This window comes from Alteromonas sp. S015 (assembly GCF_036864485.1).
GTDB lineage: Bacteria > Pseudomonadota > Gammaproteobacteria > Enterobacterales > Alteromonadaceae > Alteromonas.
On record NZ_JAZETO010000006.1, the window covers coordinates 287702 to 345372 of the forward strand.

The following is a 57671-nucleotide window of genomic DNA, read 5'->3' on the forward strand; positions in this document are numbered from 1 at the left end:
AATAGTGAACGTAATGATGTCTCCAGTGGATGCATTCGGTGGCCTTTTGGTTTCAAGCGCAATACCTTTATGTGAAATCGAACTGATTGAGCAATGACGGCCTTTCTCAAACTCTGGAGAAGAAATAGTAAAGTTGGGACGAATAGCGATGTCATCGCCGAAATCTATATCGGTAAACGATTGGCTTTCAACATTGAAAGCGTCGACAATTTTTTTGAACTGTTCCTTTTTTATTTGATTCTGATAAAAGTCTGAGTTCATTACCGACTCAAACACGCCTACAGTGTACCTGTCTTGATAAAGTGATGTTTCGTTTTTGAGTATTTGCGCGCCAACTTTATCAAGGCGCATTTGAACACCGAAGTGCTTAAACTTCATGACGGGGAATTGCGCGAAGGCGGAGTTATCAGCAGGGGCATCCGTTAACGATGTTAGTCGAACAACCTCTTCTTTTACTACTTTTCGAACACTACTAGGTAGACGCTTCGAAAACTTGTTGATTCCTTCTAACAGCTTGTTTTGTTGTTCATAAGGAATTAACGCGCGAATGAGCGGCTGGTATTGTTTTATTATTGCTTTATCGTCGCCAGCTGACATTACTTTTATGAATACCGTTTATTATAATCTAAACAATATATATCTCTATTCGAGTTGGGGTCAATAGGGATTAAGAATTAACCCATAGTGTATCGACGATCGCGAGCACCTAAGTGTGGCGAATGTGTATAGACGACTGATTATTGCGAAAATAATAATACAGCAGGCACAAAAAAGCCGCTTTCCAGCGGCTTTTAAATGTATTATGCGATTGAGGCATCTACCCTTTCGCGAAGCTCTTTACCAGGCTTAAAGTGCGGCACATATTTACCGTCTAGTTTCACCGTCTCGCCCGTTTTTGGGTTTCTACCCACGCGTGGGGCGCGGTAGTGAAGAGAGAAACTACCAAAACCTCTAATTTCAATACGCTCACCCTTTTGAAGCGTTTGCGCCATTTGTTCTAGAAGTTCTTTTATCGCCAGTTCGAGTTCTTTCGCTGGAATATGACGCGCTTGATCCGCGAGCCGTTCAATTAATTCAGACTTGGTCATGCTTAACCTCATTGTCACTATTATTGTTTAAACAGCTAGCGCGAATTGGGTGTGCAAATGCACACCCACAAAAGCATTATTCGCCTTTAGCAGCTTTAAATGCTTCTGCCATCGCGTTAGCAAAACCAACATCTTCTTGCTGGTTAACTTTGTCGATAGCTTCTTTTTCGTCAGCCTGATCTTTCGCTTTAACAGATAGGTTAACAGTGCGGTTCTTACGGTCAACGCCCATAAACTTCGCTTCAATGCTATCACCAACGCTTGCTACTTCTGTTGCGTCTTCAACACGCTCTACAGCAAGGTCTGCAACGCGGATGTAGCCATCAACTTCTTCAGCTAGATTTACAGTAACGCCTTTCGCATCAACTGCTGTTACTGTACCAGTAACGATAGCACCTTTCTTGTTATCTGTCAGATACTTGTTGAAAGGATCTTCTTCGATTTGCTTAACGCCAAGAGAGATACGCTCACGCTCTGGGTCGACTTGTAGTACAACTGCAGAGATTTCGTCGCCTTTCTTATAGTCGCGAACTGCGTCTTCACCAGACTTATTCCAGCTGATGTCAGAAAGGTGAACAAGACCGTCGATACCGCCGTCAAGACCGATGAAGATACCAAAGTCAGTGATTGACTTGATCTTACCAGACACTTTGTCACCTTTTTCGTGTGACTCAGCAAACGTTTCCCAAGGGTTAGCAATACACTGCTTAAGGCCTAGAGAAATACGACGACGCTCTTCGTCAATTTCAAGAACCATTACATCTACAGTGTCACCTAGGTTAACAACTTTAGATGGGTGGATGTTCTTGTTAGTCCAGTCCATTTCAGATACGTGTACAAGACCTTCAACGCCGTCTTCAATCTCAACGAAACAGCCGTAGTCAGTAAGGTTAGTAACCTGACCATTGATCTTAGTACCTTCTGGGTAACGAGACGCAATTTCTTGCCATGGATCGTTGCCCATTTGCTTCATACCAAGAGAAACACGTTGCTTATCTTTGTCGAACTTAAGTACTTTAACGTTGATTTCGTCACCAACATTCACGATTTCACTTGGGTGCTTAACGCGCTTCCAAGCCATATCAGTGATGTGAAGAAGACCGTCTACGCCACCAAGGTCAACGAACGCACCGTAATCGGTAAGGTTCTTAACGATACCCTTGATTTCATGACCTTCTTCAAGGTTAGCAAGAAGCGTTTCGCGCTCTGCGCTGCTTTCTGCTTCGATAACTGCACGACGAGAAACAACAACGTTGTTACGCTTAGCGTCTAGCTTGATAACTTTAAACTCAAGCTCTTTGCCTTCAAGGTGCGTAGTGTCACGTACTGGACGTACGTCAACAAGAGAACCAGGAAGGAACGCGCGTACACTGTTAACTTCAACAGTGAAACCGCCTTTAACTTTACCGTTGATAACGCCTTTAATTGTAGCTTTATCTTCGTAAGCTTTTTCCAGCTCAACCCACGCTTCGTGACGCTTCGCTTTTTCGCGAGAAAGGATAGTTTCACCGAAACCATCTTCAACTGCATCTAGTGCTACGTCTACTTGGTCACCGATAGCGATTTCTAGTTCGCCTTCAGCGTTTTTGAATTGGTCAGCTGGGATAGCACTTTCTGATTTCAAGCCTGCATCAACAAGAACGATGTCTTTGTCGATAGAAACAACAGTACCTTTTACAATTGAACCTGGACGTGTTTCTAGTTCTTGTAAGCTTTCTTCAAAAAGTTGTGCAAAATTTTCAGTCATAAGTCTCAAATAACTTTTAAGTTGATATCCACGCTTCTTATCCTGATAACGCGGGGTTATTAAAATTAGTCGCCACTTCCTGTAGCAACACTGCTTTGGATGCGATCAGCTCTCGTCATTAAAGGCGTGAGGAAATAATATCCATCGCTTTTTCAAAGACTTGGTCAATATCCAAGTCCGTTGAATCTATAATTACTGCATCTTGTGCCGGTACTAAAGGAGCCACTGCACGTTGCGTATCGCGCTCGTCTCTCGCCTTAATATCGGTTAAAAGGCGCGCAATATTAACATCCATGCCCTTTGCTTTCAACTGGCTATAGCGGCGTTCTGCACGGGCTTCTGCGCTCGCTGTAAGGAAGATCTTTACAGGCGCATCGGGAAATACCACTGTACCCATGTCACGACCATCAGCGACAAGACCTGGATCTTGTTGAAAAGCGCGCTGTCTGCGTAGTAGTGCTTCGCGAACGCGGGGTAATGCCGCAATTTTTGACGCCACTGCGCCAACTTCTTCAGTACGAATATCGTCAGTGACGTCTTCGCCTTCTAAAATAATGCGAATGTTTTCGCCGTTCGTCTCGAAACTAACATCAAGACCGGTTGCTAGAGGAACAACACATTCTTCATCATCACACGGAAGGTCGTGGTGTAGTGCAGCAACGGCTAATACGCGGTAAATTGCGCCGCTATCTAGAAAGTGCCACCCTAATTTCTTTGCCAGCAAGCTACTCAATGTACCTTTACCAGCACCACTAGGACCGTCAACCGTGACTACGGGTGTGGAATGCATACCTGCTCCATCATTTAAATTACTAAAAATCGCGCGCAATTATACGCTTTAGTGAGAGATAAGCAATGCCGCCTCGAAGTGGCGGCATTGGACATTAGGATATCTCTGATTTGGATCAATGGCTCAACAGAGGTGATAGCCCCATTGCCTACCAGGTTTTTTAAGGAACATTTACCGATGCTTACGCGCTATACAGCGTTTTAAAACGGGTAAAGTAGTCTGGGAAGGTTTTACGTGTACAACCCGGGTCATTTATTGTTACTGGCGTATCACTTAATGCAACAAGCGAGAAGCACATGGCAATTCGGTGGTCGTTATACGTGTCTATCTCAGCGTGTTTCAATGAATCAATTGGCCACACTTTTATGTAGTCATGCCCCTCTTCCACTTTCGCGCCCAACTTTTGAAGCTCAGTCGCCATTGCCGCAAGTCTGTCAGTTTCTTTCACGCGCCAGTTATAGATATTGGTCATGGTTGTTGGACCTTCAGCGAACAATGCCGTAGTCGCGATGGTCATCGCTGCATCTGGAATATGGTTCATATCCATGTTCACGCCTTTAAGCGGAGCACCAGTTACTTCAACATACTCATCGTTCCACACGATTTTTGCGCCCATGGCTTCAAGCACATCAGCAAAGCGAATGTCACCTTGGATACTGTTTTGGCCAATTCCGGTTACGCGTACCGTCCCGCCTTTAATGGCACCGGCTGCAAGGAAGTAAGATGCAGACGATGCATCGCCTTCTACCATAAATTTACCTGGCGCAACGTACTTAGCGTTGCCAGAAACCGTAAACGTCTGGTAGTTGTCATTCTCAACAGTAACACCAAATTTAGCCATGGTGTCTAGCGTGATATCGATATAAGGCTTAGAGACTAATTCGCCTTTGATACGAATAGTCACATCTCCTGAAAACAGGGGTGCTGCCATTAAGAGCGCCGTTAGAAATTGGCTAGACACGCTGCCATCAACCGACATTTCGCCACCGTTTAACGTCTTGCCTTTAATTTGAAGCGGAGGGTAGCCTTCATTTTTAAGGTAAGACACGTCAGCATCTGCTTCGCGTAGCGCATCAACTAAATCGCCAATTGGGCGCTCTTCCATACGCGGCTCACCAGTAAGTACGGTATCAACGTTACTTGCAGCAAGTGCTGCACATAAAGGTCGCATAGCAGTACCGGCATTGCCCAGGAAAAGCTCAAGTGGTTCAGCTACGTTAAAGGCCCCACCGTTACCTTGAACAACACATTGAGTTTTGTCGTCGCTTAAGCGATAGCTAACACCTAACTTCGTAAGTGCATTAAGCATATGCTCGATATCTTCGCTATCGAGCAAGTTGGTTAATTCAGTTTCACCTTCAGCCAACGCGGCAAGCAATAGTGCGCGATTAGACAGGCTTTTTGAGCCAGGTACATTGACCTCTCCCGATACTTTTGCAATCGGATCTAATGTTAACTGCTCCATTTTATCCATTCACTCTTTCAAATTCGCGCATAAATTCAACTAGCGCAACAATGCCCTCTACCGGCATTGCATTATAAATACTGGCACGCATGCCCCCTACCGAACGATGCCCTTTAAGAGCAAGTAACCCTGCTTCTTGTGACTGTTTAAGGAACAATCCGTCAAGTTCAGCATTGGCTAAATGAAACGGCACGTTCATTTTTGAACGGTTGTCAGGGTGAACTTTACTTGAATAAAAGTCAGAACTGTCGATAGCTGAATACAATAACGCCGCCTTTTCAGCATTGCGTTTAGCCATAGCATCAACGCCGCCCATGTCTTTAAGCCACTCAAATACAAGCCCTGCCAGGTACCATGAGAACGTTGGCGGTGTGTTGTACATAGAATCAGATTTTGCCGCTAAGGCATAATCGAAGATAGAGGGCGTTTCTTTACGTGCTTTGCCAACTAGGTCTTCGCGAACGATAACCACAGACAAACCGCTTGGGCCTATATTCTTTTGTGCGCCGGCGTAAATAACACCGTGTTTAGCCACGTCTAGCGGTTGTGACAATATTGTCGAGGACATATCAGAAACCAGCGGAACCTTTCCTGACTCAGGTAACCAATCGTAAGCAATACCGTCTACCGTTTCGTTCGGGCAAAAATGGTAATAGGCCGCAGACTGATCGATATCACTCAGAGCAGGCTTAGCGATATAGTGAAGCCCGTCCTTTTCTGTAACGTCGCCCACTACTACCGCGTTATTGTATTTATTCGCTTCACTCACCGCACCTTTTGACCAAGAGCCGCTCACTAAATGAAGGCTGGTATCACCGGCGGATGACAAATTAAGGGGAACAGCAGCAAATTGACCGCGTCCACCACCGTGTGTGAAAAGCACATGGTAGTTAGATGGCACCGATAGCAAGTCACGCAAATCCTGCTCTGCTTTTGCCGCTATTTCAATGAAGTCTTTACCACGATGGCTAACTTCCATGACAGAACAGCCTAAATTGCGCCAATTTGTAAATTCTGATTGTGCCTTTTCCATCACTTCTTTGGGAAGCATGGCCGGCCCAGCACTAAAGTTAAAAACCTCTTTCATTGCGTATTTCAACACCTGTAGATAATTACCGTTCAACCCGCTTTATCATAATCTTTTTACGGGTCCATTAGGTAAACAAGCGGCAAAAGCCGCTTGTTTGAAAGAACACTGATAATGCGCATGACCTAAGCCTGCGCGCTATCCCTACTCTTCTGTCGTTGAGCCGTCACCGTCTTCTGCGGTGTTCTCTTGCTCTTGAACAGCAGTTTCTGCTTGTTCTGGCGCATCGTCTGTAATGATTAGGTTACCGTCTTCGTCGAATTCTTGTAACTCTTCCACTTCTTCAATACGCTGTAACCCTACAACGTGCTCACCTTCTACTGTACGTATCAAGCGAACGCCCTGTGTGTTACGACCTACTACTGACACTTCGCCTACACGGGTACGAACCAGTGTACCTTGGTCACTAATAAGCATAATTTCATTGGTTTCGTCTACTTGAACCGCGCCAACCACTTTACCGTTACGCTCAGACACCTTTATAGACACAACACCTTGTGTCGCACGGCTCTTCGCTGGGTAATCTTCTAACGGGGTACGCTTACCAAAACCATTCTCTGTAGCTGTCAAGATCGGACCATCGCCTTTCGGAACAATAAGTGATACCACTTTTTGACCGTCTTGAAGACGAATACCGCGAACACCTGTGGCCGTTCTTCCCATAGGACGAAGTGCCAGAAGCTCTTCACCGGTTTCAGGGTCGCGCTTCACTTCACCAGTTTCGCTGTCGCGAAGCTTCTCGTTAAAGCGAACTACTTTACCTGCATCAGAGAATAACATGATGTCGTCATCACCGTGGGTAATATCAACACCAATCAATTCATCACCTTCATTCAGGTTAACGGCGATAATACCGCTTGAACGAGGGCGAGAGTATAGGCTTAGGTCAGTCTTTTTCACTGTACCGTTTGCCGTTGCCATCAGTACAAACTTGCCTTCTTCGAATTCTTTAATAGGAAGAATAGCAGTGATACGTTCGTTTTCTTCAAGCGGTAGAATGTTAACAATTGGGCGTCCGCGCGCGTTACGGCTGGCAAACGGCAACTGATACACTTTCAACCAATATAAGCGACCACGTGTAGAGAAGCACAGTATGTGATCGTGCGTATTAGCAACAAGAAGCTTTTCGATGAAGTCTTCATCTTTCATCTTGGTTGCTGATTTACCACGGCCACCACGACGCTGCGCTTCGTAATCTGTAAGTTTTTGATATTTCACATAGCCTTCGCGAGAAAGCGTTACAACAACGTCTTCTTGCTCAATAAGATCTTCAATATCAATATCGTGACTTGCTGCCGTAATTTCAGTACGACGCTCATCACCAAATTCATCGCGAACTTTTTCAAGTTCTTCTTGAATCACTTCCATCAAACGCTCTGGGCTATTAAGGATGTGAAGAAGTTCAGCAATGATCTCTAGAAGTTGCTTATACTCTTCTAGGATTTTTTCGTGCTCAAGGCCTGTTAGCTTGTGTAAGCGAAGGTCAAGGATAGCTTGCGCTTGCTGCTCAGTAAGATAATACTTGCCGTCGCGAATACCAAACTCTGGCATTAGCCAATCAGGACGTGCAGCATCATCGCCGGCACGCTCTAACATTTGCGCTACGTCACCTAAGTCCCAGCCTTGTGCAACAAGTGACTTTTTCGCATCTGCTGGGCTTTGCGACGCTTTAATCAACTCGATAATTGGGTCGATATTGGCAAGCGCAATAGCCAAACCTTCAAGAATGTGAGCTCGGTCACGGGCTTTACGTAATTCAAAAACGGTACGACGTGTTACCACTTCACGGCGGTGAAGAATAAAGCACTCTAACGTTTCTTTAAGGTTGAATACCTTCGGCTGCCCATTGTCTAGCGCAACCATATTAATACCGAATACCGTTTGAAGCTGGGTATTCGCATATAGATGATTAAGTAGAACTTCGGCAGATTCGTTGCGTTTAACTTCGATAACAATGCGCATACCGTCTTTATCAGACTCATCACGCAGTGCAGAAACGCCTTCGATGCGTTTTTCTTTTACCAGCTCAGCAATCTTTTCAATAAGACGCGCTTTATTGACTTGGTAAGGGATTTCGTTAACAACAATGGTTTCTTTGCCGTTGCTGTCAGTTTCGATTTCCGCTTTAGCACGGAGATAAATTTTACCGCGACCTGTTCGGTAAGCATCTTCAATACCTTTACGACCACTGATCATCGCAGCCGTTGGGAAATCAGGGCCTGGAATATGGGTCATTAGATCATCAATGGTAATCGATGGATCTTGAATTAACGCAACACAACCGTTGATCACTTCGGTGAGGTTATGTGGCGGAATATTCGTCGCCATACCAACCGCGATACCCGACGAGCCATTGACAAGAAGGTTAGGCACCTTCGTTGGCAATACTTCAGGGATATGCTCTGTACCATCGTAGTTAGGGACAAAATCAACGGTTTCTTTATCTAAATCGGCGAGTAATTCGTGCGCAATTTTTGCCATGCGAACTTCGGTATAACGCATCGCAGCAGCTGAGTCGCCATCTACTGAACCAAAGTTACCTTGCCCGTCTACCAGCATATAGCGAAGTGAGAACGGTTGCGCCATACGAACAATGGTGTCGTAAACCGCAGAGTCACCGTGAGGGTGATATTTACCAATTACGTCACCCACCACACGGGCAGATTTTTTGTATGGCTTGTTAAAGTCGTTTTTCAGTTCGTTCATTGCGAACAGCACACGACGGTGCACTGGCTTCAAGCCATCTCTTACGTCAGGCAAGGCTCGCCCGACAATAACGCTCATCGCGTAATCAAGGTAGGAGTTCTTTAACTCTTCCTCAATATTAACGGGGAGGATTTCTTTAGCGTTATCAGACATAAACTGCTTAATCCCTTTATCTTGGTTTGTTCTGCGTTATCCAGCGCTTCGCTTCACATCATTGTGAAAACAAGGCGTGGGAGCGCACTGTTATTATTATATGGGTCATAATCGTGCTTCGAGTGTAACACTTGATGACAGAATTATGTAGCGCTTAATTACGCTTATTAATCAACTAAAAGGCAAGCGATTATTTTTCGTTCGTCCCTTCTTATAATTTGGCTATTTCTACTCAAAAACAGTGAAACACAACCTTGATTTGCGATATCTTAAAAAGAGATAAGTTAAGGATTGTTTTACTCATGACGAACGTCGATCAACAAGAAATCAATAAGTTCTCTGAACTCGCTTCTCGCTGGTGGGATCCAGAGGGTGAATTTAAACCATTGCATCTTATTAACCCACTCCGTTTAAACTTCATCAATCAACACAGCGAAGGGTTGTTTGACAAAAAGGTCGTCGATATTGGCTGTGGCGGCGGCATCTTGGCGGAGTCTATGGCGCGTGCGGGTGCAACAGTTACCGGTCTAGATATGGCTGAAGCCTCGTTAGAAGTGGCTAAGCTTCACGGCTTGGAATCTGGAGTGAAAGTTGATTACGTTTGCTCTACAGCTGAAGCATTCGCCGAGGCAAACGCAGGTCAATTTGACGTAGTGACCTGCATGGAGATGCTAGAACATGTGCCCGATCCTGCTTCAGTTGTTTTGGCATGTTCCAAATTAGTAAAACCTGGCGGCCATGTTTTTTTCTCTACGCTAAACAGAAATCTCAAGTCGTATCTGATGGGGATCGTAGGGGCAGAGTATATCCTCAAATTGGTTCCCAAAGGCACGCACGATCACAGCAAGTTCATCAAACCATCGGAACTTATGAAAATGACCGACCAAGCGGGCCTACTCCCGCGAGATATGACAGGTTTACACATGGATCCGATCTCGCAGGGCTTTTATCTCTCGTCTAATAACGTAGACGTGAACTACTTACTATATACAGTAGCGCAAAGTTAAATTAACACTATATATTGGGCTGCGGTGATATTTTAAACACCATATATCGTGTTTATATAAAAACTGAATTCTAAGAATAAATTAATTTTTACGATTAAGATTTTGTTTAAAACGCTTGCATTCCAGATATTTTACGCTTGTAGAACGCTAAAAAGTTAGTTGTTACTAACATAAATTTCATGCCAGATTGAGTGCTTGAAATACCACCAGATATTGGGTTGCAATAAAGACAAAACCTCACTATCTTGTGTTTAATTCAGCTCGTGATCCCAGTGCTTTTTTCGGGATCGAACAGATCTGCAGACCGTATTTGGAAATGTCATTTATGGTATGTAACGTTAACCTCGCTGAACATACAAAAGCAGTAAAGAATTAAAGAAGCAGTCTCTACTTTATACCTTCGGTATCGGTCTAGGCCGCTTTCGTGTGTGTTTTTATCTGGCGTGAGCCAACTGCGATAATGACATGCACAATTAAAACTAAAAACGAAAATGGGCATTAGATAGCCCACGTATCAAGCGCTAACAGACAAACGGCCAGTAACATGAACAACAACTTATTCGTCACCAAACGCAACGGTGAAAAAGAGTCCATCGACTTAGAGAAAATCCACAAAGTCGTTACATGGGCAGCAAAAGGACTTAAAAACGTTTCTGTTTCACAAGTTGAAATTAAGGCACAAATTCAGTTTTTCGACGGTATAAATACCAGCGAGATCCACGAAACTCTGATCAAATCAGCGGCCGATCTGATCTCCACTGATGCGCCAGATTATCAATATTTAGCAGCGCGTTTGGCCATATTCCATCTGCGCAAAAAAGCATACGGCCAATTTGAACCGCCAGCCCTGCTTGAGCACGTTGGAAAAATGGTTGATATGGGCAAGTACGATAAACACTTGCTGGAAGACTACACCGCTGAAGAATTTGCTGAAATGGACACGTACATTGACCATTGGCGAGACATGAACTTCAGCTACGCAGCGGTTAAACAATTAGAAGGTAAGTACCTGGTTCAAAACCGTGTTACAGGTGAAATTTACGAAAGTGCACAGTTCCTGTATATCTTAGTGGCGGCATGCCTTTTCGCAAATTATGACAAAGCGACGCGTATGGACTATATTCGCCGCTTCTACGATGCCGCTTCAACATTCAAGCTGTCACTGCCTACGCCAATCATGGCTGGCGTACGTACGCCTACTCGCCAGTTCAGCTCATGTGTACTTATCGAAACTGGCGACAGCTTAGATTCAATCAATGCAACGGCAAGTGCTATTGTTAAATACGTAAGCCAGCGTGCTGGTATCGGTGTAAATGCAGGCCGTATTCGCGCACTAGGTAGCCCGATTCGCGGCGGTGAAGCATTCCATACGGGTTGTATTCCATTCTACAAATACTTCCAAACAGCCGTTAAAAGCTGTTCACAAGGTGGTGTTCGTGGTGGCGCTGCTACGCTGTTCTACCCTATTTGGCATATGGAAGTTGAGTCTCTGTTAGTGCTTAAGAACAACCGTGGTGTTGAAGAAAACCGTGTACGTCACCTCGATTACGGTGTTCAGTTCAACAAACTGATGTACCAGCGCATGATGAAAGACGGCTATATCTCACTATTCAGCCCATCTGACGTACCTGGTCTTTACGATGCCTTCTTCGCTGATCAAGAGAAGTTTGAAGCGCTATATGTTAAATACGAAAATGACGACAGCATCCGTAAAAAGCAAATAAAAGCGATGGAGCTATTCAGCTTGTTCATGCAAGAGCGTGCAAGCACAGGTCGTATATACCTTCAAAACGTTGACCACTGTAATACGCACAGCCCGTTTAACCCAGAAGTTGCACCAGTTCGTCAAAGTAACTTGTGTCTTGAAATCGCGCTACCTACTAAACCGCTACAGCACGTTAACGACGAAAATGGTGAAATTGCACTTTGTACCTTATCTGCGTTTAACTTAGGTGCAATTAAGTCACTTGACGAGTTTGAAGAGCTGTCTGATCTTGCTGTACGTGCCCTTGATAACCTGCTTGATTACCAAGACTACCCAGTTCCTGCTGCATATAACGCAACAATGGGACGTCGTACGCTTGGCGTAGGTGTTATCAACTTTGCATACTACCTAGCTAAAAATGGCGTTAAATACTCTGATCACAGCGCTAATGCTCTGGTACACCGCACGTTTGAAGCAATGCAGTATTACCTACTAAAAGCGTCGAACAACCTTGCGAAAGAAAAAGGTGCGTGTCCAAAATTTAACGAAACCACCTATTCTCAAGGCATCATGCCAATTGACAGCTACAAGAAAGATCTTGATAGCGTATGTAATGAACCACTTCATTACGATTGGGATGCACTTCGTGAAGAAATCAAAACTCACGGCCTGCGTAACTCTACCCTATCAGCATTAATGCCATCAGAAACTTCTTCGCAGATTTCTAATGCAACAAACGGTATTGAGCCACCGCGTGGTTTTATCAGCATCAAGTCGAGTAAGGATGGTGTACTTAAACAAGTTGTGCCTGAATACGAAACGTTAAGAGACCAATACGAGCTACTGTGGGATATTCCTTCAAACGATGGATATCTACAACTTGTTGGTATCATGCAGAAGTTTATCGACCAAACTATTTCAGCTAATACCAACTACGACCCAAGCCGTTACGAAGGTAACAAGGTACCAATGAAGCTTCTTCTTAAGGACCTTCTTACTACTTATAAACTAGGTGTTAAAACACTTTACTATCATAACACTCGCGACGGCGCGTCAGACACATCTGCACTCGATGCTAAAGCGAGCGAGCCTATGCCACGTCAAGAAGAAGTGGTTGTAGAGGAAGATGATGATTGTGCAGGTGGTGCGTGTAAGATATAGAACACGCCCGCTGTTTAAATGGCAAATGCATTAAAGGAATTAACTGTATTTGCCATTAGCGTTTCGCAGCAAGAACACAAACAATAATACGCGTTAATCATTAAGTTTTAGTTAGGCCATCATGAAATACACTACGTTTAATCAGCAAAGTACTAATCCATTGATCGAGCCGATGTTTTTCGGTAATCCCGTAAACGTTGCACGCTACGACCAGCAAAAGCATGCCATATTCGAAAAGCTTATTGAGAAGCAAATTAGCTTTTTTTGGCGCCCTGAAGAAGTTGACGTTTCTCGCGACCGTGTTGATTTCCAAAAATTAACCGACCCAGAAAAGCACATCTTTATTTCAAACCTCAAGTACCAAACTCTGTTAGATTCGGTGCAAGGCCGTAGCCCGAACATCGCGTTCTTGCCTATTATTTCTCTACCAGAGTTAGAAACTTGGGTTGAAACATGGTCTTTCTTCGAGACTATCCACTCACGTTCATACACGCACATTCTGCGTAACTTGTTCTCAGATCCTAGCGAAATATTCGAAGATATCGTAGTGAATGATGAAATTAAGCGACGTGCTGCTGATATTTCGAAATATTACGATGACCTTATTTTTGCCACTCAGCTTTGGCAAACTCAAGGTAAAGGCGTTCATACCGTTAATGGCACTGCGTACACTATCAATATGTACGAGCTTAAGAAGAAGCTTTACCTATGTATGAACTCGGTAAACGCGCTAGAAGCAATTCGCTTCTATGTGTCTTTTGCGTGTACGTTTGCTTTTGCAGAGCGGAAGTTAATGGAAGGGAATTCTAAGATTATTCGTTTGATTGCGCGTGACGAGAATCTGCACCTATCTTCAACACAGCACATTCTAAACTTGTGGGCTAAGGGCAAAGATGACCCTGAAATGGCGCAAATTGCAGAAGAATGTAAAGAAGAAGCGCGCGCTATCTTCATGAACGCCGTTGAGCAAGAAAAGCAATGGGCTGACTACTTGTTCCAAAACGGCTCAATGATTGGTCTGAATAAAGAAATTCTTTGCCAATACGTTGAGTACATTGCGAATCAGCGTATGTCTGCCATTGGTCTAGATGCACCATTTGAGATTAGTAGTAACCCACTTCCTTGGATGAATAACTATTTGAATTCAGACAACGTGCAAGTGGCGCCTCAAGAGTCTGAAATCAGCTCTTACCTTGTTGGTCAGATTGACTCTGCCGTGAGCGAAGATGACTTTGCTGATTTTGAGCTGTAAAACTACAGCTTAATGAGCAGTAACGATAAATCACTCCGCATCGACGTTGTCGATGTGGGGGCGATTATTTCCCCTTCAGATTCCACTATCTTAAACGCCCTTGAAGCAGCGGACGTTCATATTCACTACCATTGTCGTGAAGGCTTTTGTGGTGCATGCCGTACAAAGCTAATTGAAGGCGAAGTTGAGTACACCACCGATCCCCTCGCCTTCATTGACGACGATGAAATTCTTCCCTGTTGTTGCGTAGCGAAATGCCCGCTAAAAATAAAAGTACCGCTGTAGCGTTTAAACCGAGTGGCAAATTGCCCTCGTTCTTATAGCCCCTTTCTTACAAGCTTACAAGAACTGTGCCTCCTCTACGGGACAGATTATTTTTCTATTGCGTAGAGGTCTTCATCAATCGACTGAATTCGTCTTTCTAGCACAGCTCGAGCATCGGATATTCCTTGGTTGTACACCGCAGGGCCGACTTTCTCAATTATGAAATTAAGTAGAAACTCTCCATCAAACTGGCCCAACTCTACATTTAACTCAGAATCAAAATAGTTTTGAAGCTCTCTTACAATGGTTTCTTTAATCGTTCTTTCTAACGTAATGTTACTCAAATCAACGTTCCCTATTTACCATTTTTGCGAAATTTAATAATCCAGTTAAGCATTTGCACGTAGCAATTTATCATCAATCAAACGTAAGGATAATGTTATGAGTGAAATTTCTGGAAAAGTCGTCATTATTACAGGTGCAAGCAGCGGTCTTGGCGAAGCTACAGCAAAGATGCTGGCCAACAAAGGCGCTAAACTTGTATTGGGTGCGCGAAGAGAAGAGCGCTTGAAAAAACTGGTTGATGACATTGAAAGTGGCGGAGGTTCAGCTATTTACAAAATTGTCGATGTCACAAACAAAGATGAGGTAAAGCAACTTGCTGACGCTGCTGTTGATGCATTTGGCCGCATTGATGTGCTGGTGAATAACGCAGGTTTGATGCCGCTAGCGCCCCTCGACGAATTAAAAGTAGATGAGTGGGACCGGATGATCGACGTTAATATAAAAGGCGTGATGTATGGCGTTGCGGCAGTGCTTAAGACAATGCGAGAGCAGAAAAGCGGTCACATTATTAATTTATCATCCGTTGCAGGTCATGTGGTGTTCCCTGGCGCGACCGTATACTGTGCTACGAAGTTCGCCGTTAAAGCTATCACTGAAGGCGTTCGAAAAGAGTCAAATGGTGAAATTCGGGCCACAAATATTTCTCCAGGTGCTGTTGCTACCGAGTTGACCGATCATATTTCTCACGAAGACTCAAAACAAATGGCAGATGATATGTATGATGATGCAATCAACGCTGATGCTATCGCTCGCGCTATAACGTTCGCCATTGAGCAACCTGGTGATGTAGACATAAATGAAATGGTTATCAGACCCACTAGCCAAGAGTTATAGTTTAACATTGACTAAATCGAAGACTTAAAAAACCTAGCCTGTTTTTAAATAATACAGGCTGGGCCGACAGTTAATACAAACAGAGCATGAACCGCAATGGGGTTTGCACTATTTGTATTTAGAGGGTGGTACATTATACCAATTTACAAAGGCTCGCCGAAAATTCAAAGAGTCGGCATATCCGAGCTCCTCAGCGGTTTGCTGAACGCTCAACTGTTTTACGTGCAGCAGTTCGTAAGCCCTCGGCTTAGGAAAAGCATCCCTTTCGTTTTTGAAGTTTGTCCCCTCTATCAACAGCCTGCGATGCAACTTCGCTTACTCATGTTTAGCGCATAGGCGGCAACGGTTAGCGACGGAAGTGTCTTGTCACTTTGTTCAAAAATGCATACGTCATTTTGGCAAGTCGTCATTGCTGTTCCTTTCCTGGGGTTGATGTTAGGTGGGGTCGCTACAGTTGTAGCTCACGAACTTGTGCACAAGGTGGGCAATCCTATAGCTGTTACGGTAGGAAGATGGCTCCTTGCATTTAGTTTTGACGCTAACTTTTCAGTTGAGCATGTGTACAACCACCATATCAAAGTAGCCACACCTGAAGACCCTGCAAGTGCGCCGAGACGCCGCAATGTTTATGTTCATTTTATAAAGGCCTTTGCTGGTACACAAAAAGCGGGATGGCAAATCGAAAAGAAACGCCTTGAGCGAAAAATATCTCCATTTATAGCTGGCATAATGCCTTTCTTCGCGGTTGGGCTATGAGCGTACTTTTATTTATATTAGCGTATATTCTATCGGGTGTCATAGGCGCACTTATGATTACTGCAGTAGGTTTAAGCGCAAAATTCACGTTAGAGATTGTCAATTATATGGAGCATTACGGTCTTGTGCGCCACCCAAAGTCTTGTGCGCCACCCAAAGCAACCTGTACGACCACGCCATTCATGGAACTCAAACCGCCGCGTAAGTTGTTGTACTATGTTCAATTTACCACGCCACAGCCATCATAACGCACAAGGCGCTGTGCCATTCGAAAAGCTTAAGGCCATGCCTGACTTTCCAGAAATGATTGGTGGTTATATCTCGACAACGACAATAGCCTTGATCCCGCCTTTATGGTTTAAAGTTAATGAAAAAAACTGGCATATTGGAATGCGAATTTTGCCAACAAAGAGGAATTAGAAATAATTAAGCAGTTAAAGTATTAAGAGACCTCGAGATGTTTCATTTATAACAATCCATCAATAAACGTCAATTGACTGACTTAGCACATCTAATACACTCGTTTATATCTTAAAATAGAGAAATGAAACGTTAATGAATAAAACCACTCTTTTTTCCGATTTTAAATGCAAAAGTCTTTCGTTGACTAACCGCATCGTTATGGCGCCCATGACTCGTCAGTTTTCACCTGGCGGTGTCCCTACCAATGACGTGGCAGGTTACTACAAACGCCGCGCTCAAGGTGGTACAGGTTTAATTATCACCGAAGGCACTACAGTAAACGATAAAGTCGCTACGATGGACGCTAATATCCCTCAATTCCACGGCGACCAAGCCCTTGCCGGTTGGAAAAATGTGGTAGAAGACGTCCATAGTGTAGGTGGAAAAATTATGCCTCAGCTGTGGCACGTCGGTATGGCAAGAGTTGCCGACAAAGCGCCCTACTCTGAACTTCCAAGTGCCGGTCCTTCGGGTTTGTTCAAACCCGGAAAACAGGGCGCTGAACCAATGACCGTTGAGCATATAGAATCTGTCATTGCCGCTTTTGCTCAAGCGGCAGCAGACGCTAAGGCTATCGGCATGGATGGGATAGAAATTCACGGCGCGCATGGTTACCTTATCGACCAGTTCTTCTGGGAAGGTACTAATCAGCGAAGCGATAGTTGGGGCGGTAGTATGGAAAACCGTGGTCGTTTTGCAGTTGAAATTATAAAAGCCATACGCGCTACGACTGGCTCCAACTTCCCCATCGTGCTTCGCTATTCACAGTGGAAACAACAAGATTACACCGCCCGTTTAGCACATTCTCCACAAGAGTTAGAGCAGTTTCTACTTCCTTTAAGTGAAGCCGGTGTAGATGTTTTTCATTGTTCTCAGCGACGCTATTGGGAAAGTGAATTCGAAGACAGTGATCTAAACCTTGCAGGCTGGACGAAAAAACTCACTGGAAAGCCCACTATCACAGTAGGTTCAGTTGGGCTGAATGACGACTTCTTCGGCGCATTTAAAGGACAGGATTCGAGCACTCGCGCAGTTGATGATTTGCTTGAACGGTTGGATGCAGGCGAGTTTGATTTGGTTGCAGTAGGAAGAGCATTGCTACAAGATCCAAACTGGGCCAATAAAATAAAAGAAAACCGAACGGAAGAGCTGGAAAAGTATTCTGGAAAAGCACTAGCTACTCTTTCCTAAGCTTAATCAAATGTATTTGAATGATTAATAAAAACTAGCGCGCAACGCGCTAGTTTTCTTCTAAATAAGCCTCAAAAACGGAAATTTCCATTGGTTTAGCAATAAAATAACCTTGCGCATAGTCACAGCCCATACTGCTTAAGATGTCGAACTGCTCTTGTGTTTCTACACCTTCAGCAACCACTCTAATTCCCAATTTTTTGGCCATTACAATAATTGCTTCACATAACACCTTATCGTTACTCACGTCGGTCATAGAGTTTACAAAGCTCTTATCAATTTTGATGTAATCGGTAGGAAACTTTTTCAAGTACGAAATTGAAGAAAAACCGGTACCAAAATCATCTAAGGCGATCTCAATTCCTGCTTGCATGAATTGGAATAACTTCTTAGATACATCGGCGTCAGCCTCCATCAATAGACTCTCAGTAACCTCAAGTAATATAGAGCGTGCGCTGAGACCCTTCTCGAGTAACAACGATAGCCATTCCGTGATGTTAGATTCCTGATTGAAATATTGGCTTGGCGAAGTATTAATACTTATCTGAATATCTTTATTATGTTTGATACGCCACAGCTTAATACGCTTGGTAACTTCTTCGAAAACCCAGTTACTTATTTCAATGATAAGACCAGACTCTTCCGCTAAGGGAATAAAATCATCGGGAGCTATTCGCCCTTTTTCAGGGTGCTGCCACCGAAGTAAAGCTTCGGCTTTTAAGTCTTTCGTACCGTTGAAGCACACGATAGGCTGGTACTCTAGGAACAGTTCGTTGTTTTTTACTGCATAACGTAAATCATTTAATAGCGATATTCTTTTAATTGCCGCTTTTTGCATATCATGGGTGAAGTAATGATAACTATTTTTTCCCTGTGCTTTCGCACCATACATGGCCTGGTCGGCATTTTTTAATAGTTCTTTCACGTCGGTTGCATCATCGGGGTACAGGGTAACGCCCATGCTCGCACTGGTGTGAACGCGCTCAAACTCCAAGGTATACGGCTTAACGATTTCGCCCAAGAGCTTCTGTACAACGTTTTCTATCGAACTTAAACCAAGTATGCCATTTAAAATAATGACAAATTCGTCGCCGCCTAGTCTTGATACAGTGTCATCGGCACGTAAGCAGCGTTTTATACGCGTAGCACACTCGACCAACAGCTTGTCACCGACATCGTGTCCTAGCGTGTCGTTAACATCTTTGAAGTTATCCAAGTCCAAAAATACCACGGCGACCTTTTCATTTTCGCGGTCAGCGGTTTTCATCGCCAATTGTAAATGTTCAAGCATTAAATTTCGGTTTGGTAAGCCTGTCAACGAATCAAAGTTAGCCTGTTTCCATATGAGCCTGTTCGCCAACTCTCGTTCTATGGCAATACTCGCGATATGTGCAAATTGTTTAATTAAGACTCTTTCTTCTGCTGTGGGTACCGCCTTTTCGCGATGATAAATAGCGAAAGTACCGATGACATCGCCATTCGCTCCTTGTATAGGCTGCGACCAACAAGCCGCTACGTCCGCCGATGCTGCTAATTCTTTCCAGGCAGACCAAAATGGATGTGAACTGATATCCTCTACAATAGTGAGTGCGTTAGTTGCCGCAGTGTTACCACACGAACCAACACCTTCCCCTATTGCTATTCCATTAATGGCGTCATTATAAAAATCAGGTAACGAAGGCGCTGCACCTTTTTTGAGCTTACCGTTTTCAAGTAAGAGAATGCTGCAAATCTGCTCCGTATATTCCGCTTCAATCGCATAAACAATGTCATGTAACACAGTATGCAAAGATTCTGCATTTACCACTTTTTCCAAAATAGCACTTCGTACCCGGGTTATTTTTTGTGTTTGGGCAAGTTTAAATTGGTATTCTTCTAACTGATCAGAAAGGTCGTTATATTCCTTTCTGTTTAATTCATTCTCGACCAATTCACCAAAGCCTTTCAATTGCTCAATTTGCAGCCCATTAAAATGCTTAGGCTGATCATCAAGCACACAAAGCGTACCTACCGCATAACCTTCAAACAAAAGCCGAACACCTGCATAAAAACGAAAATATGGATGGCTAATAACGTGAGGATTATTTTTGAAGCGTTCATCTTCCAACATATTGGTGATGACTAGAGGATGCTGCTGTTCAATAGCGTGAGAGCACACTGATTCGTGTTTAGGAGTTTCCGTTATATCAATGTTTGCCGAAGATTTAAACCATTGACGGTGTTCTTCCACAAATGAGATGAACGCAAATTTACAATTAAAAACACGGCATGCCAATTCGGTTATCCGATCAAACCGAGCCTCCATCGGCGTGTTCACAATGCCAAGTCGCTTTAACGCACTGAGCCGTTCACGTTCATTAGCTATTTCTTGTTTTTTACTTAACATAGGTTCCTAAAGCACTGAAGTTAGTGTAACCAACGCTCATTCATACAGCGCTATTCCCCTCCGTTTTTTTACAGTGAATTATCGTAACAGTGAATAGCCGCTACGACCTCTTTAATTTTGACTTGGCTTAATCTAACGCAAACAAGTTTGCTAATATAGACAGCTATCGCTGCTGCCCACTTACTTTTGTTCAGCAATAACATAGGTTCAGCGTAAACGCTGGCTGAGATTCTTACCGATCGTCGCTTCGTCGATTTTCATACCACTATACGAAATTATGACCTTAAGGGTATTTTGGCAATCATCCGAATGTGCACCCTGTATTGTTTCTATTTTTTAATTACCAAGTAAATCCCACCAAGCGTCGCAACCGCAGCGACCAGAATCTGTAAACTCAGCTGCTCTCCTAATACGCCCCATCCCATAATCGTTGCAAGTACAGGCACACTTAATTGGACCGTTCCAGCACTCGTTGACTTGATAAGCGGTAGCGCGCTGTACCAAACAGCATAACCACAACCAGAAGCCATAACGCCTGATGCAAGGGCGTAATAAATGCCTGCCTTATCGAAAACAAACTGTTCTGAACCGCTTGCAGCAACAAATATCGTCAAAGGAATACAGAGCAGCGAGGCATATATAAAGTTGCCTGACGTAGATAAAAGCGCAGACGCACTTCTCTTACCTAGTAGTGAATAAATACCCCAAGCAATTCCCGCTATAAACATGAGTGCTCCCGACAGTAAAGAGGGCGCTGAAGCACTTGGTAGCAAAAGAATGATTAAACCTGTAAACGCAAGAGCGAATCCACACCACTGACGCTTTTTGAAACGCTCTCCGTTAAGTAACCCTGCGGATATCATAGTCAATTGAACCGCACCAAATAGTAATAGTGCTCCAGTACCTGTAGACATGGATATGTAAGCAAAGGAAAAAAAAATTGCATAAAAGAATAAAGAAATACCGCCAGGTATACTGGCATTGGCTTTTAGCCCATGAAAAACACGTTCAGAAGGCGCACTCTTTCTTCTAAACCGCAGGGAATAGGAAGATAAAAACAATAATGCTATAGCCCCACTCGCCAAGCGCAAAATAGTAAAACTAGCGGGATCTATATCGGTATTAGCAAGAGCCATACGGCAAAGTAGTGAATTAGCAGCAAATGCAAACATGGCAACAGCAACCAATACAAACGTTTTCAACAGTGTGAATCTCCGTAGTTTTACATGCAAAATTCCAAACACTTCGATAGCTTATCCCGTTATCCCCTATGAAGTAAATTCGAGTATACAAAATGCAATATATTAACAACGAAATAATACCAGTTCGCATAGATAATTGGCCACTCAGAAGGCGCTGGCAAATCTCTTGGCGAAGCGTGGGAATGCAGGAATGACTGGCCCAGAATGAAGCTAGGAAGCTTGCTAGAACAAAAAAGAGGACCGAAAGGTCCTCTTTTGTTTAGTCATTGCTTATTCGTCGTTTTACAGCGACAAGCCAAGGCGCTCTGCCACTTCAATGTATGTCTCAACAACAGAGCCAAGTCCTTGTCTGAAGCGGTCTTTGTCCATCTTCTTACGGGTTTCTTTATCCCATAAACGACAGCCGTCGGGAGTAAATTCATCACCTAAGACAATGTTGCCATCTTTATCGACACCAAACTCTAGTTTATAGTCGACAAGCAACATACCTGCTTCCTCAAACAGCGCTTTTAGTACACTGTTAACCTTAAACGTCAGCGTTTTCATTTCAGCGATTTGAGCTTCAGTTGCCCAACCAAACGACAAAATGTGGTAGTCATTTACCATTGGGTCATGAAGTGCATCGTTTTTAAGGAAAAACTCGAAAATAGGAGGGTTTAGTTCTTGGCCTTCTTCCACACCCAGTCTGCGTACCAAAGAGCCGGCAGATAAGTTTCTCACCACACACTCAACAGGAATCATGTCGAGCTTCTTAACCAAAGACTCAGTGTCAGAAACTAGCGCTTCAACTTGTGTTGCAATGCCCGCTTCTTCAAGCTTTGTCATAATAAAGTGATTAAACTTGTTGTTTACCTCACCTTTGCGATCAAGCTGCTCAATCTTCTCTCCATCGAACGCTGAAGTGTCGTTTCTAAAGTGAAGAATTAATTTATCGCTATCATCAGTGTAATAAACAGTTTTTGCTTTACCGCGGTAAAGCTCGTCGCGTTTTTCCATTCTCAGTCTCAGTTATATATCAAGGTTATCTTCTGACATGACCTCAGCAAATGCACTGTAAAGGTCGGAAACCTGATTTGCTTCAAACGGTACACTTTCATTGTTCATGAAGGTAACTGATGTGCGATCTGCACCCGCTCTTGCAACTTTCAAACGATAATCACCCTTTTTGAGAATTTCTTTATCGCTCGAGAATAAACCATCCCACCAACTACCTTGATCACCGTTGTAAGTGACAAATAATAGGCCATTTGATTTATCTAAATCTTTAACGTCAAAACCAAGTTTACGTAGTACTAACAGCATTCTAGGCCATGCTACATCGTACTTGGCATCTATGACATACGCCGCGTCACCATCGGCATTAAAGCCCATCTCGGTTTTAATCCCCTGACGGATCTGGGCAATTCTTCGCGTTTCTGCTAATTGAATCTGATACTCATAGTGACCAATAACTTGGTTTAACACTTCTACCTCTTCACGGCGCTCTTCCATAGAAGACACCTCTGCAATTACATCGTTGCCCAAGGTTTGCATGTAGTCTTTTAATTCCACAGTTAGTGCAGCACTACGACCATGAGGTTTAACGTCTAAGTTAAACTCGAAACGTCGCCCGATCTCGCTTTCTTCATCAGAAAAGCTATACCAAGGTCCGTCGATCTCCCTCGTCATTACCATCCAATCAGTGACTAGTACTCTGTCTTCCGCGCTAAATCTATCTACACCGATACCCTGTTCGTCTAAGAAACTTAAAAGAGAATTCCATATTGCCTGGCTCAGAGGCTGACTGTCGTCAACCTGATCAAACCAAATGGTTGCTGTACTTTTACCTTCCTCAATGTGAGAGCCCGTTACCAATGGTAAAACTAGGGCTGGCGAGCGAATCATCAAAGATTTACCCACTAAGTTTGGATCGACTTCCTGGCCTAATTCAGGTAATTCAAAATCACGAGAAAAAGCAGGTGCATCTAGGTCAGAAGGTACTGTTAGAGGTTCTTGTTCTTTAGTTTTTAAGTATTCGTAGCTGCCAGACGCGGTTTTTCTATCTATTTGGCTTGAACAACCTGCAAGTGCAACTATTACTACTGAACTTGCTATAGCCAGCGTTCTTTTCATCTGTGTTCCTTATTAACCAGAAATCAATGCGTATTTTTTTAGTAGTTCTTCGATACGTTTTTGGCTTGATAGTTCCGGCAGAACCATAGGTAATCGCATAACTGCGCTGTCCATCATGCCCATTTTATACAATGCCCATTTCGGCATAACTGGATTTGGCTCAATAAATAGCTCGCTGTGGAGCAACTTGATGGTTTCATCAATTTCGCGACATTTATTAAAATTATTTTCTAGCGCTGCTTCACACATTTGTGCAATTGCTTTAGGCACTATGTTTGCCGTAACAGAGATAACGCCGTGACCGCCCTCGCACATAAACTCACAGCTTGAACCGTCATCACCACTAAGTAAAACGAAATCATCTGGAACTAATGGTTGAGTAGCCTTAAGGCGTGCAATATTGCCGGTTGCGTCTTTAAGACCCACGATATTTTTATGCGTTGCTAGTTTGGCTACCGTTTCAGGGAGCATATCGGCAACGGTACGACCAGGCACATTGTAAAGAATAACCGGTAAGTCGCTTGCGTCTGCAATCGCATTAAAATGTGCAACCATACCCGCTTGTTGAGGCTTGTTGTAGTAAGGCACCACGCTAAGAAAACCATCAATGCCTGTAGCGCCTAATTGCTCTGTGAGAAAAATAGCCTCAGCCGTAGAGTTTGCGCCACTACCTGCAATAACAGGAATCGCTCCCGACGCCATTGCAACGGTTTCTTTGACCACGTTAATGTGTTCATCAAAAGGTAGCGTTGCTGACTCACCAGTAGTTCCAACCGACACTATTCCGTGGGTGCCCTGCTCTACATGAAACTTTACAAGCTTCTCCAAAGACTTGTAATCAATATCGCCGTTTTCAAACATCGGCGTGACGAGTGCTACGTAACTACCAGTAAACATAATCTCTCCGAAAAATGTGAGCGCACATGGTAAATATGTCAGTGCTTAAACACAAGTAATAGCGCAAGTAAAATGACAAGAATTTGTCAATATCTTAGTTAATGGTGGGAAAAAGGCGCTGACTTATAAAAAAACTCTGTGCTAACATCGCACATTATTAACATTGAAGTGAAGTAGATGTCGAAACACCAACTTATCGTTACCATTTTGGGAACAGACAAAAGTGGCATTTTAAGCGAAATTGCCACAACGGTATCAGAAGCTCAGTGCAATATTTTAGATAGCAGACAAGCCATTTACGGTAAAGAATTCTCGTTGACCATGATCATAGAGGGCACGCAAAGCGCTATCACAAAAGCTGAATGTATTTTGCCTGCGTTGTTTCAACGCCTCGATTTGCTATCTATGATGAAGCGCACTAGCCATCACGAAAAGCAAAACCTCGCGCATCTCTTTAATGTTGAGTTTAGTGGCGAAGATGCCGCTGGTTTAATAAAAGCAGTAACCGGTTTTTTCGCAGAGCGTAATGCTATGATTAGCGCATTTAGGCAACGCACCTTCAAAGACAATGCATCGGGTAAAGACAACATGCGCTGCAAATTTGTTGTGTCACTTCCCTCTAACGAAAATGTAGACGCATTAGAATCTGATCTAATGGCCCTGTTCGCGTCGTTAAATGTAACAGGTAAAGTAGTAGATAAACAAAAAAAGGAACCCAATGAAAACGTTACAAGCTGGTGATAAAGCCCCACAATTCTCATTGCAGAACCAGAATGATGAAACTGTATCTTTAGCTGACTTTGCAGGCAAAAAGGTGTTGGCCTACTTTTACCCTAAGGCGATGACGCCAGGCTGCACAGTGCAGGCCCAGGGCTTGCGCGACGTAAACGAAGAACTAACAGCGAAAAATGTGGTTGTTTTAGGGATTAGCCCAGACGCGGTTAAACGCCTGCCCAAGTTTGTTGAAAAGGAAAACCTAAACTTTACGTTACTGTCAGATGAAGACCACGCCGTAGCCGACGCCTTTGGTGTGTGGGGACCTAAAAAGTTCATGGGTAAGGAATACGATGGCATTCACCGCCAAACATTTCTTATAGACGAGAATGGCGTTATCGAACACGTATTCAACAAGTTTAAAACTAAAGAACATCACACCGTGGTTCTTGATTATCTAAACAGCTAACGTTGATGTAGCCAAGATTAAAAGCCCCGGACACGTTTTTTGGGGCTTTCTTTGATCCGCCACTAGCGCTTACATCGCTTAGCCAGGTAATTTGGGTATCAAAGCCCAGATTTATATCAAACCTTTATTGCTGATTCCTTTCACTAAAAGGGACTATTTAGCCTCTTCGGATATTACTACCGGGTTACTCGACCAGGCTGTGACCACCGCTTTAACAAGTGTAGCAAGCGGAATTGCGAAAAATACGCCCCAAAACCCCCAAAGCCCACCAAACACTAATACTGCAACGATGATGTAAAGCGGGTGCAAACTTACCGCTTCAGAGAATAGAAGTGGAACCAGCAAGTTTCCATCTAATGCCTGAATAATACCGTACGCTATCATCAAGTACCAAAATTCAGGAGAAATACCCCACTGAAACATAGCAACGACAGCGACAGGTATGGTAACAACTGCCGCACCAATGTATGGGATTAGCACTGAAAAACCCACCAGCACACCAAGCAAAATAGCATACCTCAGGTCCATCAACACAAACGTTACACAGCTTACAGCACCCACAATAACAATCTCGATCACTTTGCCACGAATATAATTGGCAATTTGAGAATTCATTTCGTGTCCAACTTGCGTAATTAAACGTCGTTCCTTTGGTAGCAAACGAGATATACTGTCTAAAAAGAACGGTTTATCTTTTAGCATAAAAAACACCATAAGCGGCACAAGTATCACATAAACCAACAGTGCAGCTAAATTGGCAATATTGCTAAAAGAAGCAGATATCAAAGTCTCCCCCACCTCGACCAATTTATCATTTAAACCTTCCATCATTTGATGGATTTGATACACCTGAACATACTCAGGGTACTTGTCGGGAAGCGTTAATATCCACTCTTGCGCTTTTTGCCAAATTAATGGCGTTTCTTGAATTAAGTTGACGCTCTGCTTAGATATTATAGGAACAAGTCCTATTAAGGTGAGAATGGTTAACGTAATAAAGCCAAGCATTACTACGACACAAGCAAGTGTTCTGCTAACACCAACATTTACTAAGCGACAGACTGGCCAGTCGAGCAAATACGCTATAACTGCTGCTACTAACACAGGCATGATCAGCCCGCCCCACAATAACAACACTGCCGTAGTCAAAAGGATCAAGATAAGCAGCATTGCTGCATCAGGATCAGAAAATTTGCGTCGGTACCATCGACCAAAAACGCTAATCATATAAACGCCTAGAAATTGCTAAGAATAGGACACGCATCATAATTTATAGCACTAGCAATTAGCAATAAGTAGCACTTAAGAATGTTTCAAAAATCAAACTGGTATGATGTTTTTACAGTATAAACTTTAATGTGTAGAGTGGCCGTTACAACAGTAAATGAATAAACTGGAAGTGTTTGTTTGTAACATTAATAGAATATCACGCCATAAATACAATGGCGTAGGTGTATTGCACCGTGTATGCGAAAGTGGTGCATATAACAAGAATAAAATTTGAAACTGTTTAGCAACTTAGCGCTCTAAGCGTTAAGCAGTATTAACCGTACACTATGATTATAGGTTCATGATAAAAAAGTTTTCAGCATCTTTGGTTGCCTTATCCTTCGTGCTCGCATCGAGCCTCACCGCTATTGCACAAGATGCCAATTTCAGCAATAAAAATGCGTTGCCTGAAATAGGCGTTGTAGCTTCAGACGCCATATCACTTGATAAAGAAATGATTGTGGGCGACGCCGTAATGCGCCAAATGCGCGGTCAAAGCCCTGTCATCTCAGACCCGGTGCTAGACGAATACTTACAGGATATCGGCAACCGCTTAGTGGTTCACGCTGACAATGCCAAGTTTCCTTTTGAGTTTTTCTGGGTTAACAACGATGCCATTAACGCCTTTGCCTTTTTCGGTGGCCACATCGGTGTGCACACCGGGCTGATGCGCCGTGCTGAAAATGAAAGTGAATTAGCCTCGGTGCTTGCTCACGAAATTTCTCACGTTACTCAACGCCACATCGCACGACGCATGCAAGCGCAGCAACGCTCATCTCCCCTAGCCTTAGCGTCTCTCATTGGCGGTGTACTAATAGCAATGGCAAACCCTGAAGCGGGTCTTGCCGCCATACAGGCAGGAAGTGCGGCCTCTGCACAGCTACAAATCGACTATACGCGTTCAAACGAACAAGAGGCCGATCGAATTGGTATTGCTATGCTTGCCAGAGCAGGCTTCGATCCGACTGCGGCAGCGTCATTCTTTTCTACTATGGCAGAAGAATACCGCATGGTTTCCCGGCCACCCGCAAGGCTTCTTACTCACCCTTTAACCGAAACACGTATTGCCGATGCAAGAAACCGTGCCGGTGACTACCCCCGCCGCTATCTGCCAATTAACAAGCAGTTCGAGTTGGCAAAAGCACGTGTAAAGGCACGATACTCCTTTAAAGCTGATTATGCCGTAGATTATTACGAAGCAGCTGTATCTCAGGAGGTACAACGCAGCAAAGAAGCGTCTCTTTACGGCTTGGCGCTGGCGTATATGCGTATAGAAAAAATCGAAAAGGCCAAGGCAGTTATGGACCAGCTAATGGCAAGAGATAAAGGGAACCTTTTTTATCTCGATGTTATGACGGATATCTATATTGCTCAAGGAGAGCCACTAAAAGCAGTAGAAATGCTAACCCCTCATGTTACGCATAACCCAAGAAATCAGGTGTTGGCCCTGAATCAGGCTAACGCTTACATCAGCGCACACAAATATGAAGAAGCCATCTCTTTACTAAAAGATTTTCTACTGGTTAAAAAAGATTATCAGCTAGCACACCAACTGATGAGTGAGGCGTATCAAAAGTCGAAACGCTTCTCCCAAATGCATCAGAGCAAAGCGGAAGTATATGCACTATATGGCGCTTACAACCGCGCAGTTGACGAACTTCAATATGCGTATAACTTCGCAGGTGACGACCATCTTGAAAAACAAAGAATCAGAGCGAGAATAAAACAATTTCGCGACCAAGAAGAGCGTTTACAACGTCTCTAGCGCAACATCAATTCCATGCTATTCGTCAGCGCCTCTCAATTCAGTTAGGCGCTGGTGCAAGCGCGCTGCTGTGACCTCTCCCATGATAGTATCTTTTATTTCTCCATCGGGACCAAGGATAAACGTTGCTGGCAAGTAAATGGGCTTTTGCATGGGCAGTTTAGTATCTGGCGAACTGACAATAACAGGCAAAGCAATACCAAACTTCTCTGTCATTGCTTTGAGTTCTGACTTCGTTTTAGGGTCGTAATTAATAGCAAAAAGACGAGTATTGTCGGGCAAGGATTGGTTAAATGCTGCCAGCTCGGGCATTTCCCTTAAGCATGGCGCACACCAGGGAGCGAAATAATTCACCACTACCCACTGGCCATTAAGGTCTTGCCACCGGAAGGTCTCACCGTCTAGGGTTTCAAAATCATATTGAAGACCTTGGTAAGTAAATGCCCCCGCTAACGCAGCAATAATTAAAAGCACGACAAGGAATAAAGGTTTCATTTTACCTTGCGTACTTGGTGGCGGTGATAACGTCATGTAACCCTCTGACTTCTTCTTTTTTTCATAGTGCCAGATTCTTTGTTTAGGCACTAACATAAATTTCAGCACACCCCATATCCGTATCGAGACAAACGCGCCAAAGAAAAGAATATTGCAAATTTATCACTCGTTATCGGTAAACTGCTTGATATTCTAAGGCAAAAACGCAATAGTTCGCGCCAAAAGATATAATCATATAAATGGGGCTTTTATGACAGACACCACTATTATTCACAATTCACGTTGTTCTAAGAGCAGACAAACCCTAGCACTACTTGAAGAACAAGGTGTAGCGCCTACTGTCGTTGAATATTTGAAACACCCTCTTAACGCCAATGAGTTAAAAGAGATATTTAAAAAACTTAATCTTGGATCGGTAAGGGAGATGATGCGTACTAAAGAGGCAGAGTTCAAAGATGCCAATTTAGGCGACAGTGCAGTGTCTGACGATGCGCTTTTTGAAGCCATGGCACAAACCCCAAAATTAATTGAGCGTCCAATTGTGATCAAAGGCGAAAACGCGCGAATTGGTCGCCCACCAGAATCAGTCTTGGAAATTTTATAGTGCAACCCGTTCTCGTACTCTATTACAGCCGCCATGGCAGCACTAAGCGATTAGCGGATGCCATCGCTCAAGGCGTATCGTCATTAGACGTTCCTGTGATAGTACGCACAGTAAAAAGTATCAGCGATACTCGAGGTGATACTGAAACTAAAGACGCATCTAGCGCCGGCCCCGAAGTTACGCTTCAGGAACTTGAGCAATGTAGCGCTTTAGCGTTAGGTAGTCCCACCCGTTTTGGCAATATGGCAGCGCCCGTTAAGCACTTTTTGGATTCCACTAGTAGCCAGTGGTTAAAAGGTGCGTTAATTGATAAACCGGCTTGCGTGTTTACGTCCTCGTCTTCTATGCATGGCGGACAAGAATCCACGCTGCTTTCAATGATGGTGCCGCTTATTCACCATGGCATGGTAATTTGCGGTCTGCCATACAGTGAGCCAGAACTTCACAACACAACAATGGGCGGAAGCCCTTACGGTGTAACGCACGTTGCGCATCACAGTCTTAATGCACCAGAGCAACTAAGCGCAGATGAAAAAGCACTGTGTATCGCGCAAGGCAAGCGGCTAGCAATGTTTGCCAAAAAGCTAGCAGACCACGCTTAGTCCCCGTGATTCTAAGCATGGGTACGTCGACCTTAAAAAGAACATTATAAAAAATTGATTTATTCGGAGAATTAACATGGCACCAGATACGCGTTTTTATCGCTATCTCGCACTTATCAGCCACACTGGGTTAATCGTATGGATAACACTTTGGCAATTTACATTTACTAAAGAACATACCTACTCACCATTGTTTATTGCCTTGTTTTATATTTTGCCCTTATTGTTACCTTATTGGGGCGTATTAAAAGGCAAACCTTATACGCATGCATGGGCCAACTTTGTCGTTTTGTTTTACCTCATTCACGGATGCACTGTGGCATACGCCGTACCCGATGAGCGTTGGTATGCAGTGGTAGAAATTATTTTATGTACTGGAATGTTTGTGGGCTGTAGCGCATTTGCTCGAAAACGAGGCCGCGAGTTGGGCTTGGGTCTCAAAAAGTTAAAAGATGAAATGCAGGAAGAAAAAGCACGTTTTGAGCAAGGCCAGCAATAAGCATGTAATACACAGCGAAAGCACATGCTGCTGTCGGCGATACCGTCGACTTTGCTGTCACTTCGCCTAATGGTAACGCTATAGTCGATATTGATTGGCAAGTCTCAAGCATATCACAACAGCCTCTTAGTGCTCACAGCAGGCTTTAGGCTTTGATGTTACCTCTTCGGGTAGCGTCGATATCGACGTGAAGGTACGATTAAAAAATAGCACACGTCTTACAGACTCCATAACATTACAAGTAAATGAAAGTGCGGCGCCGCTGGCAGCATTACGATTAGGTCATGAAGCATCCGAAGGCGGCAGCGCTTCTCTTCGCGATGACTAATTTAGGTTAAGCTCTCGCTTAACCATGCCCACCGATAAGCGTTTTTGTTCTTGCAGAGAGCGTGTATCTAAACGGGCTAGTAAGGCCATGAGACTTTTTAAATCCCTCTCACTGTGGTGTAAAAGAAACTGTAGAGCCTGATTTGATAACTTTAATCCACGCTCCTCCGCACGTAAGCGCACGGCTTCTTCACGGCCACTATCATCCAGTTGATTTACGTGGTAGATAACCCCCCACGCTAGCCGAGACCTTAAGTCAGGTAACACAAAAGCAGGGTTAGACGGGCCTAAGTGGCTGGTACATAGCACCATAGCATGTTTAGTTTCGATAACGCGATTGAGTAAATCGAACAAGGCCTCTTCCCATCGCATGTCGCCAGCAATAGCATGAATATTATCCAACGCAATGAGCGAGAGGTTTTCTAGTCCCTCAAAGATATCAAGGGACCACGCGTTAAAGTCGTTAAGGTTCAAATATAGGTGGCTAACCGACTTTTCCGCCAGTTGATGACAGGTGGCGAACAATAAGTGACTTTTGCCAATAGCGGTGCTGCCTAGTAAGGTAAGTAAAGGAAGCTGAAGCGAAGCTAGAGGCCCCAGTTCAGGCGCCTCACGCCAATGCGGCAGCGCATTTGCGATCTGCTCAAGCACTGAAACTACTTCTTCATTACCCGTATCGACAAAACTATCAAAATTTTCATCAACGGGTAGCGTGACAGGCAAAGGCAGCTGCATGCTAAATTAATTGCTCCAATAGAAACTGTGTCCTTTCACGGTTTGTCCGTACGCATCGGTTACGGGGCGTAATTTGCTTTCTAGTTTAATACTGTTAAGTAGATCGTCCACCGTTCCTATTAAGGTAAGTGAGTACGTGGCAACAGTACCAGATTGCTCTACTAATGTCGCATTCTCAATCACACTCAAGCTATTTAGATAGTCTGTAGCGCTGGCATAACTTTTTACCGAGCCAATATTCGCAATCGATACCTTGATAACTTCTCGTTCAGACGCTTCGATTCCAACGATGGCATAAAGCGACGATAGGTAATTTGAGTAGGCATCGATTAATTGATTGCCAAGAGCTTCGGGCGTATCACCGTATATGCTGCCATAGCTAACCTTGCCGCCACCAATGAAAACCCAGTCTAATGCATAGTCACCTTCATCGGCACGCTTTGCATAATTAGCAAACTCGTTCATGGTGAATGGCATCGTTGTACTTTCTTCCTTCGCCTGCGCCATTGCTGAGGTACCATCAGCATTATTCAGGTTTTGGTTTATAGAGTCATAGCCGTTCTTTAATCGAGAGTCTACACCGTCATTAATCGTACTGGATTCAGAATTATTTGAAAATGTGCGCTGTGCATGCGTATTATCTTCACGCTGGCTTTGCCCATTGAAGTTTAGCTGATCAGTTTGGGCTCTAAACTGTGCTTCTTCGTTAAGTACAATGTCCAAAGACTCAACGGTACCAGACGGCACCGCATTTTCAGGTAAATCAGGAATTGTACGCGGGTCGTTACGATAAACTCTGGCGCCTATAATGTTGTCGACGCCATAGCGCGCGGACGCTTTGCGCAAAGGCTCAACAAATCGCCCCCACACATCATAGGTAGAAATATTTACGTTGTCGGTAAGGTCCATTAAAGGCAAGCTTAGTGGTACACCTCGTTCTTTCGCCGTTTGTTTGAGCGTATGCTGTACTTCTGAATTGAGAGACTCATCTAAGATAAGGCGTGTTTCATATTCATCCTCCTTAGCAAGCCAAACAATCGTTTCAGGGCGTCTATCCCCCCAAAGCGGAAGCATTTCACGTTGAAGAAGTTCACTGAGTTTTGTTTGATCGAACTCTGCAACGTAATACGTCCTGCCTTTGTCAAAAGCAAATCGATAGGAACGAAGCAGCGATTGAGGCGATGATAGCGCCGCTTTGACGCCGGCATTATCTAGCACGCTTGTGCTACCCGACATTTTTACAAACACCTGCTTCAACGCTTTTTTAAGGGCGCTTTGTTGGGTACGCTGGCTTTGATCTTCAACTTGAATCTGTGCTTCGTTAACGACAATGCGTTGTGCGGCATTTATGAAGGGGACGTGAGTGAGCACAGCAATAAATGAAATGCCCAGAATGCCTTTCAAGCAAACTCTCGTTAAATTAGTTCCATTGGTGTTACGCTTTACTGCCGTTAACATTGACACTCCATACTCTCTTAACATCAATTCCTTACCTATTGAATCGCCCGTTAAACTTGTTTACACATAAAAGGTAAACTCAGACTAACCAGTACGCTCTTCACTCTACTCTTTAGAGCAAGACATTTTATCAAGCAAGATGTTCACCAAAAGATAGCCTTCTATTGTCTTTTATATTGGGTTTAATTTCATCCCCAAAATAAAAAAGATCAAAAAGCGCATAAAATAGCCGTCACAAATTGGACTTGTGCCGACTTGCTGGTAGAATCCGCGGTTTTCTACCTCTTAGTTTCAGGGCCCAACCGTGAGCGAAAATAAAACCTCTTTAAGTTACAAAGATGCAGGCGTAGATATTGATGCAGGTAATCAACTTGTTGAACGCATTAAATCTGTTACCAAGAAAACCCATAGACCGGAAGTAAAAGGTAATCTTGGTGGGTTTGGTGCCCTTTGCGAACTGCCTACTAAATATAAAAAGCCGCTACTTGTTTCAGGTACTGACGGCGTGGGTACAAAACTAAGAGTTGCTATGGATGCTAACCGCCATGATGGTGTTGGTATCGATTTGGTAGCCATGTGTGTAAACGACCTTATTGTGCAAGGTGCTGAGCCCCTATTTTTCCTAGACTACTATGCCACAGGCAAGCTTGATGTTGATGTAGCAGCGTCGGTTGTTACCGGCATTGGCGCAGGCTGTGAGCAGGCAGGTTGTGCACTAATTGGCGGTGAAACAGCCGAAATGCCCGGCATGTATCACGATGGCGATTACGATATTGCAGGCTTCTGTGTAGGCGTGGTTGAAGCTGACAAGGTTATTGACGGTACAAACGTTAAACCCGGTCAAAAGCTGATTGCGCTAGGCTCTTCTGGCCCACACTCAAACGGTTACTCATTGGTTAGAAAAATTATTGAAGTTAGTGGCGCGGATGTAAACGCAGACCTTAACGGTAAACCCATTATCGACCAACTTCTTGAACCTACTCGCATTTATGTTAAGTCGGTATTGGCATTGCTAGAAGACGTACAAGTAAGTGCTATATCGCACATCACTGGCGGTGGTTTTTGGGAAAATATTCCTCGTGTACTGCCTGACGACGCGAAAGTGGTTATTGATGAAAGCACATGGGAATGGCCGGCCATTTTCTCATGGCTACAAGAAAACGGTAACGTGACTCGCCATGAAATGTACCGCACCTTTAACTGTGGTGTTGGCCTTGTAATCGTTGTTGACGAAAGCGATACCGATGCTGCGCTGAACATTCTTAAACAACACGGTGAAAATGCTTGGGTTATTGGTGATATCGCGGCAAAAGATGGCGAAGAGCAAGTAGAGATCAACGCGTGAGTAACAGTATAACCAAACTATGCGTACTTATTTCAGGTAATGGCAGCAATTTACAAGCCATTATCGATGAAATAAAAGCAGGTCGTCTGAATGCGGAAATCAGCGGCGTGATCAGTAATCGCCCTACTGCTTATGGTCTGGAACGCGCTAAAGAAGCCGGGATCAATGCGGTTTGCTTAGATCATACAGGCTTCGATTCACGAGAGTCTTATGACGGGGCGCTCAAAGCACAAATTGAGGCTTTTGGCGCAGACTGTGTTGTTCTTGCGGGCTTTATGCGTATCTTAACACCTGAGTTCGTCGACAGCTTTGCTGGAAAATTAGTGAACATTCACCCATCTTTGTTGCCAAAGTATAAAGGTTTGAATACGCACCAGCGCGCAATTGACAACGGAGACGAAGAGCATGGTGTTAGCGTGCACTTTGTTACACCGGAACTTGACGGCGGTCCAGTTATCATTCAAAGCCGTGTACCCGTGTTTGAAGAAGACACCGCGAGCGACTTGGCTGAGCGTGTTCAAGAACAAGAACGTCGTATCTATCCGATTGTACTATCTTGGTTTAGTGCTGGCCGATTATCGATGCGAAACAATAAGGCAGTTTTAGATGAGCAAGAATTACCAGAATCTGGTTATGCAAGCGATTAAGCCTCTTGCTTTAGGCACACTGATGGCGGTTTCGCTTTCAGTGGCCGCGCAAGCAAACCCTAGTACAGAAAATTCTGATAGTGCAGAGCTACCGCTTCAGCCCTACAAGGCAACCTATACCGCATACAAATGGGGTGACGACGTAGGCGAAGCGAATATTGAGCTTTCTAAATTAGGTGACCAACAGTATTCTCTAATTTACACGTCAAAAGTGTCTAAGTTTTTCTTGTCTGACAAACGCAGTGAACATTCTATTTTTACTGTTAATGATAATACCGTCATACCCTCTGAGTACTATTACAACCGCTCTGGCACAGGTCCGGATAAAGAGCTCAAAGTCACGTTTAGCCAGCAAGGACAAGGCAAAATTGCTGTAGAAAATGGCGAAACGTTCGACTGGAACGGTGAATTTGATAATCAAATTTATCGTATTGATCTAGCAAAACAATTAGCGGAAGGTAAGACATCTTTAGAATACCACTTCGTGAATTATCGTGGCGAACTTCGTCACTACGGCGTTCAAGTGGTAGATAAAGAAGTATTGTCTTTACCTTTCGGTAAAATTGAAACTGTAAAAGTTAAGCTTATTCGCGACTCAAATAAGCGTGAGACGTTTGCTTGGTTTGCGCCATCACTTAATTACACGTTAGTTCGTTTGCAACAGTTCAAAGAAGGTGATGAACAGGGCGATATCAAACTGAAATCGTTTGAGACGCAATAAAGCGTTAATATAAACCGTTTTTTTGTTTCAACAACCTTTTTACAATTGGTGACTAAAGCACGTTATGAATCAGCATTCAGACGTGCTTTTTTATTTACTCTGTTGCTGTTTTATCCTCACCTAAATTCTTCAAATTTCGCGCTACAATTCACATTCTAAATCAGTATTTATAAGCAACGACTATACTTATAGGGTGTATAACGCACTACCCTATTATTTATCCCGTTGTTAATAGAATATTCATGTAAAAATCTTGATCTTTGCCCTATTAAATAATAGGTTTACAGCATGCTGGTCTGACCTCGATCTGTGATTGCTTTTCACAAAGTAATTTACTTTACTTGAGATAAGACTGGCGTAACATTTAACGCCTTTCAGGAGTGAAGTATGGCAGATTTTATATGGTTTTTACTGGTCGTTCTGACACTAGCAGTGGCTAGTTATCAGCGCACCAGCTTGGTAACAGCGGTTGCCATGGGCGCAGGTGTTATGATTTTAGGCACCCTTTTCGGTGACATCGGCCTGCTTGGTTGGGCAGTGTTCCTTGCTTTAACACTGCCGTTCACACTTGCAAATGTCAGACAGCAACACATCTCTAAGAGGCTGCTAGCTTTCTACCGCAAAGTTATGCCTGAAATGTCGAGCACTGAGCAAGAAGCTATCGACGCAGGTACAGTGTGGTGGGACGGTGATATTTTCAGCGGCAAGCCAGACTGGGATAAATTACACCGCATTCCGAAAGGCAGACTCACTGCTGAAGAGCAAGCATTCTTAGATGGTCCTTGCGACAAAGTGTGCTCAATGGTCGATGAGTGGCAGATAAACCATAAAGATGCTGACCTTTCACCTGAGATTTGGCAGTTCCTTAAGGAACACAAATTCTTCGCCATGATCATTAAGAAAGAATATGGCGGTTTGGAGTTCTCTGCATACGCTCAATCTCGGGTTTTGCAAAAGCTAGCTGGTGTAAGCGCGGTATTATCAAGCACGGTAGGTGTACCAAACTCATTAGGTCCAGGCGAACTACTTCAGCACTATGGTACGAAAGAACAGCAAGATCATTATCTTCCTCGCCTTGCAGCAGGTGAAGAAATCCCTTGTTTCGCACTGACTGGGCCTGAAGCAGGATCTGACGCTGGTGCAATTCCAGATGTTGGCGTTGTATGTAAAGGCGAGTGGAATGGTGAAGAAGTATTGGGTATGCGCCTAACGTTTAACAAGCGCTACATTACCCTTGCGCCTGTTGCTACGGTTATTGGTCTTGCCTTTAAACTTCAAGATCCTGAAGGTCTTCTAGGTGAGAACAAAGAGCCGGGTATTACATGTGCTCTTATTCCTCGCGATACTAAAGGTTTAGAGATTGGTCGTCGTCACTTCCCTCTCAATACACCATTTCAAAATGGCCCTATTAAGGGTGAAGAAATTTTTGTTCCTATCGACTACATCATTGGTGGTCCGAAAATGGCAGGTCGAGGCTGGCGAATGCTGGTTGAATGTTTGTCGGTTGGTCGTTGTATTACCCTTCCTTCATCAGCTGCAGGTGGTGCAAAATCAGTATCTCTTGCAACGGGTGCATATGCGCGTATTCGTCGCCAGTTCCGTATGCCTGTAGGTCATATGGAAGGTGTTGAAGAAATGCTTGCACGCATTGGTGGTAATGCTTATTTAATGGATGGCGTAACACGCTTCTCAACGGTGGGTGTAGACCTTGGTGAGAAACCTTCTGTTATATCAGCTATCTGTAAGTACCACTTGACCGAGAAGATGCGCCAAATCATTAATGATTCGATGGATGTTCACGGCGGTAAAGGCGTTATGCTTGGGCCAAACAATTACCTCGGTCGCGGCTATCAAGGTGTACCAGTATCAATTACGGTTGAAGGTGCAAACATTCTAACTCGTAACATGATGATCTTCGGTCAAGGTGCAATGCGTTGTCACCCTTATGTGCTTAAGGAAATAGAAGCTGCGTCTATCGAAGACAGGAATGAAGCTTTGAAAGCCTTTGATAAAGCAGTATTCGGTCATATTGGTTTCGCGGTAGCTAATACTGTTCGTAGTATTTGGTTCTCGCTAACCAACGGTGCATTCAGCAGCGCACCATTCACTGACGAAACGGCGCGTTATTACAAGTTACTTCAAGGCTACAGTGCAAATTTAGCACTCTTAACCGATGTTTCTATGGGTGTGCTTGGTGGTGATCTTAAGCGTCGCGAGCGTTTGTCAGCGCGTTTAGGTGATATCCTAAGTGGCCTTTACATGGGTAGTACAACGCTTAAACGCTTCGACGAAGAAGGTCGTCTAAAAGAAGATTTACCGCTTTTACATTGGGCAATGCAAACTACATTGCACGATATCGAGACAGCAATTGATGACTTCTTGGCTAACTTCCCTAACCGCGCAATCGCTACAGCGCTTCGCGTTATGGTTATCCCGTTTGGACGTCGTATTGGTAAGCCTTCAGACAAGACAGAACATGCTATTGCGCAAATGCTTCAAACGCCTTCAACAGCTCGTAGCCGTTTAGGCTATGGTCAGTACCTCACCCGCGAGGAAGGAAGCTTGTTTGGCGATCTTGAGCAAACTCTTGATGATGTACTAGCAAGTGAGCCTATCTTCGAACGTATTTGTAAGCACAAAAAAGCTAAACTACCGTTTACCCGTTTAGATGTGCTTGCCGACGAAGCGCAAGCAGAAGGTGTTATTAGTGAAGAAGAAGCTAATCTACTTCGTAAAACAGAAGCAGGAAGACTTCGCACTATTAACGTTGATGATTTTGATCACGAAGAGTTAGTAGCAAAAGTTAACTCTAGCTCTACTGCTAAAAAACGACGTGGAAAAGCAGCTTAATTTCTTTTTCCCATAAAAAGGCCGCAATCGCGGCCTTTTTTGTCAAAGATCACCCGTCCTAAATAGTGTTGACACTTTTCAAACTTAATTTGGAAAGTGTAATGAAATCAAATAGCAAAAGAACTCAACGAGATTATTCCCTCGCTTTTAAATTGGCAGTTGTAGACCAAGTAGAAAAAGGCGAAGAGACGTCTTATTTCAATGACTAGCGGCAAGGCGCAGAGGAAGTTAGAGCACTAATTCGATAAGCATGTGGGACTTGAAAATTTGTGCTAAAAAAACCGGATAAATCATCCGGCTTTTTCTTTGGTATTAAGAAAACCTTAGCTTAGCTGCAGCTTATCCATCAACAGAACCGCTTGGGTACGCGTGTTAATTTCTAGCTTGCGAAGAATGGCACTGATGTGTGCTTTGATTGTGGCTTCGGTTACATTCATTTCGTGAGCGATTTGCTTATTCATCAAACCTGCTCTCAGATAAGAAAGCACCTGAATCTGCTTTGGTGTTAGCTCGCGGAAGCGCTGAAGTAGTACTTTAAGTTCATCGTCAACTTTTTCCAGCTCATCTTCCATACCTTCTGGAAGCCACTTTTTGCCACCAATAATGTCTACAATAGCCTGAGCAATTTCTCGCGTTTGCGACACTTTGGGGATAAAGCCTTGAGCACCTAGGCTCATTACTTGGGCGACAACTTCAACAGTATCGCTACCCGATACTACGCCGACAGGAATATTCGGATATTGTTCACGCAGCGTGATAAGGCCATTAAAATATTCGCCGCCAGGCATGTTAAGGTCAAGAAGAATCAGCTCTACACCATCGAATTCATTTAGCTTAGCCAGCGCATCGTCCAAGCTTCCGGCTTGAATTATCTGTGCGTTTTCAAAGTAAGGTTCTAACGCGCCGCTCAAAGCTTCGCGAAACAGTGGGTGATCGTCTGCTACTAGAATTCTCGTCATTAGCGTTACTGCTTCCTTATTGTATTGTAAGTATAGATTAATACTTTAGTTCATTTACGAAAAGCCCTAAACCAGAAAAATCACGCAAAATATAACAAATTTGGTGTTTTCCATTGGCATTTACGTATCAGACGGTAAAATTGCGTTCCAAATTAGTTAATTGAAGACCCACTGTGAAGAAACACGACAATATATACGCAAAGGCACTCAATAAAGTAGATGACTTTAAATTTGACGAGTCTGTCGTTGATGTGTTTCCCGATATGATTCAGCGCTCCGTGCCTGGATACGAGACTATTGTTCATACTATCGGTGAATTGTCTAAAATAGCCGTTACTTCCAATTCAACAGTTTATGATCTTGGTTGTAGCTTAGGTGCTGCAAGTTTATCTGTGGCAAGAGCTGTACCGAAAGATACATGTGAAATCATTGGTGTGGATGCTTCAGAAGCAATGGTAGAGCGTTGCAAACGCGTCGTACAGACCTTCACACTGCCAAACCCAATTGTTATTCAGCATGGGTTTGCACAAAGTGTAGAAATTAAGAACGCTTCGTTGGTTGTAATGAATTTCACTTTGCAATTCATCCCACCCGCTGACCGCGAAGCGTTATTAAAGCGCATTTTTGATGGGTTAAACCCCGGCGGCATGTTGGTGCTGTCAGAAAAAATACGCCACCCTACTCTTAGTGGCAATGAGCTACTGGTTGATTTACATCATCAGTTTAAGCGCGACAACGGTTATAGTGAACTAGAAGTGAGCCAAAAGCGCGCCGCGTTAGAAAAAGTTATGCTAACCGATACATTTAACGAGCATGAAACTCGCTTAAAAAAGGTCGGGTTTACCGATGTTGTGATGTGGTACAAGTGTTATAACTTCACGTCTATGGTTGCCATAAAAGGCTAAACAAATCCCGCTACGTCCGTATTTCCGCGACTCCAACACACATAAAGAACACTATGAGCAAATTAGAACAAATTTGGTTTACCGATTGCTACAAATCCTTAATAGGCAGCCCCCTATCACATTGGCTTCAAACATTGCCGGCACAAATGGACACCTGGCAGCGTACTGCTAAACACGGTGAGTTTGATAAGTGGTGCCGTTTACTTTCGAAGCTGCCGACTACGTCGCCGAGTTGTGTTGATTTAGTATCAAGTGTTTCCATTGGCACCGAAAATGACGTAGATGAATATGTCCAAAAACAAATTGAAGGATTACTGAAGCAGTTTATGCCATGGAGAAAAGGGCCATTTAATCTTCATGGAATTCATATTGATACAGAGTGGCGATCGGACTGGAAATGGGATCGCGTAGCCCCCCATATTAGCTCGCTGAAAGACCGAAACGTTTTAGACGTAGGTTGTGGTAGTGGTTATCACATGTGGCGCATGTTGGGTGAAGGTGCTAATAACGTAATAGGTATAGATCCTACCCAGCTGTTTCTTATTCAGTTTCACGCCATTAAGCAATTTATTAGTAGAAGTAGTGCGTCTTCCGACAATATCCATTTTCTGCCGATGGGCATTGAAGACATGCAGCCATTGAAAGCTTTCGACACAGTGTTTTCTATGGGCGTACTTTATCACCGTAAAGATCCCATGGCGTTTCTGCAACAACTTAAAGACCAGCTAAGAAAAGGTGGCGAGCTGGTTCTTGAAACTCTTGTTGTGGACGGTGATGAAAATACAGTATTGATGGCGGGTGAACGCTATGCACAAATGCGAAACGTCTGGTTTTTACCGAGCACTGCGGCCCTTTCTGTTTGGTTAGGCCGTTCAGGCTTTGAAAACATTTGCGTTGTAGATATCAACCACACAACGTTAGAGGAGCAGCGCGCAACGTCTTGGATGGAAACGCAATCTTTGAAAGATTTTCTCGATCCGGAAGATATTACTCGCACTATCGAAGGTTACCCTGCACCACAAAGGGCCGTTATTGTCGCTAACAAGAAGTAAGTCGTAAGGCCACACCTCTGTTACCCTATTGGCACAAATGTTGTTATCTTAATCAAGAAGAACGTGCGAATTCTGCATTGATTAAGGTGACAACATGGATATACATGGCTTTCTAACGACACATCAATTGCCAAGTACCTATGCAGAAACTGCACAAAAATGGTTCACTCCATTATGTGAGCAGCTGCTAAAGCACCAAGAAGGTGCAACAAAACCATTTATCGTGGGTATAAATGGCAGTCAGGGTTCAGGTAAATCTACTCTGACCAGTTTTATCGAATCTTTCCTTACTTCGGTCCACAATAAGCATGTGGTGTCGCTCTCAATTGACGATTTTTATTACGACAAATCAGAGCGTAATGCGCTAGCAATAAAAGTTCACCCGCTTTTAGCAACCCGCGGCGTACCTGGCACGCATGATATGACTCTAGCGTTAAATACGTTTCGAAATTTAGTGAAAGGTGAGCGCACATCCCTGCCCCGCTTCAACAAGGCCACCGATAACCCATTTCCTATAGAACAGTGGCCTGTAATTGAATCGTCACCCGACTTCATCATACTTGAAGGATGGTGTGTTGGGGCTTCCGCTCAAGAGTCCAGCGAGCTTAAACGGCCAGTAAATCATCTTGAAGAAGTTGAAGATCCGCTAGGCATTTGGCGTTCTTTCGTAAACACTGAATTGGCCGGTGATTATCAAACGTTGTTTAACAAAATCGACTACCGCATTATGCTTAAAGCGCCGAGCTTTGATTGCGTTTATCAATGGCGGCTAGAACAAGAGCACAAACTTGCTCAAAAGGCACTGCAAGAGAGCGAGGGAGTCATGTCTGATGAAGAAGTGGCAAACTTTGTGCAACATTACCAGCGCATTACTGAGCACGCATTAAATCACTTGCCTGAAAAGTGCGACACGGTGTTTTATCTCGATGAGACAAGAACAATAACTAGACAGGACGTAAAACGATGACGAAAACGCTTGTTTTCACCGATATGGACGGCACGCTGTTAGACCACCATACCTACTCTTTCGAGGCGGCGAAACCTGCTTTAATGGCATTGGAAAAAAAAGATATTCCCGTTATCCCTACAACTAGTAAAACCTTTGCTGAGTTACAACCACTGCGCGAAACCATTGGTTTAGACGGACCTTTTATCATTGAGAATGGTGCCGCTATTTTTATCCCACATGGTTTTTTCAAGCAAAAACCCAGCGGTACGGTTTGGATAGATGGCTACTGGTGTAAAGCGTTTATTTCTAACAAAAATTACTGGATCAAACTGTTAGAAAAAATAGGTAGCGAATTTGACGGCAAATACAAACAGTTTTCAAAAATGTCGATTGAAGAGATTCAAGAAGCGACAGGACTTGATGAACGGTCTGCGTCTCTTGCAGCCAAACGCCAGTTTGGCGAACCTATTTTGTGGCTTGGTACTGGCGAAGAAAAACAGCGTTTCTTGAAAGTGGTGAAAGATCGTGGTGCTTTTCCACTTGAGGGAGGACGTTTTATCCATATCTCAGGTAACTGCGATAAAGGCCAAGCGCTTAAATGGCTGGCCAATGAATATCAAAAACAGCATACCACTAAAGTTAACACTATCGCTCTTGGCGATGGTAAGAACGACGTTGCAATGCTTGAAGCGGCGCACGTCCCTATTCGCATTTTATCACCGGTAAATCCTCCACCAATAGTAGAAAAAGAAGAGGTCTATACCAGCACCCTAACCGGCCCTGAAGGCTGGAATGAAATGCTTACTCAATTGCTATCCCTATGATCAGGAGGACACATGGCTGATTTTTATCAAAATGGTGTGGTTACTACGTTACATAACTTGGCGCGTCGTCCTACCGAGGAGTTAGAAGCAGAGCTTCTACAGTTTTCACAAAAGCGCCCTATGGCACTTATTCTACCGTCGCTTTTTTCTGAGCTAGAAGGCGACGCGCTTCCGCACATCGTCAACGAATTAACAGATGTTCCCTATTTGTCAGAAATTGTTATCGGTTTGGATCGTGCTAATGAAGCGCAGTACAAACATGCGTTAAGATTCTTCGGGAAACTTCCTCAGCATCACAGAGTGCTATGGAACGACGGTCCTCGCCTTAAAGCTCTTGATGAAGAGCTTCAGGCTCAAGGCTTGGCACCTAAGGAGTTAGGTAAAGGCCGAAACGTGTGGTACTGCATGGGCTACGTACTAGCATCGAATCGTGCTGAGTCTGTAGCGCTGCATGATTGCGATATCGTGACGTACGAGAAGGACCTTCTTGCAAAGCTCATATATCCTGTTGCCAACCCCATGTTTAACTATGAATTCTGTAAAGGTTATTACGCACGTGTCGCTAACGGAAAAATTAACGGTCGCGTTTCACGGTTACTTGTTACACCGTTGCTTCGTGCACTAAAACGCATTATGGGTGACAACGAATACTTGGAGTTTATGGACAGCTTCCGCTATCCATTGGCAGGTGAATTTTCGTTCAGACGCGATGTACTAAACGATATTCGCATTCCGAGTGACTGGGGCTTAGAAATTGGTGTACTGTCTGAAATGCATCGAAATTATTCGCATAACCGTCTGTGCCAAGCTGATATCTGTGACATCTACGACCACAAACATCAAGACTTATCGTTGAATAACGACCAAGGTGGGTTGTCTAAAATGTCTATCGACATTACCAAAGCCATTTTCAGAAAACTTGCTACCCAAGGCTATACGTTCAGCAACGAAATGTTCCGCTCAATTAAAGCTACCTACTTCCGTATTGCGCTAGACTTTATCGAAACCTACCACAATGACGCGGTAATGAATGGCCTAAGCTTAGACATTCACAGCGAAGAAAAAGCAGTAGAAATGTTTGCCAGTAACATCATGAAAGCGGGCCAAAACTTTTTGGAAAACCCAATGGAAACGCCGTTTATACCCAGCTGGAACCGCGTCACCAGTGCGGTACCCGATATTTTAGAGCGACTATTAGAAGCGGTTGAAGCCGATACTGCAGAATATATGGAGTAAGTAATATGGCATGGGACCATCTCCATGACAAAGTAAAACACCATTTAGAAAGCATTTATGCTGATGTAGCGCTAGACGTCTCTTACGAGACGCTAGCGACTGAACTAATGAATACAATAGGCATTCAGCAGCAAACCGACATTGCTTCACCTAAGTCACACCACAATTATTGGGATGAAGATGACATCATCATGATTACCTACGGTGATAGTGTCATTGACGAGGGTGAGCGCCCACTGGTGACATTAAATAGATTTTTGCACCGCTACTGTAAAAACACCATTAACAACGTACATATTTTGCCCTTCTTTCCATACAGTTCAGATGATGGATTCTCGGTTATTGACTATTCAACCGTGAACGAAGCTTTGGGCTCATGGAATGATATACAAGCCATAGCCGCCGACTACGGGCTTATGACCGACTTAGTGATAAATCACTGTTCTGCAAGAAGCGTGTGGTTCGATAACTTTGTTAAAGGTGAAGGTCCAGGATCTGACTTTTTCTTCACAGCAGACCCAACTGATGACCTTTCGATGGTAACGCGCCCCAGAGTGTCGCCGTTATTGCGTGAGACAGAAACCGTGAACGGGACGAAGCATGTGTGGTGCACGTTTAGTCATGACCAAGTCGACTTTGACTTTAGAAACCCCAAGGTGTTGTTAGCATTTATCGATATTATTAAATTATATATTGATAAGGGCGCTAAAATTTTCCGTTTAGACGCCGTTGCTTTTCTTTGGAAAATTGTGGGCACGAACTGCATTAACTTGTTCCAGACCCATGAAGTTATACGCTTGATAAGAACACTGGTTGAACATGTCGACCCTTCAATTATTATCATTACTGAAACTAATATTCCCAACAGGGAGAACTTAACGTATTTTGGGAATGCCAACGAAGCCCATGCTATTTATAACTTTTCGCTACCCCCGTTATTGGTAAATACGCTTGTAACGGGTGATTGCAAGTATTTGAAAAGCTGGATGATGAGTATGCCACCAGCGCAAAACGGCACAGCCTATTTTAACTTTATTGCTTCGCACGACGGTATTGGATTGCGACCGGCAGAAGGCTTGCTAACGGACGAAGAAATTTCAGAACTTGTACACACAATGCAACATTTCGGCGGTAAGGTATCGTGGCGTGCCTCAGAGCACGGGCAACAAAAACCTTACGAAATAAACATTACCCTTTTTGATGCGCTACAAGGTACTACAAAGGGACCAGATAAGTACCAAGTGGACCGTTTTATCTGTGCCCACGCTATTATGTTGGGTATGGAAGGTATACCAGGAATCTACATACATAGTCTACTTGGCACATCGAACGATTATGAAAAAGTGGCTAATACCGGGCAAAATCGCTCTATAAATAGGAAACGCTGGGACTTTAATGAATTAGAGGCCCTCTTAGATTCGCCTTTCTCTCAGCACCATAAAGTACTAACTCGAATCTCGCAGCTTATACGCATACGTAAAGCACAGCCTGCATTTCACCCAAATGCGACGCAATTTACCTTACAGCTAGGAAATCAATTATTCGGGTACTGGCGCCAAAGCTTAGATAGAAAGCAAAGCGTTTTCTGTGTTAGTAATATTTCAGATGAAGAACAAACTATTTTATTGTCTGATATTAACCTAATTGGTACAGATAACTGGATCGATCTCATTACCCGAGATGAAATAGCCCTTTCTAATGGTTTCTTGCAAATGAAACCTTATCAGGTACTTTGGATCAGCAACCAAGATTTTGAGTAGATAGTAGAAATAAAAATCTCGATTGCTAAAAATCATACCGTGGTAGGGATACCGCGGTGTAATACTTCTTACATGAGTGAGTTAAACAAGTTTGTAATGCAAGATATTAATACCTTCCTTTTCGACTTAGACGGGACACTTGTCGACTCTGTGCCAGATTTGGCAACCGCCCTAAATCAGATGCTAAGCGATTATCAACTATCCACATATGATGACAGCGTTATTAGGCACTGGGTAGGAAATGGTGCACGCGTATTAGTAGAACGTGGGTTGAGCGGCAACACAAAAGCCATGCACCACTGCACTTCGAACGAAATTGATGCAGCATTAGAAAAGTTTCTGCACTATTACCGAACGTTAGAAACTAAAAGTACTGTGCTGTACGATAGTGTTTTCGACACGCTACATGCGCTAAAACATCGTGGTTATACACTTGCATTGATCACTAATAAACCTTCAGAGTTTATTGCGCCTATTTTGTCTTTATTTTCATTGTCGTCACTGTTTTCTCTAACCATCGGTGGTGATAGCTTATCGGAGAAAAAACCTTCAGCCCTGCCTCTTTTGTACGCCTGCGAAAAGCTTAATATTAAGCCAGCGCAGTGTGTGATGGTAGGCGACTCTAAAAACGACATTCTTGCCGCTAAAGCCGCAAATATTAAAAGTATAGGGCTTACCTATGGGTACAATTACGGTGAATGCATTTCGACCTATCAGCCTGACTGGGTGTTCGATAGCTTCAGTGAAATATTGACCCTGAATACGTAGTTACCTTTAATGCCTTTTTACTACAGTAACTTCAGTGCATTTTAGGTACGTTAAGTACCGACTTTCTTTTATTTCACGCTTTAACCTTTGGTATAACACAGGTTTTTATGTAATATCCGCGTGTTGAAATATTTTAAGGAATTGTTGGTATGTCATCAAAATGGCTTTCACTCGAAGAGGCCCTCACTAAAGCATTAAGCGCTGCACAAGCGGTAAACGAGATTGAGCAAGTGAGCATTTTTGACGCCAACAACCGCATTTTGGCTGAAGACGTTATTGCACGTGTTGATGTTCCGCCATGGGATAATTCGGCGATGGACGGGTATGCCGTTAATACAGAAGACCTTAAACACAGCAATAAACTCGAAATACAGGGTGTAATTACCGCTGGCATGAGTGCTGATGAGCAGCTTGGAAAAGGCAAAGCATTTAAAATAATGACTGGCGCGCCTATTCCGGATACCGCTGATGCAGTCGTGATGAAAGAAAACACTGAAAGCTGTGACGGGGCTGTAATTATAAACAAACTGCCTTCAGCTACAGAAAATATTCGCAAAAAAGCCAATGATATTGCCAGTGGCGATAGGTTAATTAGTAAAGGCACCCGCCTTCACGCCGAGCACCTTATGCTGCTTTCCTCTCAAGGAAACAGTAAGGTGGCAGTATTCAGAAAACTTCGCGTTGGAGTAGTGGCGACTGGATCTGAGCTTGCTGTACCTGGCGAACCTCGCAAATCAACACAAATTTTTGAATCGAATCGCGTTGGTGTAAGCAGTATCTTAGGCAATGAAAATGTAGAGCTTGTTGACTTCGGCATTGTAGAAGACGATGAAGCTTCTTTGCGTAAACTCTTCACTGAGGCTAGCGAGCGCGTAGATGTAATGGTAAGTAGCGGTGGTGTATCTGTGGGCGATGCCGATTATGTAAAAGATATCATCGCTGCACTAGGCACTATCGACTTTTGGAAAGTTGCGGTTAAACCGGGTAAACCCTTTGCTCTAGGAAAAATAAACAACACGTTGTTTTGCGGTTTGCCGGGCAACCCAGTGTCTTCATTTGTTACTGCAAAGTTATTGGTTGTGCCTGTTATCAAAAAAATGCAAGGACAAATACAACCACACGAGACCTTCTTTGTTAATGCTAGCATTACCACACCACTTAAACGACGTGCAGGCCGCCGTGACTTCCAGCGTGCGACCATGATAAGAAATAATCGAGGTGAATGGGAAGTGACCCCCTTTCAATCACAAAGCTCTGGCGTTATGACTTCAATCACTTCTGCCAACTGCCTTATGGTAGTGCATGAAGATATAAGTGAATTAAACGTCGGCGATACGGTTCCTGTAATGCCGCTTCATTTTTAAAACGACTGTTGTTTAAACGCTTTGCACTACAACATTTTTTTCAATGTAGTTTTAGCTGCTTTACCTAATTGAAGGCGTGATTGCAGCATTGCGCGAAACAGTTAGTCATTATTCTCGTCGCCCTTGGCGACCCATATAGAGACACATTGCCGTGAATAAGAAACGCTTTCTCTTAGAAGGTAGAGACATTTTAAAACTAGCTTGGCCATTGTTAGTTGCGCAGATTACTCAAATGCTAATGGGCGTTAGCGATACCATTATGGCTGGGCGTTACAGTGCAACCGACATGGCAGCAGTAGCACTGGGATTTAGTATCACTGTACCAATGCTTTGCTTTATACAAGGTATAGCGCTGGCACTTCCTCCCATCATTTCAAGGCTGCAGGGTAACAAGAATTTAAGTGGTATTGCCGACGCAAGCCAGCAAGCTGGTTATCTGGTTTTCTTTGTGGGATTAGCGGTAGCGGGCTTAATTCCATTTACTGAAAGCATAGTGGCGCTGTTCCCTATGGCGCCCGAGCTGTTCAGCATTACTGTAGACTACGTACTTTATGTGCTGTTCGCTATGCCTGGATTTGCACTTTACCAATGGCTTAGAAACTACTGTGAAGGCTTAGGCAAAACCAAACCCACTATGATCATTACGGTTATCGGGCTGATGGCAAACATTATAGGAAACTACCTGTTTATCTATGGTGTAGGCCCATTACCTGCTATGGGAGGTGCGGGTTGTGGTATTGCAACAGCCATTGTTATTTACACTATGCTTATAGCAACGGTTATCTATGTTCGTTTTGCCCCTGCCCTTCAAAAATACAATTTGTTCGGACAGTTGTATAAACCTAACATGGTCACCATAAATCGTACCTTCAAAATGGGCTTACCCATTGCTATGACTATCCTGTTTGAAGTGACGCTGTTTTCACTGGTTGCATTGTTATTAGCTCCTTTTGGTGCCACAACGGTAGCGGCCCACCAAGTCGCACTGAATTTCTCGGCACTTATGTTCATGTTTCCTATGAGCATTGGTATGGCAGCAGCAATTCGCATTGGCTATCGCATAGGGCAAAATAACCCGCGACAGGCAAAAATTGCAGCTCGAACCGCTATTCTAATCGGTTTTTTCACCGCTGCGTGCACGGCTAGCTTCACTCTGTTAGCTAAGGGATTCATCATTGGCCTATACACCAGCGACGAAGCCGTATATACCTTGGCTAATGCTTTATTAATTTATGCGGCGCTATTCCAGTTATCTGATGCGGTTCAGGTGATTTCAGCCAATGCATTACGCGGCTATAAAGACACCACAGCAATGTTCATTATTACCTTTGTGTCCTACTGGTTAATAGGCCTACCTACAGGCATTATTTTGGGTAGAACACACTGGCTAACGGCAGAACCAATGGCCGCAGCAGGGTTCTGGATTGGCTTCATTGTAGGCTTGAGTGCAGCAGCGGTGATGCTAGGTGCTCGCCTTCTTTACATTCAAAGGCCCAGTGGTGCACGGCGCATAGCGGCTGTGTAATCACATTAAACGTTTTGACTCGATGGAAAGACGGGGCCGTTAACCCCGTCTTTCGAGCGTAGTCCAGTCTTGTGGCGTATCTATATCAAATTGTGCATTAGGTATAGACACAGTTGTTACCCTTCCTAATTTCTTATATTTTTTAATAATAAGTTTAGCTCCGGTATCCCCCTCTAATGCCAATAGTTCACTGAACATTGCTTCAGGAAATATAGCAGGCACGGTTAGCCGGCTTTTGGTTTCACCTTCCTTATACCATTCACTGCACACTATGTGGTTAGGATTCGCATTAGAAGTTTTGATAAGGCGAACGAAATCTTGGGCATTAAGACTTGGCAAATCGGCTAACGTGAATAGCACGTGAGTAGGGTTTGTAAACAAACTATTTGCTGTCGGGGATACTGTTGTCGACAGTGATGAAAGGCTAAAAAGATGCGTGAGACCCGCGCGAATACTTGATGCAAGGCCTTCATCCCAATTCGCGTTGCGAACGACACTAATTGGCAGTTCAGAAACCTTACAAGAAGAGTGTTTTAGCTGCGTGTTTACGGAATCATGCCATTTACCCGTAACAACAGTAATGGGTAATTCGCTGGTTAATGCTACGTTATTGCGCACACTCACTACTTCACCTACACTGTGTTGAATAAGAGGGAGCCCAGAAGTTGGGTGTTCCGATAAAAGCTTATTACCCTTGTAGCGGGCGCTCTTTCCGCCCGCCAACATCACAAGTGCTACGGCATAATTTTCCGACTTCAATTCACCATCCGTTACATCAAAGAAATAAAACATTACACCTAAAAAGGCTTAGCGGCTTCTACTAAGCCCTTTGATAGCAGCGGTTAACCCTTCAAGCGTTAGCCCATACATTCTGTCTTCCATAATTTCACGAATAATTTTGATAGACGAATAATACGGCCAGTAATTCTCAGCTTGCGGATTAAGCCACACAGCATTGTTAAAGTGGTTCAACAAGCGCTGTATCCACACTCTGCCCGGTTCTTCGTTCCAATGCTCTACACTACCCCCTGGATACGTTATTTCATACGGCCCCATGGTAGCGTCACCGACAAAAATAACCTTATAGTCTTTTCCGTAGCGATGAATGATATCCCAAATAGGAATGCGCTCTTTATTGCGACGAAGGTTATCTTTCCACACCTCCTCATACACGCAGTTGTGGAAATAAAAGTACTCTAAGTACTTAAACTCGCTTTGCACCGCAGAGAAAAGCTCTTGAGTACTTTTTACGTGTGGGTCCATAGAGCCGCCCACATCAAAAAACATCAACACTTTTACCGCATTGTGACGCTCTGGTGCCATGTGGATATCGAGTAAACCGCCTTTTTTAGCAGTCTCACCTATTGTGGTTGGCACATCTAGCTGCTCACTTGCGCCGGTGCGAGCAAACTTGCGTAGCTTTCTAAGGGCCACTTTTATGTTACGCGTACCCAGTTCTACATCAGAACTTAGGTTCTTAAACTCACGCTTATCCCACACTTTTGCAGCGGAGAACTTTCTGTTTCCCTTTTGCCCTATTCGCACACCTTCTGGATTGTCGCCATAAGCGCCAAACGGCGATGTTCCGCCGGTGCCCACCCATTTATTTCCACCTTGGTGACGCTTTTCTTGCTCTTCTAAGCGCTTCTTCAAAGTTTCCATCAATTCTTCAAGGCCGCCTGCTTTACGCAGTGCTTCACGTTCTTCAGGGCTTAGGTTTTTCTCAATTTCTTTGCGTAGCCACTCTTCAGGAATATCTTTACCAAACAAGTCTATAGATTCTACCCCTTCGAAATACTCAGCAAACGCTCGGTCGAACTTATCGTACTGAGTTTCGTCTTTGACCATAATGGTGCGCGCTAAACTGTAAAACGCTTCAATATCGGCATACACTACGTGCTTTTCAAGCGCACTAAGCAAGTCCAGTAACTCGCGAAGCGTGGTTTTAACCTGATACTTTCGTAGCGTGAAAAAGAACTGAATAAGCATTAGCGGCGCGCCATAAAGACCAGTTTTTCAAACAAGTGAATATCTTGCTCGTTTTTAAGAAGTGCCCCGTAAAGTGGTGGAATAGCAGCTTTTCCGTCTTTCGAGTGTAGTGCTTCAGGTGGAATATCTTCAGCGACAAGTAGCTTCAACCAATCTATCAGTTCAGAGGTAGAAGGCTTTTTCTTAAGCCCAGGCACATCGCGAATTTCAAAGAACGCTTTTAACGCTTCATCAAGCAACTTTTGCTTTAAATCAGGGAAATGCACATTTACGATTTCTTGCATTTCATCTGGGTTCGGGAACTGAATATAATGGAAGAAGCAGCGGCGCAGGAAAGCGTCTGGCAGCTCTTTTTCGTTGTTCGATGTAATGATAACAATAGGACGCTGCTTCGCGACGACTCGTTCTTGTGTTTCGTACACGAAAAATTCCATCTTATCGAGCTCTAGCAACAAATCGTTAGGAAACTCAATGTCCGCTTTATCAATTTCATCAATCAGCAGTACTGGACGCTTTTCTGCACTAAAGGCTTCCCACAATTTACCTTTTACAATGTAATTGCTGATATCGTGAACGCGGTCGTCGCCAAGTTGAGAGTCGCGAAGGCGCGAGACTGCATCGTATTCGTACAAACCCTGCTGCGCTTTCGTGGTTGATTTAATGTGCCACTGAATTAGTTCAGTGCCTAAACTCTCGGCCAACTCTTCGGCCAGCATGGTTTTACCTGTGCCAGGCTCGCCTTTAATTAAAAGCGGACGTTCTAGCGTAATGGCGGCATTAACCGCCAGCTGTAAGTCTTTGGTTGCGATGTAATTAGACGTGCCACTAAAAGCCATTATTATTGTACTCCGTATAATTTTTCGTCTTTGCAAATTTAAACATAATATCAAGGCCTTCTCATGATTGCCCAGTGATATAACATATAGCTAAAAAGCACTTTGCATTTTACTGATTGAGACCAATGATATAGGGGTATGACGAAATCCCCTAATTCAGGCTGTGAATTGTTAACTATCACACGCGTTGAATTATTAACTATTAAAAAGGTCGTACAGATCACGACAGACGGGGTTTCCTGAAAAATAAGGAACGAGGTAAGGATTTATAATGAACGTATTTGACGACAATTCCCTATCTATTGGCCGCACGCCACTAGTTAAGCTAAATCGCGTAACATCAGGTAATGTATACGCAAAAATTGAATCGCGTAACCCAAGCTTCAGTGTTAAGTGCCGCATTGGCGCAAACATGATTTGGGATGCTGAAAAGCGCGGTGTCCTTACCGAAGGTAAAGAAATTGTAGAGCCGACCAGTGGTAACACAGGTATCGCTTTAGCGTTTGTTGCAGCGTCTCGCGGTTACAAGCTAACGCTAACCATGCCTAGCAGTATGAGTTTAGAACGTCGCAAGCTACTGAAAGCACTGGGCGCAAACCTTGTTCTTACTGAAGCACCAAAAGGCATGAAAGGTGCCGTAGCCGCAGCGCAAGAAATTGTGGCATCAGATCCAGGCAAATACGTATTGCTTCAACAGTTCGACAACCCAGCTAACCCAGCTATCCACGAAAAAACCACTGGCCCTGAAATTTGGGAAGATACCGACGGCAAAGTGGATGCATTCGTTGCCGGTGTAGGTACGGGAGGTACAATTACAGGTGTTAGCCGTTACCTTAAGAACACAAAAGGCAAAGCAATTACCTCGATTGCCGTTGAGCCAACAGACTCACCAGTAATCACCCAAGCGCTCGCGGGTGAAGAACTCACCCCTGGCCCACACAAAATTCAGGGGATTGGCGCAGGTTTTATTCCAGGTAACCTAGACTTAGACCTAATTGACGAAGTTGAGCAAGTTACTAACGAAGAATGTATGGACATGGCGCGCAAATTAATGACCGACGAAGGTATTCTTGCGGGTATTTCTTCTGGTGCTGCGGTAGTCGCTGCCAAGCGTTTTGCAGAACGCCCAGAGAACAAAGATAAAGTGGTTGTGGTACTTCTAGCAAGCGGTACAGAGCGTTACCTGAGTAGCCCATTGTTTGCCGGTGCTTTTGACGAACAAGAAGAAGTTCAATAACCATTTATATGTTTTTACAACTTTAAAACGAGGCCTCGCGCCTCGTTTTTTTATGCTTACTCACTTCTATATTACAACGAGTTTTAACACCATGCTTAAGCGTGTTTACGCGCTATTCCTTTGCTTTTATGCACAATATTGTTAATAATCAAAACCTAGATTGACGAAGCAGTTAGCACATTGCCTTTGTTAATATGCAAAATTATCAATAAGAAACGGACCTCTTTACATTAAGGTAACCCAGATGAAAACGCGTATGTGGTACGCCCTAATTGGGCTTTTTGCAGTTTTGGTTTTATCCGCCTGCGATAAACAGGAAAAAGGCATCGGACGTTTCGGCATGCTAGATGAAGGCACTCCTGAGTACACAACGATAGAGTTTCTCAAAAGTGTATACGAAGACGACAACCTTGATACAGCAATTCGCCTTTCTAGCGAAAAACTGTCGCGTATTTTAACGAGTTACCACACCAATAGTAACGTTCAGCGCCACCTTTTAAACCTAAAATACGACACCGTCACCATAACGCCTCAAAAAACGGGTCGAGTTGGTCGCAATGAATTCGCAGAAGAATCGACTATCACCGTTTTTTTGAGTGGAACTTACAACAACGACAAAATTGAAGATTTGAGAAGTTTAGACTTGATTAAAGAGGACGGTGAATGGAAGGTGAACAAGATTCACCCTGATGCTTATCTATAGCAAGCAAAATACACTGTTTTTATAAACAGTTCCCCACATTTTTGCGATAGAAGAAAATAAGAAGGATATTTTCCGGCTTTCATGCATGAAACGGGCTAGTTTTTGTATAACTGGTTGTTTTAAGGTGTTAACTTCAAACAAACCAAAAGTGATATACGGATATTTGCCACCTTGCATAAAAGATTTTTTCCTTACACTAAATTGTTATGTGCTTCAATGAAAAGGTTTAGGCCAATTTGAATAAGGAAATAAAGCGAAGTCTAGTTTACCTAGTGATTACTACTATCGTGTCGTTACTAATTTTAAAAGATGTAGGTAGCGGAATAGAACTTGTCTCTAGCCGTCGCGGTTCGGATATACATATTTTCGTTATATATGTTTTATCTCTCTTTTTTGTTGGCTATTCGTTGTTTTCTCTAGTAAGGGCTGTCGCATTTACTACAATTGGCCCAGACTCGTTTTGGCGTAAAAACATATGGGATATCATACTTGGCCCTGTTCCAGATAACAGTGAAAAGCAATGATAGGATGTTTTTCAATCGCACATAACAAGCGCATCAAGCCGCTCGCAGGCTCGCTCGGACACAAAAACTACGCGGCGTTTAGTTTTGTGCTTCGCAATTTTAACCTAAACGCCGCTACGTTTTCGTGCCGCTTATGCGGGTGTTAGATGCCACGGAGGTTCAGTTGACGGACTCACATTTACAAGTAATTTAATTTCTACTTTAGCGTGGCCAGCTACAGTAATTATTCTTTTTTGCATTATCAAAAAAGAACTTCCTAGCATCGAGAAGTCGATTAAAAAGTTTAAATATAAAGACGTCGAACTAGAGTTTGGCGCAGCTATAGAAGCCGTTGCTAAAGATGCTAAAAATTCATTGCCACCTAGCAAATCAAATGTGATCGCTGGCAAAACTACTGAAGACATCAAAACACGCTTAGATGCTGTTGCCGAGTTAGCTCCTCGCGCTGCAATTTTGGAGCCTTGGATACAAGTTGAAGCAGCCGCTGCCGATGTAATTCAGAAAAAAAGGCTAGGGTCATCTGTGCGTTATCCAGGCCCTGCAAGATTGCTTTCGCTCCTCAAAAAGGTGGGGTGCTAAATGGCAAGCAAACTTTAATTTTTGAACAACTTCGCATGTTACGTAATGAGGCTGTTCACGTTCACGATGCAGAATTTACTGATGCGGCGGTAGCAAACTACATCGAATCAGCAATGTTAATAGCATCGTATTTAGAGGACACAGCAAGTGGCTTATAACAAGTTGCTCAAGTTCGTTCGTAAACTCACTGGGTCAATTAACAGTTGGCTTGGCGCTTCGCGCAAGTTTAGCCAACAGTCAATTGCCCCTTAGCAAAGCGCTGGGGGATCCCCTCATAATTCAGGCACCCCGGTAACGTGAACGCGTTGAATATACTGGGTTATTGCCCAGCGAATTTCAGTGATTGAAACGGGGTAATCCCGCCGTCGTTTTCGGACTTCCCGTCCCAATCTAATTAGTGAGAGAACGGGACGATGTCGGATAGTATTGGCCTGGAAGGCCCGCTGCCAATGATGCTTTTGAGCAATGATGCCAATCAATCGTAATAGCCATTCGGCAAGCATAGCAATGAGCAACAGCATGTCGAAACGTTTAGGACAGCGTATTCTGCTGTGACGCAACCCTAAGCCGTACTGAGGGCTTTTAATATCGCGGAAACTTTCTTCTATTTGCATTCGCTTGGCATAGAGGTTGACGAGCTGCTTTGAGGAACGTTGGTCTTTACGCCCTTTGGATTTAGCTTTATACAAATGTAGATAGGCATCAATAGGTCGTTTACGCCCTAATTCACCAAAGCCCAGGTAACGCGCTTTGGCGTTAGCTGAAGGGTAAAATGACTTGTTACTGCACCATTTAGATTGACCATGTTCACGAAAGCCGACTTCACCGCGGACACGCCCAAGCCAGAACCAGCCAAGCTTTTCCACTTCCCGGAACCAGGTGTTGCGATATCCCGCATCGGTGACGATAAGCGGGCACCAGCGCTCTGGCAGAATAGCAGCCAATTCTCGTAGAAAGGGATTGTGGCTGACCGGTGAGTTGTACTGGGAAAACGGAAATACCCGCTCATAGAGGATGACAGAGCGCACTTCAAAACTCACCGAGGCTCGTAGGGTTTGATGTCGCATTTGTTCTCTAACGTCAGACCAATCAATAAGAATTATCGGCATTGGGTTTGCCCCACACAGGAGTCGTGCATGCCAGCGGTAAACATCCAGTCTCTCGTTGTATAAAGCATGATTGCCCAGCAAACGGTCAATACGTTTAATATTGTGTTTAGCCGCGACTGGCCCGGAGACATTCCGGCCCAGTTCTGTAAGCGAAAGTTGCTGGCCATCCAGCAGGGCTTGCACAGCAACCATCAGAGAGGAAAGCCGTTTTTGATGTAAATTGGGGCATTGATTTTTAAGTA

Annotated in this window: 55 protein-coding genes (2 of these 55 running past the window's edge); 32 read left to right on the forward strand and 23 right to left on the reverse strand. The window is 43.8% G+C overall.

What is annotated here, in order from left to right:
- The 7 genes from V7R42_RS13385 to gyrA all read right to left on the reverse strand — a co-directional run.
- A protein-coding gene (locus V7R42_RS13385) for a PilZ domain-containing protein (protein WP_334020769.1) crosses the window boundary here: on the reverse strand, window positions 1-597 show its 5' end (the start). 1746 nt of this gene lie to the left of the window's left edge; the window shows 597 of its 2343 coding nt (coding positions 1-597); it begins with the start codon at window positions 595-597; its stop codon lies beyond the left edge, outside the window.
- Window positions 598-800: 203 nt separating this feature from the next.
- Complete coding sequence (gene ihfB, locus V7R42_RS13390) at window positions 801-1088, reverse strand: integration host factor subunit beta (protein ID WP_014949641.1); 288 nt, start codon at window positions 1086-1088, stop codon at window positions 801-803.
- A 76-nt stretch (window positions 1089-1164) separates the two neighbouring features.
- Window positions 1165-2835, reverse strand: coding sequence for a 30S ribosomal protein S1 (gene rpsA, locus V7R42_RS13395; protein ID WP_334020770.1), 1671 nt, complete (start codon window positions 2833-2835; stop codon window positions 1165-1167).
- A gap of 118 nt (window positions 2836-2953) precedes the next feature.
- Complete coding sequence (cmk, locus tag V7R42_RS13400; RefSeq protein ID WP_334020771.1) at window positions 2954-3625, reverse strand: (d)CMP kinase; 672 nt, start codon at window positions 3623-3625, stop codon at window positions 2954-2956.
- Between the two features lie 181 nt (window positions 3626-3806).
- Window positions 3807-5090, reverse strand: a complete 1284-nt coding sequence (gene aroA, locus V7R42_RS13405) for a 3-phosphoshikimate 1-carboxyvinyltransferase (RefSeq protein ID WP_334020822.1) — start codon at window positions 5088-5090, stop codon at window positions 3807-3809.
- Between the two features lies 1 nt (window position 5091).
- Window positions 5092-6177, reverse strand: coding sequence for a 3-phosphoserine/phosphohydroxythreonine transaminase (serC, locus tag V7R42_RS13410; protein ID WP_334020772.1), 1086 nt, complete (start codon window positions 6175-6177; stop codon window positions 5092-5094).
- A 144-nt stretch (window positions 6178-6321) separates the two neighbouring features.
- Entirely contained in the window at window positions 6322-9036 is a 2715-nt protein-coding gene (gyrA, locus tag V7R42_RS13415) for a DNA topoisomerase (ATP-hydrolyzing) subunit A (RefSeq protein ID WP_334020773.1), read from the reverse strand.
- Between the two features lie 302 nt (window positions 9037-9338).
- Between gyrA and ubiG the strand changes: the two genes are divergently transcribed.
- The 4 genes from ubiG to yfaE all read left to right on the forward strand — a co-directional run bounded on the left by ubiG (window position 9339) and on the right by yfaE (window position 14446).
- Window positions 9339-10043, forward strand: a complete 705-nt coding sequence (gene ubiG, locus V7R42_RS13420; protein ID WP_334020774.1) for a bifunctional 2-polyprenyl-6-hydroxyphenol methylase/3-demethylubiquinol 3-O-methyltransferase UbiG — start codon at window positions 9339-9341, stop codon at window positions 10041-10043.
- 544 nt (window positions 10044-10587) lie between these two features.
- Window positions 10588-12909: a class 1a ribonucleoside-diphosphate reductase subunit alpha gene (gene nrdA / locus V7R42_RS13425; protein ID WP_334020775.1), complete on the forward strand. Its 2322-nt coding sequence runs from the start codon at window positions 10588-10590 to the stop codon at window positions 12907-12909.
- A 121-nt stretch (window positions 12910-13030) separates the two neighbouring features.
- Window positions 13031-14161, forward strand: a complete 1131-nt coding sequence (gene nrdB / locus V7R42_RS13430) for a class Ia ribonucleoside-diphosphate reductase subunit beta (protein ID WP_334020776.1) — start codon at window positions 13031-13033, stop codon at window positions 14159-14161.
- Window positions 14162-14173: 12 nt separating this feature from the next.
- The gene (gene yfaE / locus V7R42_RS13435; protein ID WP_014949650.1) at window positions 14174-14446 is read left to right on the forward strand and encodes a class I ribonucleotide reductase maintenance protein YfaE; all 273 of its coding nucleotides are present in this window, start codon (window positions 14174-14176) and stop codon (window positions 14444-14446) included.
- 86 nt (window positions 14447-14532) lie between these two features.
- On the opposite strand, the gene V7R42_RS13440 is transcribed toward yfaE, so the two are convergent.
- A complete protein-coding gene (locus tag V7R42_RS13440) occupies window positions 14533-14769 on the reverse strand; it encodes a DUF2164 domain-containing protein (RefSeq protein ID WP_334020777.1) in 237 nt (78 codons plus the stop codon).
- A gap of 97 nt (window positions 14770-14866) precedes the next feature.
- Here V7R42_RS13440 and V7R42_RS13445 point away from each other — a divergent pair, with 97 nt between their 5' ends.
- Window positions 14867-15604, forward strand: coding sequence for an SDR family oxidoreductase (locus tag V7R42_RS13445; protein ID WP_334020778.1), 738 nt, complete (start codon window positions 14867-14869; stop codon window positions 15602-15604).
- A 108-nt stretch (window positions 15605-15712) separates the two neighbouring features.
- On the opposite strand, the gene V7R42_RS19945 is transcribed toward V7R42_RS13445, so the two are convergent.
- Window positions 15713-15913 (reverse strand): helix-turn-helix domain-containing protein, encoded by a 201-nt coding sequence (locus V7R42_RS19945; RefSeq protein WP_438823653.1) that lies wholly within the window; start codon window positions 15911-15913, stop codon window positions 15713-15715.
- Window positions 15914-15985: 72 nt separating this feature from the next.
- Between V7R42_RS19945 and V7R42_RS13450 the strand changes: the two genes are divergently transcribed.
- From V7R42_RS13450 to V7R42_RS13460, 3 genes are all read left to right on the forward strand, one after another.
- Complete coding sequence (locus V7R42_RS13450) at window positions 15986-16360, forward strand: fatty acid desaturase (protein WP_334020779.1); 375 nt, start codon at window positions 15986-15988, stop codon at window positions 16358-16360.
- A 216-nt stretch (window positions 16361-16576) separates the two neighbouring features.
- Window positions 16577-16780 (forward strand): hypothetical protein, encoded by a 204-nt coding sequence (locus V7R42_RS13455; RefSeq protein ID WP_334020780.1) that lies wholly within the window; start codon window positions 16577-16579, stop codon window positions 16778-16780.
- Between the two features lie 135 nt (window positions 16781-16915).
- Window positions 16916-18013, forward strand: coding sequence for an NADH:flavin oxidoreductase (locus V7R42_RS13460; RefSeq protein ID WP_334020781.1), 1098 nt, complete (start codon window positions 16916-16918; stop codon window positions 18011-18013).
- Between the two features lie 49 nt (window positions 18014-18062).
- Here the strand turns inward: V7R42_RS13460 and V7R42_RS13465 are convergent, their stop codons facing one another.
- The 5 genes from V7R42_RS13465 to dapA form a co-directional block, all read right to left on the reverse strand.
- Window positions 18063-20399, reverse strand: coding sequence for a sensor domain-containing phosphodiesterase (locus tag V7R42_RS13465; RefSeq protein ID WP_334020782.1), 2337 nt, complete (start codon window positions 20397-20399; stop codon window positions 18063-18065).
- Between the two features lie 329 nt (window positions 20400-20728).
- On the reverse strand, window positions 20729-21604 hold the full coding sequence (locus V7R42_RS13470; protein WP_334020823.1) for a DMT family transporter: 876 nt from the start codon (window positions 21602-21604) through the stop codon (window positions 20729-20731).
- A 279-nt stretch (window positions 21605-21883) separates the two neighbouring features.
- A complete protein-coding gene (gene purC, locus V7R42_RS13475) occupies window positions 21884-22597 on the reverse strand; it encodes a phosphoribosylaminoimidazolesuccinocarboxamide synthase (protein ID WP_334020783.1) in 714 nt (237 codons plus the stop codon).
- A gap of 12 nt (window positions 22598-22609) precedes the next feature.
- Window positions 22610-23713 (reverse strand): outer membrane protein assembly factor BamC, encoded by a 1104-nt coding sequence (gene bamC, locus V7R42_RS13480; protein WP_334020784.1) that lies wholly within the window; start codon window positions 23711-23713, stop codon window positions 22610-22612.
- A 12-nt stretch (window positions 23714-23725) separates the two neighbouring features.
- Window positions 23726-24610: a 4-hydroxy-tetrahydrodipicolinate synthase gene (gene dapA / locus V7R42_RS13485; RefSeq protein WP_334020785.1), complete on the reverse strand. Its 885-nt coding sequence runs from the start codon at window positions 24608-24610 to the stop codon at window positions 23726-23728.
- 177 nt (window positions 24611-24787) lie between these two features.
- Between dapA and V7R42_RS13490 the strand changes: the two genes are divergently transcribed.
- Entirely contained in the window at window positions 24788-25351 is a 564-nt protein-coding gene (locus V7R42_RS13490; RefSeq protein ID WP_334020786.1) for a glycine cleavage system protein R, read from the forward strand.
- Complete coding sequence (bcp, locus tag V7R42_RS13495) at window positions 25329-25793, forward strand: thioredoxin-dependent thiol peroxidase (RefSeq protein WP_334020787.1); 465 nt, start codon at window positions 25329-25331, stop codon at window positions 25791-25793. The genes V7R42_RS13490 and bcp overlap by 23 nt, the downstream gene beginning before the upstream one ends.
- A 153-nt stretch (window positions 25794-25946) precedes the next feature.
- Here bcp and V7R42_RS13500 read toward each other — a convergent pair whose 3' ends face one another.
- Complete coding sequence (locus tag V7R42_RS13500) at window positions 25947-27020, reverse strand: AI-2E family transporter (protein WP_334020788.1); 1074 nt, start codon at window positions 27018-27020, stop codon at window positions 25947-25949.
- Window positions 27021-27363: 343 nt separating this feature from the next.
- Here V7R42_RS13500 and V7R42_RS13505 point away from each other — a divergent pair, with 343 nt between their 5' ends.
- Window positions 27364-28827, forward strand: a complete 1464-nt coding sequence (locus V7R42_RS13505) for a M48 family metalloprotease (protein WP_334020789.1) — start codon at window positions 27364-27366, stop codon at window positions 28825-28827.
- 18 nt (window positions 28828-28845) lie between these two features.
- Here the strand turns inward: V7R42_RS13505 and V7R42_RS13510 are convergent, their stop codons facing one another.
- Complete coding sequence (locus V7R42_RS13510; protein ID WP_334020790.1) at window positions 28846-29358, reverse strand: TlpA family protein disulfide reductase; 513 nt, start codon at window positions 29356-29358, stop codon at window positions 28846-28848.
- A gap of 214 nt (window positions 29359-29572) precedes the next feature.
- Here V7R42_RS13510 and arsC point away from each other — a divergent pair, with 214 nt between their 5' ends.
- The 3 genes from arsC (at window position 29573) to V7R42_RS13525 (ending at window position 31027) form a co-directional block, all read left to right on the forward strand.
- On the forward strand, window positions 29573-29926 hold the full coding sequence (gene arsC, locus V7R42_RS13515; RefSeq protein ID WP_334020791.1) for an arsenate reductase (glutaredoxin): 354 nt from the start codon (window positions 29573-29575) through the stop codon (window positions 29924-29926).
- Window positions 29926-30528, forward strand: a complete 603-nt coding sequence (wrbA, locus tag V7R42_RS13520) for an NAD(P)H:quinone oxidoreductase (RefSeq protein ID WP_334020792.1) — start codon at window positions 29926-29928, stop codon at window positions 30526-30528. Before arsC ends, wrbA begins: the two co-directional genes overlap by 1 nt.
- Before the next feature lie 76 nt (window positions 30529-30604).
- Window positions 30605-31027 (forward strand): DUF2069 domain-containing protein, encoded by a 423-nt coding sequence (locus tag V7R42_RS13525; protein ID WP_334020793.1) that lies wholly within the window; start codon window positions 30605-30607, stop codon window positions 31025-31027.
- A gap of 324 nt (window positions 31028-31351) precedes the next feature.
- On the opposite strand, the gene hda is transcribed toward V7R42_RS13525, so the two are convergent.
- Window positions 31352-32089, reverse strand: a complete 738-nt coding sequence (hda, locus tag V7R42_RS13530; RefSeq protein ID WP_334020794.1) for a DnaA regulatory inactivator Hda — start codon at window positions 32087-32089, stop codon at window positions 31352-31354.
- 6 nt (window positions 32090-32095) lie between these two features.
- A complete protein-coding gene (locus V7R42_RS13535) occupies window positions 32096-33547 on the reverse strand; it encodes a DUF2066 domain-containing protein (protein WP_334020795.1) in 1452 nt (483 codons plus the stop codon).
- Window positions 33548-33851: 304 nt separating this feature from the next.
- Between V7R42_RS13535 and purM the strand changes: the two genes are divergently transcribed.
- From purM to fadE, 4 genes are all read left to right on the forward strand, one after another.
- On the forward strand, window positions 33852-34892 hold the full coding sequence (purM, locus tag V7R42_RS13540; protein WP_334020796.1) for a phosphoribosylformylglycinamidine cyclo-ligase: 1041 nt from the start codon (window positions 33852-33854) through the stop codon (window positions 34890-34892).
- Window positions 34889-35539: a phosphoribosylglycinamide formyltransferase gene (gene purN, locus V7R42_RS13545; RefSeq protein ID WP_334020797.1), complete on the forward strand. Its 651-nt coding sequence runs from the start codon at window positions 34889-34891 to the stop codon at window positions 35537-35539. The genes purM and purN overlap by 4 nt, the downstream gene beginning before the upstream one ends.
- Complete coding sequence (locus V7R42_RS13550) at window positions 35499-36260, forward strand: DUF3108 domain-containing protein (protein WP_334020798.1); 762 nt, start codon at window positions 35499-35501, stop codon at window positions 36258-36260. Before purN ends, V7R42_RS13550 begins: the two co-directional genes overlap by 41 nt.
- A gap of 387 nt (window positions 36261-36647) precedes the next feature.
- A complete protein-coding gene (fadE, locus tag V7R42_RS13555) occupies window positions 36648-39110 on the forward strand; it encodes an acyl-CoA dehydrogenase FadE (protein ID WP_334020799.1) in 2463 nt (820 codons plus the stop codon).
- A gap of 323 nt (window positions 39111-39433) precedes the next feature.
- On the opposite strand, the gene V7R42_RS13560 is transcribed toward fadE, so the two are convergent.
- The gene (locus tag V7R42_RS13560) at window positions 39434-40069 is read right to left on the reverse strand and encodes a response regulator transcription factor (RefSeq protein WP_334020800.1); all 636 of its coding nucleotides are present in this window, start codon (window positions 40067-40069) and stop codon (window positions 39434-39436) included.
- Window positions 40070-40242: 173 nt separating this feature from the next.
- On the opposite strand from V7R42_RS13560, the gene cmoA reads away from it, so the two are divergent.
- The 9 genes from cmoA to V7R42_RS13605 all read left to right on the forward strand — a co-directional run bounded on the left by cmoA (window position 40243) and on the right by V7R42_RS13605 (window position 50452).
- Window positions 40243-40974, forward strand: coding sequence for a carboxy-S-adenosyl-L-methionine synthase CmoA (cmoA, locus tag V7R42_RS13565; RefSeq protein WP_334020801.1), 732 nt, complete (start codon window positions 40243-40245; stop codon window positions 40972-40974).
- Window positions 40975-41027: 53 nt separating this feature from the next.
- The gene (cmoB, locus tag V7R42_RS13570) at window positions 41028-42026 is read left to right on the forward strand and encodes a tRNA 5-methoxyuridine(34)/uridine 5-oxyacetic acid(34) synthase CmoB (protein ID WP_334020802.1); all 999 of its coding nucleotides are present in this window, start codon (window positions 41028-41030) and stop codon (window positions 42024-42026) included.
- A gap of 94 nt (window positions 42027-42120) precedes the next feature.
- Complete coding sequence (locus tag V7R42_RS13575; RefSeq protein WP_334020803.1) at window positions 42121-42993, forward strand: kinase; 873 nt, start codon at window positions 42121-42123, stop codon at window positions 42991-42993.
- Window positions 42990-43799 (forward strand): HAD-IIB family hydrolase, encoded by an 810-nt coding sequence (locus tag V7R42_RS13580; RefSeq protein WP_334020804.1) that lies wholly within the window; start codon window positions 42990-42992, stop codon window positions 43797-43799. The genes V7R42_RS13575 and V7R42_RS13580 overlap by 4 nt, the downstream gene beginning before the upstream one ends.
- A gap of 12 nt (window positions 43800-43811) precedes the next feature.
- Window positions 43812-45035 carry a glycosyl transferase gene (locus V7R42_RS13585; RefSeq protein ID WP_334020805.1) on the forward strand — a complete coding sequence of 408 codons (1224 nt, stop codon included), beginning with the start codon at window positions 43812-43814 and terminating at the stop codon, window positions 45033-45035.
- 5 nt (window positions 45036-45040) lie between these two features.
- On the forward strand, window positions 45041-46795 hold the full coding sequence (locus V7R42_RS13590; protein ID WP_334020806.1) for a sugar phosphorylase: 1755 nt from the start codon (window positions 45041-45043) through the stop codon (window positions 46793-46795).
- A gap of 72 nt (window positions 46796-46867) precedes the next feature.
- A complete protein-coding gene (locus tag V7R42_RS13595) occupies window positions 46868-47563 on the forward strand; it encodes a phosphoglycolate phosphatase (protein ID WP_334020807.1) in 696 nt (231 codons plus the stop codon).
- Window positions 47564-47712: 149 nt separating this feature from the next.
- On the forward strand, window positions 47713-48927 hold the full coding sequence (gene moeA, locus V7R42_RS13600; protein WP_334020808.1) for a molybdopterin molybdotransferase MoeA: 1215 nt from the start codon (window positions 47713-47715) through the stop codon (window positions 48925-48927).
- Window positions 48928-49078: 151 nt separating this feature from the next.
- On the forward strand, window positions 49079-50452 hold the full coding sequence (locus V7R42_RS13605; RefSeq protein ID WP_334020809.1) for an MATE family efflux transporter: 1374 nt from the start codon (window positions 49079-49081) through the stop codon (window positions 50450-50452).
- 39 nt (window positions 50453-50491) lie between these two features.
- Here V7R42_RS13605 and V7R42_RS13610 read toward each other — a convergent pair whose 3' ends face one another.
- Genes V7R42_RS13610 through V7R42_RS13620 form a run of 3 tightly spaced genes read right to left on the reverse strand, consistent with a single transcriptional unit; the run spans window position 50492 to window position 53277 of the window.
- Complete coding sequence (locus tag V7R42_RS13610; protein WP_334020810.1) at window positions 50492-51244, reverse strand: nucleotidyltransferase family protein; 753 nt, start codon at window positions 51242-51244, stop codon at window positions 50492-50494.
- Window positions 51245-51259: 15 nt separating this feature from the next.
- Complete coding sequence (locus V7R42_RS13615; RefSeq protein ID WP_334020811.1) at window positions 51260-52441, reverse strand: vWA domain-containing protein; 1182 nt, start codon at window positions 52439-52441, stop codon at window positions 51260-51262.
- The gene (locus V7R42_RS13620) at window positions 52441-53277 is read right to left on the reverse strand and encodes an AAA family ATPase (RefSeq protein ID WP_334020812.1); all 837 of its coding nucleotides are present in this window, start codon (window positions 53275-53277) and stop codon (window positions 52441-52443) included. The genes V7R42_RS13615 and V7R42_RS13620 overlap by 1 nt, the downstream gene beginning before the upstream one ends.
- A 271-nt stretch (window positions 53278-53548) precedes the next feature.
- On the opposite strand from V7R42_RS13620, the gene cysK reads away from it, so the two are divergent.
- From cysK to V7R42_RS13645, 5 genes are all read left to right on the forward strand, one after another.
- Window positions 53549-54514 (forward strand): cysteine synthase A, encoded by a 966-nt coding sequence (gene cysK, locus V7R42_RS13625; protein WP_334020813.1) that lies wholly within the window; start codon window positions 53549-53551, stop codon window positions 54512-54514.
- A gap of 244 nt (window positions 54515-54758) precedes the next feature.
- Entirely contained in the window at window positions 54759-55217 is a 459-nt protein-coding gene (locus tag V7R42_RS13630; protein ID WP_334020814.1) for a hypothetical protein, read from the forward strand.
- 236 nt (window positions 55218-55453) lie between these two features.
- Window positions 55454-55741, forward strand: coding sequence for a hypothetical protein (locus tag V7R42_RS13635; RefSeq protein ID WP_334020815.1), 288 nt, complete (start codon window positions 55454-55456; stop codon window positions 55739-55741).
- A gap of 375 nt (window positions 55742-56116) precedes the next feature.
- Window positions 56117-56320 carry a hypothetical protein gene (locus V7R42_RS13640; RefSeq protein WP_334020816.1) on the forward strand — a complete coding sequence of 68 codons (204 nt, stop codon included), beginning with the start codon at window positions 56117-56119 and terminating at the stop codon, window positions 56318-56320.
- A gap of 35 nt (window positions 56321-56355) precedes the next feature.
- Window positions 56356-56478 carry a hypothetical protein gene (locus V7R42_RS13645; protein WP_334020817.1) on the forward strand — a complete coding sequence of 41 codons (123 nt, stop codon included), beginning with the start codon at window positions 56356-56358 and terminating at the stop codon, window positions 56476-56478.
- A gap of 114 nt (window positions 56479-56592) precedes the next feature.
- On the opposite strand, the gene V7R42_RS13650 is transcribed toward V7R42_RS13645, so the two are convergent.
- A protein-coding gene (locus V7R42_RS13650) for an IS4 family transposase (RefSeq protein WP_334020824.1) crosses the window boundary here: on the reverse strand, window positions 56593-57671 show its 3' portion. Its footprint extends 28 nt past the window's final position; 1079 of the gene's 1107 nt are visible here — the last part of the coding sequence; its start codon lies beyond the right edge, outside the window; the stop codon is at window positions 56593-56595.

Coding starts and splice junctions, on each gene's coding strand:
- hda (WP_334020794.1), bottom strand. CDS start 32,089: ATGCAGCTGCCTTTGCCTGTCACGCTACCCGTTGATGAAAATTTTGAT.
- V7R42_RS13450 (WP_334020779.1), top strand. CDS start 15,986: ATGCATACGTCATTTTGGCAAGTCGTCATTGCTGTTCCTTTCCTGGGG.
- arsC (WP_334020791.1), top strand. CDS start 29,573: ATGACAGACACCACTATTATTCACAATTCACGTTGTTCTAAGAGCAGA.
- V7R42_RS13615 (WP_334020811.1), bottom strand. CDS start 52,441: ATGCTTATTCAGTTCTTTTTCACGCTACGAAAGTATCAGGTTAAAACC.
- V7R42_RS13490 (WP_334020786.1), top strand. CDS start 24,788: ATGTCGAAACACCAACTTATCGTTACCATTTTGGGAACAGACAAAAGT.
- aroA (WP_334020822.1), bottom strand. CDS start 5,090: ATGGAGCAGTTAACATTAGATCCGATTGCAAAAGTATCGGGAGAGGTC.
- V7R42_RS13455 (WP_334020780.1), top strand. CDS start 16,577: ATGTTCAATTTACCACGCCACAGCCATCATAACGCACAAGGCGCTGTG.
- V7R42_RS13645 (WP_334020817.1), top strand. CDS start 56,356: ATGTTACGTAATGAGGCTGTTCACGTTCACGATGCAGAATTTACTGAT.
- cmoB (WP_334020802.1), top strand. CDS start 41,028: ATGAGCAAATTAGAACAAATTTGGTTTACCGATTGCTACAAATCCTTA.
- bcp (WP_334020787.1), top strand. CDS start 25,329: ATGAAAACGTTACAAGCTGGTGATAAAGCCCCACAATTCTCATTGCAG.
- V7R42_RS13535 (WP_334020795.1), bottom strand. CDS start 33,547: ATGTTAACGGCAGTAAAGCGTAACACCAATGGAACTAATTTAACGAGA.
- V7R42_RS13595 (WP_334020807.1), top strand. CDS start 46,868: ATGAGTGAGTTAAACAAGTTTGTAATGCAAGATATTAATACCTTCCTT.
- V7R42_RS13630 (WP_334020814.1), top strand. CDS start 54,759: ATGAAAACGCGTATGTGGTACGCCCTAATTGGGCTTTTTGCAGTTTTG.
- moeA (WP_334020808.1), top strand. CDS start 47,713: ATGTCATCAAAATGGCTTTCACTCGAAGAGGCCCTCACTAAAGCATTA.
- ubiG (WP_334020774.1), top strand. CDS start 9,339: ATGACGAACGTCGATCAACAAGAAATCAATAAGTTCTCTGAACTCGCT.
- serC (WP_334020772.1), bottom strand. CDS start 6,177: ATGAAAGAGGTTTTTAACTTTAGTGCTGGGCCGGCCATGCTTCCCAAA.
- V7R42_RS13465 (WP_334020782.1), bottom strand. CDS start 20,399: ATGTTAAGTAAAAAACAAGAAATAGCTAATGAACGTGAACGGCTCAGT.
- V7R42_RS13500 (WP_334020788.1), bottom strand. CDS start 27,020: ATGATTAGCGTTTTTGGTCGATGGTACCGACGCAAATTTTCTGATCCT.
- rpsA (WP_334020770.1), bottom strand. CDS start 2,835: ATGACTGAAAATTTTGCACAACTTTTTGAAGAAAGCTTACAAGAACTA.
- cysK (WP_334020813.1), top strand. CDS start 53,549: ATGAACGTATTTGACGACAATTCCCTATCTATTGGCCGCACGCCACTA.
- fadE (WP_334020799.1), top strand. CDS start 36,648: ATGGCAGATTTTATATGGTTTTTACTGGTCGTTCTGACACTAGCAGTG.
- bamC (WP_334020784.1), bottom strand. CDS start 23,713: ATGAAAAGAACGCTGGCTATAGCAAGTTCAGTAGTAATAGTTGCACTT.
- cmk (WP_334020771.1), bottom strand. CDS start 3,625: ATGCATTCCACACCCGTAGTCACGGTTGACGGTCCTAGTGGTGCTGGT.
- nrdB (WP_334020776.1), top strand. CDS start 13,031: ATGAAATACACTACGTTTAATCAGCAAAGTACTAATCCATTGATCGAG.
- V7R42_RS13560 (WP_334020800.1), bottom strand. CDS start 40,069: ATGACGAGAATTCTAGTAGCAGACGATCACCCACTGTTTCGCGAAGCT.
- V7R42_RS13580 (WP_334020804.1), top strand. CDS start 42,990: ATGACGAAAACGCTTGTTTTCACCGATATGGACGGCACGCTGTTAGAC.
- ihfB (WP_014949641.1), bottom strand. CDS start 1,088: ATGACCAAGTCTGAATTAATTGAACGGCTCGCGGATCAAGCGCGTCAT.
- V7R42_RS13505 (WP_334020789.1), top strand. CDS start 27,364: ATGATAAAAAAGTTTTCAGCATCTTTGGTTGCCTTATCCTTCGTGCTC.
- purC (WP_334020783.1), bottom strand. CDS start 22,597: ATGGAAAAACGCGACGAGCTTTACCGCGGTAAAGCAAAAACTGTTTAT.
- V7R42_RS13445 (WP_334020778.1), top strand. CDS start 14,867: ATGAGTGAAATTTCTGGAAAAGTCGTCATTATTACAGGTGCAAGCAGC.
- V7R42_RS13610 (WP_334020810.1), bottom strand. CDS start 51,244: ATGTTTTATTTCTTTGATGTAACGGATGGTGAATTGAAGTCGGAAAAT.
- dapA (WP_334020785.1), bottom strand. CDS start 24,610: ATGTTTACTGGTAGTTACGTAGCACTCGTCACGCCGATGTTTGAAAAC.
- V7R42_RS13620 (WP_334020812.1), bottom strand. CDS start 53,277: ATGGCTTTTAGTGGCACGTCTAATTACATCGCAACCAAAGACTTACAG.
- nrdA (WP_334020775.1), top strand. CDS start 10,588: ATGAACAACAACTTATTCGTCACCAAACGCAACGGTGAAAAAGAGTCC.
- V7R42_RS13510 (WP_334020790.1), bottom strand. CDS start 29,358: ATGACGTTATCACCGCCACCAAGTACGCAAGGTAAAATGAAACCTTTA.
- V7R42_RS13525 (WP_334020793.1), top strand. CDS start 30,605: ATGGCACCAGATACGCGTTTTTATCGCTATCTCGCACTTATCAGCCAC.
- gyrA (WP_334020773.1), bottom strand. CDS start 9,036: ATGTCTGATAACGCTAAAGAAATCCTCCCCGTTAATATTGAGGAAGAG.
- V7R42_RS13590 (WP_334020806.1), top strand. CDS start 45,041: ATGGCATGGGACCATCTCCATGACAAAGTAAAACACCATTTAGAAAGC.
- yfaE (WP_014949650.1), top strand. CDS start 14,174: ATGAGCAGTAACGATAAATCACTCCGCATCGACGTTGTCGATGTGGGG.
- V7R42_RS13585 (WP_334020805.1), top strand. CDS start 43,812: ATGGCTGATTTTTATCAAAATGGTGTGGTTACTACGTTACATAACTTG.
- V7R42_RS13575 (WP_334020803.1), top strand. CDS start 42,121: ATGGATATACATGGCTTTCTAACGACACATCAATTGCCAAGTACCTAT.
- V7R42_RS13460 (WP_334020781.1), top strand. CDS start 16,916: ATGAATAAAACCACTCTTTTTTCCGATTTTAAATGCAAAAGTCTTTCG.
- V7R42_RS13550 (WP_334020798.1), top strand. CDS start 35,499: ATGAGCAAGAATTACCAGAATCTGGTTATGCAAGCGATTAAGCCTCTT.